The 47,249-nt window shown below is 73.4% G+C and carries 39 protein-coding genes and 1 tRNA gene; 25 read left to right on the top strand and 15 right to left on the bottom strand.

Going from position 1 to position 47,249, the window contains the following annotated elements; translation table 11 throughout:
• The first annotated feature begins 274 nt into the window (after positions 1–274).
• The 12 genes from ETD96_RS03925 (at position 275) to ETD96_RS03870 (ending at position 12,634) form a co-directional block, all read left to right on the top strand.
• Positions 275–346: transfer RNA gene (locus ETD96_RS03925), tRNA-Gln, on the top strand.
• Positions 347–512: 166 nt separating this feature from the next.
• Entirely contained in the window at positions 513–1,958 is a 1,446-nt protein-coding gene (gene glmU / locus ETD96_RS03920) for a bifunctional UDP-N-acetylglucosamine diphosphorylase/glucosamine-1-phosphate N-acetyltransferase GlmU (protein WP_274704587.1), read from the top strand.
• A 171-nt stretch (positions 1,959–2,129) separates the two neighbouring features.
• Positions 2,130–3,110, top strand: coding sequence for a ribose-phosphate diphosphokinase (locus tag ETD96_RS03915; RefSeq protein ID WP_138634143.1), 981 nt, complete (start codon positions 2,130–2,132; stop codon positions 3,108–3,110).
• 285 nt (positions 3,111–3,395) lie between these two features.
• Complete coding sequence (locus ETD96_RS03910; RefSeq protein WP_138634140.1) at positions 3,396–4,022, top strand: 50S ribosomal protein L25/general stress protein Ctc; 627 nt, start codon at positions 3,396–3,398, stop codon at positions 4,020–4,022.
• A 91-nt stretch (positions 4,023–4,113) separates the two neighbouring features.
• Positions 4,114–4,689: an aminoacyl-tRNA hydrolase gene (gene pth / locus ETD96_RS03905; RefSeq protein WP_138634137.1), complete on the top strand. Its 576-nt coding sequence runs from the start codon at positions 4,114–4,116 to the stop codon at positions 4,687–4,689.
• 252 nt (positions 4,690–4,941) lie between these two features.
• Positions 4,942–6,420, top strand: coding sequence for a sugar transferase (locus tag ETD96_RS03900; RefSeq protein WP_138634134.1), 1,479 nt, complete (start codon positions 4,942–4,944; stop codon positions 6,418–6,420).
• Between the two features lie 115 nt (positions 6,421–6,535).
• Positions 6,536–7,465: an inositol monophosphatase family protein gene (locus tag ETD96_RS03895; RefSeq protein ID WP_138634131.1), complete on the top strand. Its 930-nt coding sequence runs from the start codon at positions 6,536–6,538 to the stop codon at positions 7,463–7,465.
• 129 nt (positions 7,466–7,594) lie between these two features.
• The gene (gene cysD / locus ETD96_RS03890) at positions 7,595–8,512 is read left to right on the top strand and encodes a sulfate adenylyltransferase subunit CysD (protein ID WP_138634128.1); all 918 of its coding nucleotides are present in this window, start codon (positions 7,595–7,597) and stop codon (positions 8,510–8,512) included.
• A 32-nt stretch (positions 8,513–8,544) separates the two neighbouring features.
• Positions 8,545–9,807, top strand: coding sequence for a sulfate adenylyltransferase subunit 1 (locus tag ETD96_RS03885; protein WP_138634158.1), 1,263 nt, complete (start codon positions 8,545–8,547; stop codon positions 9,805–9,807).
• Between the two features lie 117 nt (positions 9,808–9,924).
• Positions 9,925–10,914 carry a sulfotransferase gene (locus tag ETD96_RS03880; RefSeq protein ID WP_240807178.1) on the top strand — a complete coding sequence of 330 codons (990 nt, stop codon included), beginning with the start codon at positions 9,925–9,927 and terminating at the stop codon, positions 10,912–10,914.
• Complete coding sequence (locus tag ETD96_RS03875; protein WP_138634125.1) at positions 10,911–11,849, top strand: glycosyltransferase family 2 protein; 939 nt, start codon at positions 10,911–10,913, stop codon at positions 11,847–11,849. Before ETD96_RS03880 ends, ETD96_RS03875 begins: the two co-directional genes overlap by 4 nt.
• Entirely contained in the window at positions 11,846–12,634 is a 789-nt protein-coding gene (locus ETD96_RS03870; RefSeq protein WP_138634122.1) for a WecB/TagA/CpsF family glycosyltransferase, read from the top strand. Before ETD96_RS03875 ends, ETD96_RS03870 begins: the two co-directional genes overlap by 4 nt.
• 41 nt (positions 12,635–12,675) lie before the next feature.
• Here the strand turns inward: ETD96_RS03870 and ETD96_RS03865 are convergent, their stop codons facing one another.
• Genes ETD96_RS03865 through ETD96_RS03845 form a run of 5 tightly spaced genes read right to left on the bottom strand, consistent with a single transcriptional unit; the run spans position 12,676 to position 19,759 of the window.
• Positions 12,676–14,274 carry an oligosaccharide flippase family protein gene (locus ETD96_RS03865; protein ID WP_138634119.1) on the bottom strand — a complete coding sequence of 533 codons (1,599 nt, stop codon included), beginning with the start codon at positions 14,272–14,274 and terminating at the stop codon, positions 12,676–12,678.
• The gene (locus tag ETD96_RS03860; protein WP_138634116.1) at positions 14,271–15,146 is read right to left on the bottom strand and encodes a sulfotransferase family protein; all 876 of its coding nucleotides are present in this window, start codon (positions 15,144–15,146) and stop codon (positions 14,271–14,273) included. The genes ETD96_RS03865 and ETD96_RS03860 overlap by 4 nt, the downstream gene beginning before the upstream one ends.
• Positions 15,139–16,359 carry a phosphotransferase gene (locus ETD96_RS03855; RefSeq protein WP_138634114.1) on the bottom strand — a complete coding sequence of 407 codons (1,221 nt, stop codon included), beginning with the start codon at positions 16,357–16,359 and terminating at the stop codon, positions 15,139–15,141. Before ETD96_RS03855 ends, ETD96_RS03860 begins: the two co-directional genes overlap by 8 nt.
• On the bottom strand, positions 16,322–17,902 hold the full coding sequence (locus tag ETD96_RS03850; RefSeq protein WP_205719100.1) for an O-antigen ligase family protein: 1,581 nt from the start codon (positions 17,900–17,902) through the stop codon (positions 16,322–16,324). Before ETD96_RS03850 ends, ETD96_RS03855 begins: the two co-directional genes overlap by 38 nt.
• Before the next feature lie 15 nt (positions 17,903–17,917).
• The gene (locus ETD96_RS03845; protein WP_171068844.1) at positions 17,918–19,759 is read right to left on the bottom strand and encodes a Wzz/FepE/Etk N-terminal domain-containing protein; all 1,842 of its coding nucleotides are present in this window, start codon (positions 19,757–19,759) and stop codon (positions 17,918–17,920) included.
• Positions 19,760–20,173: 414 nt separating this feature from the next.
• Between ETD96_RS03845 and ETD96_RS03840 the strand changes: the two genes are divergently transcribed.
• Both ETD96_RS03840 and ETD96_RS03835 read left to right on the top strand, forming a co-directional pair.
• A complete protein-coding gene (locus ETD96_RS03840) occupies positions 20,174–22,147 on the top strand; it encodes a hypothetical protein (RefSeq protein ID WP_138634108.1) in 1,974 nt (657 codons plus the stop codon).
• Between the two features lie 142 nt (positions 22,148–22,289).
• Positions 22,290–23,330 (top strand): glycoside hydrolase family 26 protein, encoded by a 1,041-nt coding sequence (locus ETD96_RS03835; protein WP_138634105.1) that lies wholly within the window; start codon positions 22,290–22,292, stop codon positions 23,328–23,330.
• On the opposite strand, the gene ETD96_RS03830 is transcribed toward ETD96_RS03835, so the two are convergent.
• From ETD96_RS03830 to ETD96_RS46405, 5 genes are all read right to left on the bottom strand, one after another.
• Positions 23,308–24,147, bottom strand: a complete 840-nt coding sequence (locus ETD96_RS03830; RefSeq protein ID WP_138634102.1) for a phosphatase PAP2 family protein — start codon at positions 24,145–24,147, stop codon at positions 23,308–23,310. The two genes, ETD96_RS03835 and ETD96_RS03830, sit on opposite strands and share 23 nt — an antisense overlap.
• Positions 24,147–25,082 (bottom strand): hypothetical protein, encoded by a 936-nt coding sequence (locus ETD96_RS45715; protein WP_205719099.1) that lies wholly within the window; start codon positions 25,080–25,082, stop codon positions 24,147–24,149. Before ETD96_RS45715 ends, ETD96_RS03830 begins: the two co-directional genes overlap by 1 nt.
• A 117-nt stretch (positions 25,083–25,199) precedes the next feature.
• On the bottom strand, positions 25,200–26,126 hold the full coding sequence (locus ETD96_RS03820; RefSeq protein WP_240807177.1) for a sulfite exporter TauE/SafE family protein: 927 nt from the start codon (positions 26,124–26,126) through the stop codon (positions 25,200–25,202).
• 121 nt (positions 26,127–26,247) lie between these two features.
• The gene (gene cysC / locus ETD96_RS03815) at positions 26,248–27,729 is read right to left on the bottom strand and encodes an adenylyl-sulfate kinase (protein WP_138634099.1); all 1,482 of its coding nucleotides are present in this window, start codon (positions 27,727–27,729) and stop codon (positions 26,248–26,250) included.
• 121 nt (positions 27,730–27,850) lie between these two features.
• A complete protein-coding gene (locus tag ETD96_RS46405) occupies positions 27,851–28,867 on the bottom strand; it encodes a class I SAM-dependent methyltransferase (RefSeq protein ID WP_240807176.1) in 1,017 nt (338 codons plus the stop codon).
• Positions 28,868–29,028: 161 nt separating this feature from the next.
• Here ETD96_RS46405 and mfd point away from each other — a divergent pair, with 161 nt between their 5' ends.
• The 7 genes from mfd to ETD96_RS03775 all read left to right on the top strand — a co-directional run bounded on the left by mfd (position 29,029) and on the right by ETD96_RS03775 (position 38,762).
• Positions 29,029–32,595 (top strand): transcription-repair coupling factor, encoded by a 3,567-nt coding sequence (mfd, locus tag ETD96_RS03805; RefSeq protein WP_138634096.1) that lies wholly within the window; start codon positions 29,029–29,031, stop codon positions 32,593–32,595.
• Between the two features lie 46 nt (positions 32,596–32,641).
• Complete coding sequence (locus tag ETD96_RS03800; RefSeq protein ID WP_138634093.1) at positions 32,642–33,298, top strand: SurA N-terminal domain-containing protein; 657 nt, start codon at positions 32,642–32,644, stop codon at positions 33,296–33,298.
• Between the two features lie 5 nt (positions 33,299–33,303).
• The gene (locus ETD96_RS03795; RefSeq protein ID WP_138634089.1) at positions 33,304–34,296 is read left to right on the top strand and encodes a nucleoside triphosphate pyrophosphohydrolase; all 993 of its coding nucleotides are present in this window, start codon (positions 33,304–33,306) and stop codon (positions 34,294–34,296) included.
• A gap of 103 nt (positions 34,297–34,399) precedes the next feature.
• The gene (locus tag ETD96_RS03790; protein WP_171068843.1) at positions 34,400–36,874 is read left to right on the top strand and encodes a penicillin-binding protein; all 2,475 of its coding nucleotides are present in this window, start codon (positions 34,400–34,402) and stop codon (positions 36,872–36,874) included.
• A gap of 123 nt (positions 36,875–36,997) precedes the next feature.
• The gene (locus ETD96_RS03785) at positions 36,998–37,942 is read left to right on the top strand and encodes an NADP-dependent oxidoreductase (RefSeq protein WP_138634086.1); all 945 of its coding nucleotides are present in this window, start codon (positions 36,998–37,000) and stop codon (positions 37,940–37,942) included.
• A 126-nt stretch (positions 37,943–38,068) separates the two neighbouring features.
• A complete protein-coding gene (locus ETD96_RS03780; protein ID WP_138634083.1) occupies positions 38,069–38,281 on the top strand; it encodes a hypothetical protein in 213 nt (70 codons plus the stop codon).
• Between the two features lie 124 nt (positions 38,282–38,405).
• The gene (locus ETD96_RS03775) at positions 38,406–38,762 is read left to right on the top strand and encodes a tetratricopeptide repeat protein (protein ID WP_138634080.1); all 357 of its coding nucleotides are present in this window, start codon (positions 38,406–38,408) and stop codon (positions 38,760–38,762) included.
• A 32-nt stretch (positions 38,763–38,794) separates the two neighbouring features.
• On the opposite strand, the gene ETD96_RS03770 is transcribed toward ETD96_RS03775, so the two are convergent.
• The 4 genes from ETD96_RS03770 to ETD96_RS03755 form a co-directional block, all read right to left on the bottom strand.
• The gene (locus tag ETD96_RS03770) at positions 38,795–40,111 is read right to left on the bottom strand and encodes a sensor histidine kinase (protein ID WP_240807175.1); all 1,317 of its coding nucleotides are present in this window, start codon (positions 40,109–40,111) and stop codon (positions 38,795–38,797) included.
• A 175-nt stretch (positions 40,112–40,286) separates the two neighbouring features.
• Positions 40,287–41,183: an ABC transporter permease gene (locus tag ETD96_RS03765; protein WP_138634074.1), complete on the bottom strand. Its 897-nt coding sequence runs from the start codon at positions 41,181–41,183 to the stop codon at positions 40,287–40,289.
• Positions 41,173–41,967, bottom strand: a complete 795-nt coding sequence (locus ETD96_RS03760; RefSeq protein WP_138634071.1) for an ABC transporter ATP-binding protein — start codon at positions 41,965–41,967, stop codon at positions 41,173–41,175. The genes ETD96_RS03765 and ETD96_RS03760 overlap by 11 nt, the downstream gene beginning before the upstream one ends.
• Positions 41,964–43,016: an ABC transporter substrate-binding protein gene (locus ETD96_RS03755; RefSeq protein WP_138634068.1), complete on the bottom strand. Its 1,053-nt coding sequence runs from the start codon at positions 43,014–43,016 to the stop codon at positions 41,964–41,966. The genes ETD96_RS03760 and ETD96_RS03755 overlap by 4 nt, the downstream gene beginning before the upstream one ends.
• Before the next feature lie 201 nt (positions 43,017–43,217).
• On the opposite strand from ETD96_RS03755, the gene eno reads away from it, so the two are divergent.
• From eno to ETD96_RS03735, 4 genes are all read left to right on the top strand, one after another.
• Positions 43,218–44,501 (top strand): phosphopyruvate hydratase, encoded by a 1,284-nt coding sequence (gene eno / locus ETD96_RS03750; protein ID WP_138634065.1) that lies wholly within the window; start codon positions 43,218–43,220, stop codon positions 44,499–44,501.
• 76 nt (positions 44,502–44,577) lie between these two features.
• Positions 44,578–45,051: an FtsB family cell division protein gene (locus tag ETD96_RS03745; RefSeq protein ID WP_138634062.1), complete on the top strand. Its 474-nt coding sequence runs from the start codon at positions 44,578–44,580 to the stop codon at positions 45,049–45,051.
• A gap of 18 nt (positions 45,052–45,069) precedes the next feature.
• Complete coding sequence (locus ETD96_RS03740; protein ID WP_138634059.1) at positions 45,070–45,612, top strand: DUF501 domain-containing protein; 543 nt, start codon at positions 45,070–45,072, stop codon at positions 45,610–45,612.
• Positions 45,609–46,556 (top strand): Ppx/GppA phosphatase family protein, encoded by a 948-nt coding sequence (locus ETD96_RS03735; RefSeq protein ID WP_138634056.1) that lies wholly within the window; start codon positions 45,609–45,611, stop codon positions 46,554–46,556. The genes ETD96_RS03740 and ETD96_RS03735 overlap by 4 nt, the downstream gene beginning before the upstream one ends.
• Before the next feature lie 46 nt (positions 46,557–46,602).
• Here the strand turns inward: ETD96_RS03735 and ETD96_RS44385 are convergent.
• The coding region (locus ETD96_RS44385; RefSeq protein WP_171068842.1) for a hypothetical protein at positions 46,603–47,249 on the bottom strand (647 nt) is incomplete at its 5' end.

The raw sequence follows: 47,249 nt of genomic DNA, 5'->3' as shown, positions 1-47,249 counted from the left end.
CCCGCGCCGCGGGGAAACCCCGAGACGCCCCCGGTGGACGGGCCTTCGCGGAGGCGGGCGTCCCCGCCGGCGCCGTGGCCCTGGTCGGGCAACTGGGGAGTGTCATGCTCCAAGACGGACGTTCTACACAGATCACGACGAATCGATCAGCATGGCCGCAGGTCCGCGGACGGCCCGGAGGTCGCCGCCGGGGAATGAGGTGGGTTTCGCTGGGCGGGTGTCGGTATCGTTGGGCCCGGTCGGTGCGCGACCTTGTCCGGGCCGTCCGCTTTATTCCGGCGTGGTGTAATTGGCAGCACAAGGGTTTTTGGTGCCCTTAGACAAGGTTCGAGTCCTTGCGCCGGAGCTGTCTGAGATGTCCCAGGTAGCCGCCCCGAGGCGGGCGGCGGGGTGACAGGTCGCGAGTGGGCGGTATCCTGCCCGTGTCGGGTGCGTTCCGGCCTGCCGTGTCGTGAACTCGCAGGTGGGCGCGTCCGAGACCGATCCCGTCCGCGATGCCGAGGAGCCTCCTTGTGAGCGCTGCGAGCCGACCGGCCGCCGTCATCGTTCTCGCCGCGGGCGAGGGCACCCGCATGAAGTCCCGTCAGTCGAAGGTCCTGCACGAGCTGTGCGGACGCAGCATGCTCGGGCATGTGCTCGCCGCCGCGCGGCAGCTGGAGCCCGAGCGGCTCGTCGTGGTCGTCGGGCACCGGCGCGAGCAGGTCGTCGAGCACCTCGCCGTCCACGCGCCGGACGCCGAGCCCGTCGTCCAGGACCACCAGGGCGGGACGGGCCACGCGGTGCGCATGGCGCTGGAGCAGACCGGCGCGCTGAACGGCACCGTCGTCGTCACGAACGGCGACCACCCGCTGCTGCGGGGCGAGACGCTGCAGGCGCTCGTCCGGACGCACGAGAGCGAGGGCAACGCCGCCACCGTCCTGACCACCGAGATGCCGGACGCCACCGGGTACGGGCGGATGGTCCGGGCCGCGGACGGCGGCGTCGAGGCGATCGTCGAGCACAAGGACGCCACCGAGGCCCAGCGGGCCATCAGCGAGATCAACGTCGGCATGTACGCCTTCGACGGGGCCCTGCTCGCGGACGCGCTGAAGCGGGTGACCACCGACAACGCGGGCGGCGAGGAGTACCTCACCGACGTCGTGGCGATCGTGCGCGCGGACGGCCACCGGGCCGGCGCGCACCTGGCCCCCGACTGGGTGGAGACCCAGGGCGTGAACGACCGGGTCCAGCTCGCGCAGGCGCGCCGGCAGCTGAACGACCGCGTCCTCGAAGCGCACATGCGGGCCGGGGTCACGATCATCGACCCGGCGTCCACCTGGATCGACGTGGGCGTGACCGCCGAGCCGGACGCCGAGATCCACCCGGGCACGCAGCTGCACGGCACGACGCACCTGGGCGAGGGCGCCCGGGTCGGGCCGGGCTGCACGCTGACCGACACGACGGTCGGCGAGGGCGCCACCGTCGTCAACGCCGTGTGCGTGGAGGCGGAGATCGGGCCGGAGGCGTCCGTCGGGCCCTACGCCTACCTGCGGCCGGGGACGCGGCTGGCCCGCAAGGCCAAGGTCGGCACGTACGTCGAGACCAAGAACGCCGACATCGGCGAGGGCACGAAGGTGCCGCATCTGACCTACGTGGGCGACGCCGAGATCGGCGAGGGCTCCAACATCGGCGCGAGCTCGGTGTTCGTCAACTACGACGGCGTCGAGAAGCACCGCAGCGTCATCGGTTCGCACGTGAAGATCGGCAGCGACAACATGATCGTCGCCCCGGTGGCGGTGGGCGACGGCGCCTACACCGCGGCCGGGTCCGTGATCGTCCAGGACGTCCCGCCCGGGGCGATGGCGGTCGCGCGGGCGCGGCAGCGCAACGTCGAGGGCTGGGTCGAGCGCCGCCGGCCGGGCACGCCGGCCGCGGACGCGGCCCGGCGGGCGAAGAGCGAGGACGAGGGCGCGCCGTAGCGCCGCGTCCCGCGCGCGAGATGCTTTCCCGCCGCCCGGCGGGGATGTGGAGGACACCGGTGTCTTCCGTGACAACAGAGCAACCCGTGAGCCGGAGTCTTGTGGTGCGCGGGGAGTGGGGACAACAACCCACATGTAAGGCACAGTTCCATTGAGGGGGAGTTGTCAGAGGTGAGTGGGATCAAAGCGAGCGGTCAGAAGAAGCTGATGCTCTTCACCGGCCGAGCCCACCCGGACCTGGCCAAGGAAGTCGCCGACAACCTCCACATCGAGCTCACACCGACGTCCGCGTATGACTTCGCCAACGGCGAGACGTTCGTGCGGTTCCTGGAGTCGGTCCGCGGGTCGGACGCCTTCGTGATCCAGAGCCACACGGCTCCCATCAATCAGTGGATCATGGAGCAGCTGATCATGGTGGACGCGCTGAAGCGCGCGTCCGCCAAGCGGATCACCGTCGTGGCGCCGTTCTTCGGGTACGCGCGGCAGGACAAGAAGCACCGCGGCCGGGAGCCGATCTCGGCGCGGCTGATGGCCGACCTGTTCAAGACGGCGGGCGCCGACCGGCTGATCACCGTGGACCTGCACACGGCGCAGATCCAGGGCTTCTTCGACGGCCCGGTCGACCACCTGTTCGCGCTGGACCTGCTGGCCCGGCACTTCGAGAGCCGCCTGGACACCTCGCAGGTGACGGTGGTGGCGCCGGACGCGGGCCGCGTCCGGGTGACCGAGCGCTGGTCGGACCGGCTCGGCGGCGTGCCGATGGCGATCATCCACAAGAAGCGCGACCCGGCCGTCGCCAACGAGGTGAAGGTCTTCGACGTCGTCGGCGAGGTCAAGGGCCGCGTCTGCGTCGTCGTCGACGACATGATCGACACCGGCGGGACGATCGTGAAGGCGGCGGACGCCCTGTTCGAGCAGGGCGCCGCGAAGGTCGTCGTCGCCGCCACGCACGGCGTCCTGTCCGGCCCGGCCGTGGACCGGTTGAAGAACTCGCGCATCTCCGAGGTCGTGCTGACGAACACGCTGCCGATCCCGGAGGAGAAGCAGTTCGACAAACTGACCATCCTGCCGATCGCCCCCCTGGTCGCCCGCGCCATCAACGAGGTCTTCAGCGACGGCTCGGTGACAAGCCTCTTCGGCGGACACAGCTGATTCCCAGGGGCGCCCCCCTGGGACCCTGTTGGTCCAGGGGGGGCGCCGCCCTGGACCAGCACAGTCGTCCCCGTGGGCCAATAGTCCTTCTGCGATCGGCTAGACTCTTTGAATCGCGCATGTCTCGGGTCGTTCAGTGCGGTGCCGGTTCAGGGGCCGCACTCCCCGGGGAACGCAAAGAATCTTCGAGGCGCCTGACGCATCGAGCATCGCCTGATTCGCTCTGTCCGTAGCGGACGTCCAGTGCCGGACGGCCGTGGATCGCAACAACGAGGAGTTTTCGCCGTGTCCGAGGTACGCATTGCCGCCGAGCCGCGCACCGAGTTCGGTAAGGGTGCCGCGCGGCGCACCCGCCGGGCCGGCAAGGTGCCCGCCGTCCTCTATGGTCACGGCACCGACCCGCAGCACATCTCGCTGCCGGGTCACGCCCTGATGCTGGCGCTCAAGACCCCGAACGTGCTGCTGACCATCGAGGGGCTCGGCAACGGCTCGGAGCTGGCGCTGCCGAAGGACGTGCAGCGCGACCCGGTCAAGGGGTTCCTGGAGCACGTCGACCTGCTGCTGGTGAAGCGCGGCGAGAAGGTCGTCGTCGACCTGCCGGTGAACGTCATCGGTGACGTGGTCGCGGGCGGCCAGGTGGCGCAGACGGTCGTGGAGATCTCCGTGGAGACGGAGGCGACCCACATTCCGGAGTCGGTCGACCTGGACATCTCCGGCCTGGGCGTCGACTCGCAGGTGCTGGCGAAGGACCTGAAGCTGCCGTCGGGCACGACGCTGGCGGCGGACGAGGAGACGCTGATCCTGCAGATCGTCGACGCGACGGCGGCGACGTCGCCGGAGCCGGCGGCGGGCGCCGAGGAGGCCGCGGCCGAGGGCGGCGCCGAGGGCGAGGGCGAGCCCGCCAGCGAGTAGCGCAGGCGCGGCCGTGCGGCCGCAGGGTTCTTTCGCGGCCCCCGCGGGTGTGTGCACCGGCGGGGGTCGCGCGCGTCGGTGAGGAGTTCGGGTGAGCACGGATCTCTGGCTGGTCGTGGGGCTGGGCAATCCGGGGCCGTCGTATGCGGGGAACCGGCACAACGCGGGTTTCATGGTGCTGGACGTGCTCGCGGCGCGGGCCGGGGGGCGGTTCAAGTCGCACCGGTCGCGGGCGGACGTGCTGGAGGGCCGGCTCGCGGGGAGCCGCGCGGTGCTGGCGAAGCCGCGGTCGTTCATGAACGAGTCGGGCGGGCCGGTGAAGGGGCTGCGGGACTTCTTCAAGGTGCCGGAGGAGCGGGTGGTCGTCGTCCATGACGAACTGGACATCCCGTTCGGGGCGGTGCGGTTGAAGCGCGGCGGCGGTGACAATGGTCACAACGGGCTGCGGTCGGTGACGCGGTCGCTCGGGACGCGGGAGTACCTGCGGGTGCGGTTCGGGGTGGGCCGGCCGCCGGGGCGGATGGACGCGGCGGCGTTCGTGCTGAAGGACTTCTCCGCGGCCGAGCGCAAGAGCCTCGACCTGGAGGTGGACCGGGCGGCCGACGCGGTGGAGGCGCTGCTGTCGGACGGGCTGGAGGCGGCCCAGAACGTGTTCCACGCGGGTTGACCGGTTCCGGCCACGGGTGTGGCGGGACGGCGGCCGCACCTGCCGTCGTGATGGTCTTTTTGTCGGTGTTCGTTACGGTTCGGCGATCCCGCTGAGTCGATGGCGGCGTTCCCCCAGTGACCATGGCAAACCGCCGTAAGATGCTGCTCGCACGAGGTTCGCGTTGCATGTGAACCTGATGCGGTGTTCGGCCGTCTTCGAGGTGAACCGCGCTGATGGGGGCGCGCGTTACAGGAGATTGGTGAGTGGTTTATGGCCGTCGTTGACAAGGTCCAGGCCGAGTCATCGATCCGCCATGAGCAGAGATCTGCGCAGTCGCAGAACTGGAGCGGGTCGTACCGCCGGGTCGCCCGGTGCCTCGACTTCCTCAGCATGCTGATGGCCGGCGTCATCGCGTTCGTGCTGCGGTTCCCGGGAGCGCCGACGGAGCCGAACGCGCCGTACGTGGCGCTGACCGTCGTGCTTCCGCTGCTGTGGATCCCGATCCTGGTCCTGTGCCGGGCCTACCAGCCGCGGTACATCGGCGTCGGCTACGAGGAGTTCCACCGGGTCCTGCGGGCCGGGTTCGTCCTGACGGCGTCGGTGGCGATCGTCGCGTACGCCACGAAGACCGAGGTGGCGCGCGGTTACGTGGTGATGGCGCTGCCTCTAGGGACGTTCCTGGCGCTCGTGGCGCGCTACCGCCTCCGCAAGTGGCTGCACAAGAAGCGCTGGAACGGCGAGTGCATGCGGCGCGTGGTCGCGGTGGGGCACCGGACGTCGGTGTCCGACCTGATCCGGCTGCTGCGCACGAAGCGGTACCACGGCATGGACATCGTGGGCGTGTGCCTCCCGCCGGCGCTGGCGTCCGGTGACGACGCGGTCGCCGAGGTCGAGGACGTCCCGGTGCTGGGCGACTTCTCGCAGGCGGCGGCGGCCGCCGAGCGGATCGGCGCCGACTCGGTGGCGGTGCTGGCGTGTCCGGAGATGGACGGGGTGGCGCTGCGCCGGCTGGCGTGGCAGATCGAGCGCGACGACATCGAGCTGGTGGTGGCGCCGGCGCTGATGGACGTCACCGGCCCGCGGATCTCGATCCGCCCGGTGTCGGGGCTGCCGCTGCTGCACGTGGAGCACCCGGAGCTGGACGGCGGCCGCAAGCTCTTCAAGGGCCTGTTCGACCGGGTCGCGGCGCTCAGCGGGATCGTGCTGCTGAGCCCGCTGCTGGCGCTGGTCGCGCTGCTGATCAAGTTCGACGGGGACCGCGGCCCGGTGCTGTTCCGGCAGACGCGGGTCGGGCGCGGCGGCCGGGAGTTCACCGTGCTGAAGTTCCGCACGATGGTGCAGGACGCGGAGGCGCGGCGGGTGGAGCTGCTGCCCGCCAACGAGAACGACGGGGTCCTGTTCAAGATGCGGGAGGATCCGCGGATCACCCGGGTGGGGCGCTGGCTGCGCCGCTACTCGCTGGACGAGCTGCCGCAGCTGTTCAACGTGCTGCGCGGCGAGATGTCGCTGGTGGGGCCGCGCCCGCCGCTGCCGGAGGAGGTCGCCCAGTACGGCGGCGACGTGTACCGGCGGCTGGTGGTGAAGCCGGGGCTGACGGGCCTGTGGCAGGTGAGCGGCCGTTCCGACCTGACGTGGGAGGAGTCGGTCCGGCTCGACCTGCGCTACGTCGACAACTGGTCGCTGGCGCTCGATCTGCAGATCATGTGGAAGACCTGGAACGCGGTGTTCCGGGGCTCCGGCGCCTACTGACCCCGCCGGCCGGAACCGGCTGACCCCGCTGACCGGGACCGGGCATCGAGGCGGGTCGGGTAGGCATGAGAAAGTAGACCGAACAGACCGTGCGAGTCGGGAATGTGATCAGCGGATGACGGATGTGGACGACCACGCGCTGGCCGCGGAGCTCGCCGGCGCGGCGGGGCGGCTGCTGCTCGGTGTGCGTGACGAGGTCGGTTTCGCGGACGCGCGGGTCCTGAAGGACACCGGCGACCTGCGGGCGCACGAGTACCTCATGGCGGCGCTGGCCGAGCGCTGTCCCGGCGACGCCGTCCTGTCCGAGGAGGGGCGCTCCTCCGTCGCGGGGAAGCGGTCGAAGGGCGATGACCGCGCCCCGACCCGCAACACCTCGGCCGACGAGCGGCGCACCGCCGCGCGGGTGTGGATCGTCGACCCGCTGGACGGCACCCGGGAGTTCTCCGAGGAGGGCCGCCGCGACTGGGCGGTCCACGTGGCGCTGTGGGAGCGCGACGCCGCGGGCCGCGGCCGGCTCGCCGCCGGCGCGGTGGCGCTGCCGGCGCAGGGCCTGACGCTGCGCACGGACGCGACGGGCGGTGCCGCGCTCGTCCGGACGGACGCGGGCGCCCCCGACCCGGTGACGGCCGGTCCGGTGCGGGCGCAGCCGCGCGAGGTGCCGCTGCACGTCCCGGCGCCGGACGCGGGCAAGCTCCGCATCGCGGTGAGCCGCACGCGCCCCCCGGAGTTCGTGCGGCAGCTCGCCGAGCGGATCGACGTGAACGTGGAGCTGGTGCCGATCGGTTCGGCGGGGGCGAAGATCTCCGCGGTGCTGCTCGGCGAGGTCGACGCGTACGTGCACGCGGGCGGCCAGTACGAGTGGGACTCGGCGGCGCCGGCGGCGGTGGCGCTCGGCGCGGGCGCGCACGCGTCCCGGGTCGACGGCTCGCCGCTGGAGTACAACCGGGAGGATCCCCGGCTGCCGGATATCCTGGTGTGCCACCCCGCGTCGGCGTCGATGCTGCTGACCGGCATCGCGGCGGCCGCCGGTGCCGGGCCGGGCTGACGCCCGCCGAGCTCGTCCGGCCCGGCGGGACTGATCCGCCGCGGGCCGGCGTTCGACCCGGCGGGACGTCCCGTCCCGCCGCCGCGACCGGTTGCATCTGCCAGATCAGCGTGGAGAGAGCCCTAGACCATGCAGCGTTCCGATTACCTGCTGTCCCAGTTGGACGTCCTTGAAGCCGAGTCGATCCACATCTTCCGGGAGGTGGCGGCCGAGTTCGAGCGGCCCGTGCTGCTGTTCTCGGGCGGCAAGGACAGCCTGGTGATGCTGCGCCTGGCCGAGAAGGCGTTCTGGCCGGCGCCGATCCCGTTCCCGGTGATGCACGTCGACACCGGGCACAACTTCCCCGAGGTGATCGAGTTCCGCGACCGGCGGGTGGCCGAGCTCGGCGTGCGGCTGGTGGTGGCGTCGGTGCAGGACGCGATCGACAGCGGCCGGGTGGCCGAGCAGAAGGGGCGCCGGGCGTCCCGGAACCGGTTGCAGATCGTGCCGCTGCTGGACGCGATCGAGGAGCACCGGTTCGACGCGGCGTTCGGCGGGGCGCGGCGCGACGAGGAGAAGGCCCGCGCCAAGGAGCGGGTAGTGTCGTTCCGCGACGAGTTCGGCCAGTGGGACCCGAAGAACCAGCGCCCGGAGCTGTGGAACCTGTTCAACGCCAGGATCGAGCAGGGCGAGCACGTCCGGGTGTTCCCGCTGTCGAACTGGACGGAGCTCGACATCTGGGACTACGTCCGCCGGGAGGAGATCGCCCTCCCCTCGATCTACTTCGCGCACACCCGGCGCGTGTTCGAGCGCGACGGGCTGCTGCTGGACGCCGAGACGGGCTTCGCGAACCGCGGCGACGACGAGCCGGAGTTCGAGGCGACGGTCCGGTACCGGACGGTCGGCGACGCGTCCTGCACGGGCGCGGTGAAGTCGTCGGCGGCGACGCTGGACGAGGTGATCGAGGAGATCGCGGCGACCCGGATCACCGAGCGCGGGCAGACCCGCGCCGACGACCGGACCAGTGAGGCCGCGATGGAGGACCGCAAGAAGGAGGGCTACTTCTGATGGCCGGCAACGAGGAGCCCGCGGGCAAGCCGATGGACCTGCTGCGGTTCGCCACCGCCGGCAGCGTCGACGACGGCAAGTCGACGCTGATCGGGCGGCTGCTGTTCGACTCCAAGTCGATCTTCGAGGACCAGCTGGAGTCGGTGGAGCGCACGAGCACCGAGCGGGGCGAGGAGTACACCAACCTCGCGCTGCTGACCGACGGCCTGCGCGCCGAGCGGGAGCAGGGCATCACGATCGACGTGGCGTACCGCTACTTCGCGACGCCGCGCCGCAAGTTCATCATCGCGGACACGCCGGGGCACATCCAGTACACCCGGAACATGGTGACGGGCGCGTCGACCGCCGACCTCGCGATCATCCTGGTGGACGCCCGCAAGGGCATCCTGGAGCAGTCGCGCCGGCACGCGTTCCTGACGACGCTGCTGCAGGTCCCGCACCTGGTCGTGGCGGTCAACAAGATGGACCTCGTCGACTACGACCGCGGCGTGTACGAGCGCATCGTGGACGAGTTCACCGCGTTCGCGTCCAAGCTGGACGTGACCGACCTGACGTTCGTGCCGATCTCGGCGCTGCACGGCGACAACGTCGTCGAGCGCAGCGGCAACATGCCCTGGTACGAGGGGTCGTCGCTGCTGCACCACCTGGAGCACGTGCACATCGCCTCCGACCGCAACCTGATCGACGTGCGGTTCCCGGTGCAGTACGTGATCCGGCCGCACGCCTCCACGGACCCGGACCTGCACGACTACCGCGGCTACGCGGGCCAGGTCGCGGGCGGCGTGCTGAAGCCGGGCGACGAGGTCGTGCACCTGCCGTCCGGGCTGACCACGACGATCACCCGCATCGACGGGCCGCGCGGCCCGGTGGAGCAGGCGTTCGCGCCGATGTCGGTGACGCTGCGCCTCGCCGACGAGATCGACATCTCCCGCGGCGACATGATCGCGCGGCCGAACAACCGGCCGGAGGTCGCGCAGGACATCGACGCGATGGTCTGCTGGATGACCCCGGACCGCACCCTCACGCCGCGCTCCAAGCTGGTCATCAAGCACACGACCCGCACCGCGAAGACCATGGTGAAGGACCTGCACTACCGGCTGGACGTCAACACCCTGCACCGCGACGAGGAGGCGGCCGCGCTCGGCCTGAACGAGATCGGCCGGGTGTCGCTGCGCGTCACGCAGCCGCTGTTCGTGGACGACTACAGCCGCAACCGCCTCACCGGCGGCTTCATCCTGATCGACGAGGCCACCAACAACACGGTCGCGGCCGGCATGATCATCGGGGCGAAGTAGTCCGGACCCGCCCGCACCGCCCGCCGCGGTGCGGGACAATGGGCTCCCGAACACCCACCCCCCGAACGCCCGCGAGGTCGAACCGAATGACGCGTGTCCCCCCACCGGAGTGCGGACGTGTCCGCTGAGCCCGCCCCCGGGCCGGCGGCCGGGGCGGACCGGCCCCGCGTCCTGTTCCTCGGGGGCCTCGGCCGCAGCGGCACGACGCTGGTCGAGCGGCTGCTCGGCGAGCTGCCCGGTGCGATGGCGCTCGGCGAGGTCATCCACCTGTGGGAGCGCGGCGCCCACGCGGGGGAGCGCTGCGGCTGCGGCGTCCCGTTCGGCGAGTGCCCGTTCTGGCGGCGCGTCGGGGAGGCCGCGTTCGGCGGCTGGGACGCGGTCGACCTCGACCGGTTCGCCGAGCTGCGCGCCGAGGTGGACCGCACCCGCCACATCCCGATGCTCGCCCGCGACCGGCTCCCGGCCGACCGGTCGCCGCTCGTGGCCGAGTACGTCGACCACTACCTGCGGCTGTACCGCGCCGTGGCCGCCGAGTCCGGCGCGGCGGTGCTGATCGACTCCAGCAAGCAGGCGTCACTGGCGTTCTGCCTGCGCTGGGCGGCCCGCGCCGGCCGCGTCGACCTGCGCGTGCTGCACGTCGTCCGGGACAGCCGCGGCGTGGCCTACTCGTGGACGCGCCAGGTGCGGCGCCCGGAGGCCGACGCCGGCGGCGACGAGTACATGACGCAGTGGTCGCCGCCCCGCACCGCCGTCCACTGGAACGCCGAGAACGGCGCCTTCCAGCTCCTCGCCCGGCGCGGCGTGCGGGTGCGGCGGATGCGCTACGAGGACTTCGTCGCCGAGCCGCGCGCGCGGCTGCGCGACATCGCCCGGTTCGCGGGGCTCCCCGCCGTCGCCGACGCCCTCGCCTTCGTCGGCGACGGGCGCGCGGAGCTGACCGCCAACCACACGGCGTCGGGCAACCCGATGCGCTTCCGCACCGGGCAGATCGAGATCCGGTCCGACGACCGGTGGCGGACCGCGCTGCCGGCCGCCGACCAGCGCAGGGTCACCGCGATGACCCTGCCGCTACTGCGCCACTACAGCTACCTCGGAGGCGACGCATGACGTCGGAGCGCGACGGGCATCCGTCCGTCGGCGTGGTGATCCCCACGCACAACCGTCCGGAGCTGCTGCGTGCGGCGCTGGACGCCGTCCTGGCCCAGGACTACCCGGGCGAGCTGCGGATCGCGGTCGTGTTCGACCGCGCCGAGCCCGACCCGTCGCTCGCGGACGTGCCCGGCGCGGACGGCCGCGTCACCGTCCTCGCCAACGACCGCACGCCGGGGCTGGCGGGGGCGCGCAACACCGGCATCCTCGCGCTCGACACCGAGCTGGTGGCGTTCTGCGACGACGACGACCAGTGGCTGCCGGAGAAGCTGACCGCGCAGACGGCCGCGCTCGCCGCCCGCCCGGACGCGGTGCTGGCGAGCTGCGGCATCCTCGTGGAGTTCCGCGGCGGCGGCAACGCGCGCCTCGCGGGCGCCGCGGAGGTGACGCACGCCGACCTCGTGCGGTCCCGGATGGTGATGGTCCACTCGTCCACGTACCTGGCGCGCCGCGCGGCGCTGACCGCGCCCGACGGGATCGGGCTGGTGGACGAGACCATCCCGGCCGGCCAGAACGAGGACTGGGACTTCGCGCTGCGCGCCGCCCGGCGGCACCCGATCGTGAACGTCGACCGCCCGCTGGTGAAGGTGCTGTGGGGGCGGACGTCGCTGTTCGCCGGCGAGTACGACACCAAGATCGAGGGGCTGCGCTGGATGCTGCGGCACCATCCGGAACTGGCCGCGGACCCGGTCGGCTCCGCCCGCGTCTACGGCCAGATCGCGTTCTGGAACGCGGGGCTGGGCCGCCGGCGGGAGGCGCTGAGCTGGTCGCGGCGGGCGCTGCGCGCCAACTGGCGGGAGCGCCGCGTGCCGTTCGCGCTGGCGGTCGCCACCGGGCTCGTCTCCGACGAGCGGGTGCTGCGGACCCTGCACTCGCGCGGGCACGGCATATGACGGGCCACGCCGCGGCGGGCGGCGCGGCGCGCGTGGTGCTGCGCGGCGTCCCGTTCGACGCGCTCACCGAGGCGCAGGTGGTCGAGCGCGTCGCCGCCGACGTGGCGCGCGGCGCGGGCGGCCACCTGGTGACGCCGAACATCGACATCATGCGGCTGGCGCGGCGGGACGGGGAGGCGCGCTCGCTCGTCACCGGCGCCGACCTCGTCGTCGCCGACGGCACGCCGATCCTGTGGGGCGCGCGGCTCGCCCGCCGCCCGCTGCCCGCCCGCGTCACCGGGGCGTCCCTCATCTGGACGCTGAGCGAGGCGATGGCGCGCGACGGCCGGTCGGTCTACCTGCTCGGCGGGGGCGCGCCCGGCGTCCCCGAACGCGCCGGCGCCGTCCTCGCCGAGCGGTATCCGGGGCTGCGCGTCGCGGGGGCGTCCGCGCCGCCGATGGGCTTCGACCGGGACGAGCGCGAGGTCGACCGGATCGCCGCGGACCTCGCGGCGCTCAAGCCCGACCTGGTGTTCGTCGGCCTCGGGTTCCCCCGCCAGGACCGGCTCATCACCGCGCTGCGGCCCGCGCTGCCGGGCGCGTGGTTCGTCGGATGCGGCGCGGCGATCCCGTTCGCGGCCGGCGAGCTCGAACGGGCCCCGGGCTGGATGCAGCGCGCCGGCCTGGAGTGGCTGCACCGGCTGGCGGGTGAGCCCCGCCGCCTGTTCAGCCGGTACATCCTGCACGACCTGCCGTTCGCGGCGCGGTTCCTCACCGGCTGCGCGCTGGACCGGTACCGCCGCTGAACCGCGGCCGGGGGCGCGCCTAGCCGGCGCGCCCCCGCCGGTCAGCGGCGCGGTCGGCCGCGGCGCAGGATGGAGCGCGCGGCCTCGTCCAGGTTCAGCGGGCGGCGCAGCAGGTAGCAGCCCGCGACGTACCCGACGGTGCCGACCGCCGCGGCGGCGGCGAGCTGGGGCAGCCCGTCGCCCGCCGCCAGCCGCACGGCGAGCGGTACCGCGCCGAAGCAGACGCCGGTCAGCGCCGCGGCCGCCAGCGAGCCCCGGCCGAACGGGTGCAGGCCCAGCTTCAGGCGCAGCTGCAGCAGCGGGATGACGTTGCGGGTCAGCAGCGCGGCGGCCCCGCCGAGCGCGGCCCCGACGATCCCGATGTGCGGGATGAGCAGGACGCTGACGCAGACGTTCACACCGAGCGCGAGCACGATGTTCACGAGGTTCCAGGTGGTCTTGCCCGCCATCATCAGGACGACCTCGACCATGCCCGTCCCCGCGCTGACCAGCATCGCGGCCGCCAGCACCACGATCACCGAGGCGCCGGTGTGGTAGCCGCTCCCGAACATCCGCAGCAGCTGCTCGGCGAACAGCGCCGAGAGCAGGAACAGCGGCCAGTTCGCCAGCATCAGCCAGCTCGTGGCGGTCTGGTAGAGGGTGTTGGCCGAGCGCCGGTCGTCGTGCGCGAGCACCTCCGACAGCTGCGGCTGGACCGCCTGCGAGATGGCCCGGTTGGCGAGCTGCCCGACGACGCGCAGCCGGGACGCCGCGGTGTAGATCGCCGCGTCCCGCGCGCCGAGCATCGCCGCGACCAACAGGATGTCCATGCGCTGCAGCAGGATCTGGGTGATGCCCGCGAGCCCGCGCGGCAGCGAGTAGCGCCAGAACCGGCGGCCGAGGTCGGGCGGGACGTCCGGGGCGGTGCCGGCGTCCGGCGCCGTGCGCCGGACCAGCCCGAGCATCGCGAGCACGGCCAGCACGGCGGCGGGCAGGTACGGCCCGACCCAGGCGACGGCGATGAGCCCGGACGCTCCGGCGACCGCCACCGCGCCGACCGCGGCGAGCTGCACCAGCGGGCGGCCGATGTTCTCCACGAGCACCGACGGCCGCATCCGCCGGAACCCCTGGGTCGCGGCCAGCGCCCCCGCCGACAGGTTCATCACCGGCAGGAACACCGCCAGCACCCGCAGGTAGGTCGCGCCGTCCCCCGGGTCGCCGTGCACCATCACCTCGGCCACCCACGGCGCCGCCGCGAACAGCACGGCGCCGAGGACCGCGGAGCACAGCACCATCGGCCGCAGCGCCAGCCGGACGAGCGGACCGATCCGCTCGGTGCGGCCGCGCGAGCGGAACCGGGCGATGAAGTACACCAGGCTCGTCTGGGTGCCGAGCTCGGCGACCGCGCCGAACAGCAGGAACGCCGACGTCGCGGCGAAGAAGACGCCCGCCTCGTCCTGGGAGAACGCGTTGGTGATGACGGCGACGACGACGAGCTGGGCCACCGCCGAGACCACGGCGCCCACGATGTTCAGGGCGCCGCCGCGGGCGAGGGAGCCGACGTCCGAGCCCTTCGAGCCGGGGCCCGCGCCGCCCGCCGCGCCGTCCTTCGCGCCGCCGGTCGCGGCGGGGTCGGCCGCGCCGGTCGCGGGCGCGCTCATCGGCGCCAGGACGGGGTGCGGCCGAGCCACTCCGCCAGCCGCTCGTCGTACGGGCGGAAGTACTCGCCGAGCCGCGCGTGGAGCCCGTCCGGCAGCGGCGAGCGGCTGCGCGCGTTGTGCCGCTCGAACACCGGGGAGCCGAGCGGCGGGACGCCGAGGAAGTCCAGGACGCCCTTGTACACGGTCTCCGGCTCGGTGAAGAACTCGTGGCTGTCCACGACGAGGAGGCGGTCGCGGCCCACCAGCCCCTCCAGCCGCTCGATCTGCTCGATGTAGCGGCTCCGCGCGAGGTAGGCGTTGTGCTGGTAGGCGTGGCTGGTCGCGGCCGGGTCGGCCGCGAGCCGCTCGGCCTCGCCCGCCAGCCGCTCCTCCTCCAGCTCGATCGCCCGCTCGAAGGGCTCGGTCTCGAACCCGCGCCCCAGCTCGTGGGAGTGCGCCGAGTAGGCCCGCTCCACCGGGTCGCGCACGAGCATCAGCAGCTTGACGTCCGGCAGGTCGGCGGCGATCCGCTCGCCCGCCAGCGGGTGGAACCCGTAGTACGGCGACGACTCGAACGCCAGCGGCTTCACCCCGTGCCGGTGCTCGACCCGCGCGGCCGTCGTGCGCAGCGGGAAGTGCCCCTGGTACCAGGCGAGGCCCTTGTCGTAGCCCGTGTCGAAGTAGTGGACGCCCTTGTGCCACAGGGCCTTGAGTAGCGCCGGGTGCTGGCTGAGCGTCCGGTACATCGACGTCGTGCCGCAGCGCTGCCCGCCGACGATGAGGAATCCGGGCAGCATGCGGGCGCGGTGGGTGGCCTTGCCCGCGGTGACGGCGGCGGCCTGGGCCAGCCGCTTGTGCCCGGGGGGACGCGCCGCCTGGTGCTTGTCAGCCATTCGCTTCCTTCGTTTCGTGCACGCCCTCGGCGAGGGCGGGGAGGAGCCATGCGCCGACGTCGCCGAGGCGGGCGCCCGCCTCGGCCTGCCGGTCGGCGAGATAGCGCGCGGCGAGTTCGGCGAGGTACAGCCGCGCGACGAGCGCGGCGTGCGCGGGTTCGGCCAGCGCGGGCGCGGCGGTGAACGGGGCCAGGGCGCCGGCCGCGTCGCGCACGCAGTCGGCCGCAGCCCGCGCCGGGTCGGCCGCCGGGTCGGAGACGGTGCGCTGGAGGCGGTGGTGCAGCGCGTCGAAGCCCACGGGGACGCCGGTGGTGAACCTCTCCCAGTCCCACACCAGGAGGCCGCCGTCCGAGCCGCCGGTGTTCCACGGCGTGAAGTCGCCGTGCCAGGAACCGAAGACGAGCTCGGCGTCCCCGTGGCGCTCGCCGATCGCCGCGAGCGCCGCGCGCAGCCGGCCGGCCGGTTCGCCCGGCAGGGCGGCGACGCGGTCGTTGAGCGCCGTCCAGTAGGGGGAGGACGCCAGGCGGATGCGCCGCGTCCCGGCCGCTTCGGCGATCTCGCGCAGCGCGGCGGCCAGCAGTTCCGCGGTGATCGGGCGGCCCTGCTCCCAGGTCGGCAGCGGCGTCAGCGCCAGGATGTCCAGCCCCCGCCACGACCCCGAGTGCAGCACCTCAGGCGCACGGACAACACCGCCCGCAGCGCGCGGCAGTTGCGCCAGCGCCGCCGCCTCGGCCTGGACGAGCCGCCCGGTCAGCTCGTTCACGCCCACCTTGACGAACGCGACCGGGGGCCCGGCCGATCCGGGGGAGAGGGCCTGCAAGACCGGCTTGTCGTTGGCGCGTCCGGCGGGCCGCGCGTACAGGGCGGCGCACACCGGACGGCCCAGGGCCTCGCTCAGGTACGTCTCCACGGTCTCGGCCCCCTCGGGGACGTCCACCCGCACGCCGCGGCGCAGCACCGCCCGTCCGAGCCCGCCGCGCAGCGACCAGATCAGCCCGGCCGTCACCAGCCGCGCCGCCCGCGACTCCACCCGGCCGTAGGCGCGCAGCGCCCCGACGGCGGCCGCGCGGTCGGCGGGAAGCAGGATCCGGGGCCGGCGGGCGTCGGGTGCGAGGAGCCGGTCGCCGCGGCCGTCGGTGACGCGCGCGGGTTCGGGCCACAGCAGCCGGGTCGTCTCACGCAGGGCCGTCAGCCGGTCCGCCGTGTCGCTCACGTTGTCCCTCTCCGATCCTGATGGGCGTGCCGTTCGTCCGCGTGGCCAGCGCGGCCCGGCGCGTCTTCGTCTCCAGCAGCCGCCGGGTGCGGGCGGCGGAGAGCGTCTTGTCGCGGGCCCGCCGGGCGCGCACGGCGACCGGCTCCACGCGCGGCGGGCTCAGGTCGATGCCGTTGCGCCACATCACCGCGAACGACAGCAGGTAGAGCGGCATCGGGGTGTAGAGCCCGTCGTAGATGGTCATGTAGAAGAGCACGAGCAGCATCGTCAGCACGCCGCCCGTGGCGATCGGAGAGGTGTCCCGCCAGTACCGCCGGATCGCGTTGAGGAAGAACATGATGTACAGGCCCGCCCCGACGAAGCCCTGCGAGATCAGCAGCAGCCACAGCTGGCCGTCGGAGCCGAGCGGCGGGTGCTTGCACTCCGGGCACGCCTGCGTCTTGCCGGTGACGACCGTCTTGTCGGAGCCGACCGCGTACCGCGTGTTGCCGTAGCCGATGATGGGCGAGGTGAACGTCGCCTCGATCGTCTTGGCCCGCGTGTAGGCGCGGATGCCGTTGCTCTGCGGGTTGTCGAGCCTGGTCTGGACCTGGGAGTACAGCGGCGACATCGCGAAGACGGTGCCGCCGAACACCAGCGCGACGGCCGCCACGCCGAGCGCCATGACCCGGCCCCGCAGCGCCAGCCGGACGAGGACGTAGACGGCGCTGATCCCGATCCCGATCCACAGGCCGCGGTTCAGCCCGTACACCACCGGGACCATGGACAGCACGAGGATGCCCGCGCCCAGCATCCGGCGCTTGCGCGAGGCGTACACCCACCAGGCGAGGACGAACCAGATCAGCAGGATCGAGTAGTTGTTGCCCCAGGTGTTGGCCCATTCGAAGGGGCCTTCGGGACGCACCGCCTTGACCGAGCCGACCCAGGTGATCTGCGCCGCGGTCGGGTTGATGATGTTCTGCACGAACGCGTCGCCGCGCACCCGCCCGGGCAGCAGCATGCCGAACAGCGGGGTGACGTGGAAGTTCGGGAACACCACGCCGAGCAGCCCGCCGAGCGTGGTGGTGATGAACAGCGCCGCGAGCATCCGCAGCAGCGCGAGCCGCGGCAGCTCCCGCTCGCTGAGGTTCCCGACGTACAGCGCGATGACCGCGGACGCGGCGTAGACGACCAGCCGCACCAGGACCGAGACGATCCGCCCGAGGCCGAACTCGCCGTACGCGCCCGGCGGGTTCTTGCTCAGCATGGTGAGGCTGACCAGGTACCAGACCAGGAAGAGCACCCACAGCCCGAAGCCCGGCGGGAACCGCAGCGGGCGGCGGTTGAGGAGGATGAGCGCCATCGGCACCGCGCAGATGACGAAGCTGAACACGCCGAGGCCGACGATCCACCACACGGGGAAGCCGACGAGCAGCGCGATCAGCGGCCAGGTCGTGCGCGGCAGGTCGCGCAGGCGGACCGGGAGCGGCTCGTCGCTCCGCGACGGGGGGACCGGATCCTCCGGCGCGGTTCGCGGTGCGGCGGAGGTGGAGGGGGACGGCATCTCAGTGGCGCCGGACTACTCGTCGGGGTCGTCGTGCCGGCCGAAGCGCGGGATCACCGCCGTGCTGCTCGAGTCCGGTTCGTTGCCGTTGGTCGGGACGCGGTGCTCGGGGGCCTCTCCCTCGCCGTGCTTGGGCTGCTCGGTCCGCCGCGGCCCGGCGACGGGACGGTCGCCGGGGACGTCGACGACGGTGCGGTCCGGGGGGCCGTCCCCGAAGGCGTCGAGGTCCAGGCCGCCGTGCTTGGGACCGCCGGGCGCTCCGGGCGCCCCGCCGCCCGGCCTGCCGGGCGGAGCGGGCCGCGCGCGCCGGGCGCCGGGCGCCGGGCGCGCGGCGCCCGCCGCCCGCCGCGGATGGGCGCTGTCGGAGCGCGGCTGGGCCGGGACGACGAGGGTGCCGAGCACTGCGACGCTCATCCGGTCGAGCGCGCGCACCGACTCCTCGACGTCCTTGCGCTTGGCACCCGGGACCTCGACGACCACGAGCGCGGTGTCGGCGGCCTCGGCGATGGCCTGCGCGTCGGCGCTGCTGCTGGTGGACGGCGCGTCGATGACGACGTAGTCGGTGTTGGAGCGCAGCTGGTCGATGACGTGGACCATCTGCCGCGTCTGGAGCAGCTCGTAGGCGAGTTCGGTGTCGACACCGGGCGGGACGACCCACAGCCGCTTCTGGACGGGGGAGCGGACCATCGCGTCGCGGAGCGTGCGCACGCCGAGCAGCACCTCGGCGAGCCCGGTGCTCCCCGGGGCCTCCGTCAGGCGCGCCGACTCCTGGGAGTGCAGGTCGGCGCAGACGAGCACCACGCGCGACTGGGTGCGGGCGAGCGCCGCGGCGAGGTTCGCGGCGGACAGGCCCGCGCCGGGCCCGTCGGTGGCGCTCGTCACCAGGATCACGTGGTTGCCGTGCCCGAGCACGGCGTTGAGCTGGTGGCTCAGCTCGTGCACTTCCTGCCCGTTGCGACTTCGGGCGGGCAACAGCCCCAGCCGTTCGCCCTTGGCGCCGGGCTGCAGTTCCAGCAGGACGGGCATGTCGAGCATCCGCTCGACGTCCGCCGCGCTGCGCAGCCGCGTGTCGAGGCGGTCGCGGACCGCGCCGACGCCGAGGCCGACCAGCAGCCCGGCCATGAGGCCGCCGGTGAGGAAGAGCGGCACGTTCGGGCCGCTCGGCTGCGAGGGCGTGGCGGCGTTGCTGATGATGCGGCCCGGGTTGATGGTGGTGGTGCTGAGGGAGCCCAGCCGCCCGGTGAGCTCGGTGATCTGGCGGCTGATGATCTGCTGCTGGCTGCGCGCGTAGGTGCGGGTGGCGCCGCTGTAGCGCGGGATCCGGTCGAGGAGGTCCTTGTTCTTCTCGCTCAGTTCCTCGATCTTCTTGTTGATGACGTCCATCTGGCGGGCGAGGTTCGCCTGCGCGGACGCCGTGCGCTGGTTGAGGTACGCCTGCGCGAAGAGGTTCGCGCCGTTCGCCGCGCCCCGCGGGTTGTCGTCGGTGTAGGCGATCGTCAGGACGCCCGAGTTCGGGGGGACCGAGACGGTGACGTGCGACAGCAGGTGGTTCTCGGAGTCCTCGTACTTGAGGAGCCGCTTGGCCTCCTTGGCGACCTCGAGCGACTTGGCCACCTGGGCCTCGGTGTCGAGGTTGACGTCGGTCTTGCTTTTGGAGGCGGCCGGGGCGGCGTCGTCGAACCCGGTGGGCGCCACGAGGACCTGCGCCTCGGCGGTGTAGGTCTTGGCCAGCGTGAACGTGTACGCGGCGACGCCGGCGAGGACGAACGCGGCGCAGCACACGACGATCCCCCAGCGCCGCCGTATCAACCCGGTGTAGTCGACGAACTCTTTGGAGGGTGCTGGACTAGACGACACTTCAGTCCCTTCGCGGTCACCGCCCCCGCCGCCGCGCGAACTGTCCGGTCCGCCGGGGCTGGCCGCCGGAGTCGCCGGGTGTGGTGGGGGGCGTGGCGTCGCGGTCACTATATAGCGAGCGCGCGCACGGTTCAGACAAACAGCGCGCACGCGGGCATCGCCGGAGTACCACCTGTGCGCGGGCGGGGCCGGCCGTTCGGGCGGCACCGCGGCGTCCGGATGTGGTCTGGCGGCGGGTACGGCCCGCCGCTAAGCTACCGCAGGCTCCCCCCATGAGTATCAGTCGGGTAACTCTCGCCTCAAGAGGCGCGGCCCGCGACACGATGGGCGCATTGGTCAATACTTCATTCCTTCCTAGGATTCCCCGCCGAGGAGGCTCAAGTGTCGCGTCTGCGCCGTGATGCAGCGGTTGCGGTGACGGCATTGGCTGGGATCGGCCTCGTGGCCGCCCCGCAGTTCGCCGAGGGCCACCAGGTCCCGGCCGCCAGTGCCGCGCTAACCACCGGGAAGATGCCCGTCGAGACGCCCTACGGCGGAACTCCGAACATCGAACCGAACCAGGGCGGCTGGGCCGGTGTCGTCTACGCGATGACCCAGGTCGGCAACAAGATCATCGTGGGTGGGAAGTTCAAGTCGGTCAAGCAGGGCGACACGACCTACCCCGTGACGAACCTGCTCGCGATCAACGCGACGACCAAGCGCCTCGACACCGCCTTCAAGGTGCAGCTCGACGACGAGGTCCTCGCGCTCGCGCCGGGCGCCGACGGCAAGTCGGTGCTCGTCGGCGGCAAGTTCAACACGGTCAACGGCAAGGCCCGGCCGAAGCTCGCCCGCCTCGACGTGGGCACCGGCAAGGAGGTCGCCGACGGCACCTGGAAGACGCCAGGCATCAAGGGCGGCGCCGTCTTCGACATCGAGCAGGCGCACGGCCGCCTGTACATCGCCGGGCAGTTCACCACGGTCGCGGGCGTGGCGCGCAACCGCCTCGCGGCCCTCAGCCCGACCACGGGCGGGCTGTCGACCAAGTTCGGCGTGGTCCCGTTCACCGGCGTGCACAACGGCGGAGTCACGCGCGTCCGGCGGATCGCCGCCACCCCCGACGGCACGAAGATGTACGCGCTCGGGAACTTCCGCACGGCCGGCGGCCAGGAGCGGCGGCAGTTCGCCCGGCTGAACCTCGGCGACTCCTCCGATGCGCTCGACGCGAACTGGAAGACCGACGGGTTCGCCACCTCGTGCAACACCGTCTTCGACAGCTACGTGCGCGACATGGCGATGTCGCCGGACGGCAAGTTCGTCGTGGTCGGCTCGACGGGCGGCCCGTACGGCACGTCCCAGCTGTGCGACAGCGTCACCCGCTGGGACACCGCCGACACCGGCTCGAACGTGAAGCCGGCGTGGACGAACTGGACGGGCGGCGACACGATCGACTCGGTCGCGGTCTCCGGCGCGGCCGTGTTCGCCGGCGGGCACCCCCGCTGGTCCAACAACCCCACCGGCCGCGACAGCGCCGGCCCCGGCGCGGTGACCCGCCCCGGCCTGGCCGCCCTCGACCCGCGCAACGGCGTCCCGCTCTCCTGGAACCCGGGCCGCGACCCGCGCGGTGACGGCGCGTGGTCCCTGCTGGTGACCTCCGAGGGCCTGTGGGTCGGCAGCGACACCAACTACTTCCTGCCGCCCGCGTCGCACAAGTTCCGCGGGAAGATCGGCTTCTTCCCGTTCGCGGGCGGCGCGACGCTGCCCGAGGACGCCACCAAGCAGCTTCCGGGCAAGGTGTACATCGCGGCGCCCGGGTCGGTCGTGCAGCCCAACAAGCTCGTCTCGCGCACGCTCGACGGCACGACCGTCGGCACCGAGGTCACCGAGTCCGTCTCCGGCGGCATGAACTGGTCGGACGTGCGGGGCGCGATGCTGATCGACGGCGTCCTCTGGTACGCCAAGGCCGACGGCAAGCTGTACAAGCGCACGTTCAACGGCACGGCCGTCGGCGCGGAGCAGTTCGTCAACCCCTACGCCGACGCGCAGTGGGACGCCGACGAGCCGGCGTGGAAGGGCCGCCAGTCGGACTTCTACAGCTCGGTGACGGGCGGCCGCACGCTCGGGATGTTCTTCGACAACGGCCGGATGTACTACACCCGGTCCGGGAGCTCGGCGCTGTACTACCGCTACTTCACCCCGGAGAGCGGGATCCTCGGCGCCATCGAGTACACCGCGGCGTCCTCCGGCTGGTCGAACGTCCAGGGGATGTTCGTCTCCGACGGTAAGCTCTACTACGTCGCCAGTGACGGCAAGCTGAACGCGGTGAAGTTCACCGGCGGCGCCCCGAGCGGGAGCCCGACGGTGATCAGCACGGCGGACTGGCGGGGCCGCGGCCTCTTCGTCGGCTGATGCTCCGTTCGCCGCGGAACCGCACGAAGGCAGCCGATTCCTCGTGTGACCTGTAGCGCGGCAGTGATAGAGGGCCAGGCGCCCGCCCGAGTGCGGTGGGCGCCTGGCCTTTACGTGCAAGGGGGGTCTTCTTCAGATGGCCATGACGAGAAGGGGCCGCTGGGCGCTCGGTGCGGGGGTCGGCGCGGTCGTTCTGGCCACGGGCGTCGTGGTCGGCGTCCAGGCCGGCGGGGGCTCCGAGGAAGGGCCGGGCTGCGCGGTCTCCGCCAAACTGGTCCCGGAGTGCGGCCGGTGGTGGGGCGTCGCGCCGGGCGTCTTCACGAGCAAGTCGACGGAACGGGCCCTCACCGACTTCGAGGACAAGACCCGCCGGCCCGCCGACGTCCTGCACATGTACCACCGGGACGGGGAGGTCTTCCCGACCGACCGCCAGATCGCGATGGCCCGCGAGGGCGGCCGCCGCCGGCTGCTGTTCCTCAACTGGAAGCCGGAGATGGGCCGGACCTGGGCGCAGGTCGCCGCCGGGGACCCGGCGGTCGACGAGCACATCGACGACATCGCCCGCCGCATCCGCGACGTCCATCCGCAGCGCTTCTTCCTCGCCGTCCACCATGAGCCGGAGGAGGAGGTCCGGCCGCAGCCCGGCTCGGGGTACACCGCGCGCGACTACCGCGACATGGTCCGGCACGTGATCAAGCGGCTGCGGGCCGGCGGCGCCGACAACGTGGTGACCGTGATGGCCTACATGGGGGTCCCGAACTGGGGGTCGCAGCCCTGGTTCAACGACCTCTACCCGGGCGACGACGTGATCGACTGGGTGGCCGCGGACCTGTACGCGGACAAGTGGGTGAGCGACTTCGCGACGCTGGTCAACAAGAGGCGTCCGGACTATCCGAACTGGCCCGGGTTCTACACGTGGGCGTCGGCGCGGTTCCCGAAGAAGCCGCTGATGCTCGCCGAGTGGGGCACCGTGAACCGCAAGAACGACCCCGACTTCAGCCGGCGCTTCTTCGCGTCCGTCCCGCGCCAGCTTCCGCAGTACCCCCGGCTGAAGGGCCTGCTGTACTTCGAGTCGCCGAAGACGCCCGTGGGGGACACGAGGTGGAACGCCACGGGCGCCTCCGCGCAGGCATTCCGGCAGATCGCCAAAATGCCGGAGTTCAACCGCCTGACACCGCCGTAGCCGGCTCGCGCCCGCGGCCCGCGGACGGGGACCCGTCCGCGGGCTCGGCGAGCAGCGACCGGCTCGCGAACACGACCACGGCCAGCAGCAGGTAGCCGTAGATCCAGCCGCCGTACACGTCGGTGATCCAGTGCTTGCTGAGGTACCAGCGCGTGTAGCCCTCCCAGAACGCGAAGGCGGCGAGCAGGCCCCACGCGGTGGCGCGCATCCGCGGGCCCGCCCGCAGGTACGACAGCGTGATCAGCACGATCGCGCCGTAGATGGAGATCAGCCGGGCGCACCCGCCCGACGGGTAGGTCCCGAGGGTCGTCGGCGGGTGGCCCCGGTCGACGAGCGCGCCGAGCGCGGTCTGCTGGAAGCGCTCCACCAGGATGACCGAGCCGATCAGCAGCATCGGCACCCACGCGCGGCGGCCCTTCCGGACGGCGACGATCGTGAGGGCGATCGCCCCGGCCAGCCCGGCGTACCGGGTCGGCCACACGTTCCCCGACTGGGTGAGGACCTTCATCGCGTCCGTCCAGGCGCCGGACCGCACGGTGCGCTGCGCGAGGTTGAACATCGGGACGTCGTGGGCCCGGAGGAGCCGCTGGAACAGCTCGCCGAGGGGCAGGCACACCACGGTCACCACGAACGTGCCGGCGCCGAGGAAGACGCCGAAGGAGGCGACCGGGCCGAGCGTCCCGTCGAGCTGCTCGCGGGCCGCGCGCAGCTGCACGGCCGGCGCCGCCCGCGCGCCCGGGGGACGGCTCGCCCAGGCGTATCCGATGATGAACGACAGGACCAGCCCCACCGCGCACAGGGCGACGAGAGCGACCATCAGGCGGTCGGCGGGCGGTCGTCGCCGGTCGCGGGACCGCCTCCCGCCGGGCCGCCGGGCCGCGGGCCGTTCGGGGGCGCGGCACCCGGCGCGGGCGGGACCTGCGGCCCCTGCGCCGGCGGGACGTGCGGCCCCTGCGCGGCGGCACCGGGACCGGCCGCGGGCGGGGCGCCGGGCGGGCCGCCCGGTCCGCCGGCGGCGGACGGCGGCCCGCCCGCGGGGGCGACCGCCGGCCGCCGCTTGCGGCGGACCAGGAAGACCGCGCCGCCGGCCGCGACGAGCACGGCCGCCGCGCCGCCCGCGATCAGGCCGACGGGCGTGCCGCCGTCCTCGTCGATGGGCACCGACGCGTTGCCGGGGTCGGTCGCGGCCTTCTCGTCGGGTGTGGGCGGCGGCGTGGCGACGGGGCTCTCCGCGCCGATCTCCGGCCCCGGGCCGGGCGCGCCGGGCGCCGCGGTGCCGGCGTTGCGCGCGAACAGCGAGAGCTCGTTGATCAGGCTGCCGCCGCCGTTCTTCTTCGCCCCCGCCCACGCCTTCCTGGTCGTGCCGGGCGAGACGCTCCACGAGTAGGCGCGCACGGTCCGCCCGACCACGACGGCGTAGGTGCCCTTGCGCTTCACCTCCCGGTAGATGTCCACGATCAGCCGGTTGTAGGCGGTGGCCCGCTCAGGGAGCGTCCCGGCCGGGAAGATCGCGATGTACACCGGGAGGCGGGCGCGCTCCAGCGGGCCTCGCAGCTTGTCGAGCTGGTCGTCACTGAGGTCCCGGACGCCGGGGGCGATGTAGAGCCCGCCGTTCTCGGTGAGGCTCTCGGCCACGGCCTCGAGTTCGACGCCGCTCGGGGCCGCGGCGAGGGCGCCGGGGGCGCCCAGTGGCGCGAGTAGGGCCGCCAGCGCGATCGGGATCGCGGCGCGGCGGACCGGCAGGGACGGCACGGACGGCCTCCTCGGGGGGATGAACAGGACTGATGGGCCGATTCTATGGATCACCGGTCCGCCCCATCGCCGATTCGCGCCATCCCCCCGGGGACCGGCGTCCGGAACCGGTCGCGCTCAGCGGGCGGCGGGCGACTCCGCCCGCGTCAGGCCGGCCGGTTCGGCGACCGCGGCGGGGGACGGGCGGCGCCGCAGGACGAGCCAGGCGGCGACCGTCGCGGCGGTGAGGACGACCATCGTCCAGGCGAGGGGGACGGCGCCGACGCGGAACATCTTCAGCGAGGACGCGACCAGGACGAGCGCCAGCACGCGGCGGATGAGCCCGCCCGGCGCGCGCGAGGAGACCTTGGAGCCCAGGTAGACGCCGGGGATGGAGCCGACGAGCAGGGCGGCGGTGACCTCCATGCGGAAGTCGCCGAACAGCAGGTGGCCGATGGCGGCGGCGAACACCAGCGGGACGGCCTGCAGCAGGTCGGTGCCGACGAGCTGGTTGGCCTTCAGCGTCGGGTACAGGGCGAGCAGCGCGACGATGATGAGCGAGCCGGACCCGACCGAGGTGATGCCGACGACGAGGCCGCCGACGATCCCGATCAGCACGGTCGGGACGGGCCGGACCGTCACCTCCGGGGTCTCGTCCCCGGCGCCGCCCGCGCGCCCCCGGTGGGCCAGGTAGGCGCGCAGCACGAGCCCGATCGCCGCGATCATCAGCGCGACGCCCATGGCCTTGCTGATCAGGTCCTCGACGGAGTCGCCGTGGCCGAGGGCCTTCGCCAGCAGCACGCCGGAGAACGCGGCGGGCACCGAGCCCGCGCACAGCCAGCCGACCAGCCGCATGTTGATCGTGCCCTGCCGGTAGTGGACGGCGCTGCCCACCGGTTTCATCACGGCGGCGGCGACGAGGTCGCTGGACACGGCGGCGAGCGGGCTGACGCCGAAGAACGTGACGAGCATCGGCGTCATCAGCGCGCCGCCGCCCATCCCGGTGAGCCCGACGATGATGGCGACCAGGAACGAGCCCAGCGCCATCGTCCAATCGAAGTCCATCGGCATGACCTACCTGACATGTAGGAAAACTCGCTAACAGAGTAGAGGACGCCACTCGGGCGTGGTAACCCGGCTAGCAAGGGGCAAACGGGACTAATGGGATAGGTGAGGCAAAGGCCCGCTATGCGGGACGAACCCAGCCCCCGGCCACCAGCAGGTCCACCACCTGCGCGACCGCCTCGTCCGGCGCCATCCGCGAGGTGTCGAGGGTCAGGTCGGCGTCGTCCGGCTCCTCGTAGGGGTCGGAGATGCCGGTGAACTCCGGGATCTGCCCCGCGCGGGCCTTGGCGTACAGGCCCTTGCGGTCGCGGCGCTCGCACTCCTCCAGCGGCGTCGCGACGTGCACCAGGATGAAGTCGCCCACCGCGGACACCATCCGGCGGACCTCGGCGCGCGTCGCCGCGTACGGGGCGATCGGCGCGCAGATCGCGGTGCCGCCGTGCCGGGTGATCTCGGCGGCGACGAACCCGATCCGGCGGATGTTGAGGTCGCGGTCGGCGCGGGAGAACGTCAGGCCGGCCGACAGCATCCGCCGCACGACGTCGCCGTCCAGCAGGGTGACGGTCCGGCCGCCGCGCTCGATCAGCGCGTCCGACAGGCCGCGCGCGATCGTGGACTTGCCGGAGCCCGACAGCCCGGTGAAGAACACCGTGATCCCGCGCGAGCGCTTCGGCGGGCGGGCCAGCGCCAGCTCGGCGGCGACGGCCGGCGGGGTGAACCAGTCGGGCACGGGCTCGCCCGCGTCCAGCAGCTCGTGCAGCCGCTCCCGCGTCAGCTCGGCCTGGACGTGGTCGGGCTCGATGCGCGCGACCGGCCGCCACACCTCCACGTCGGCGTCGTAGGCCCACGGCTCGGGGACGACCAGCGGGATCGCGGTGCCGTCCAGGTCGGCCTCGGCGAGCAGGTGGGTGGCGCCGTACGCGGCGGCGACGTGCGCGCGCAGCCGGACGTCGCGCTCCTCCTGCTCGGCGCCGGTGCCGCGCGCGGGCAGCGGCACCGGGACGATCCGGGCCCCGTCCGGCAGCTCCTTGCGGACGCCCAGCAGCGCGCGGACGAGGGACTCGTCGTGCTCGCCGCCGAGCAGCGGCAGCACGAGCACCTGCGCGCCGAGCCTCTCGGCGACCTGGCGGAGCTGGCCGAGCTGCTTGCGGTGCAGCGGCTCGCGCGTCGCCACGGCGAGCAGCGGGCCCTCGACGGGGTCGAGCTCGTCGGGGCGGCGGCGCAGCCCGTGGAACGGGCCGTGCGCGGGGGCGCGCAGGCCCTCCAGCGGACCGGCGAGCCGCCACGCCTGGGTGGTCGGGTCCTGCCACGCCTCGGCGACCGTCAGCACGGCGAGCGGCACGCCCTCGGGGTCCTGCAGGACGACCCGCTCCTGCCCGGTCAGCTCCTTCGGGACGGTCAGCGTGACCGGGACCGGCCACGGGGTGCCGTCCGACAGCCGGCCGCCGGCGATCACCATCGCGGTGTCGAAGGAGCCGAGGAAGCCGGTCAGCGGGCGGTACGCCCCGGCGAGGAGCAGTTCCAGGTCGGCCAGCTCCACCGGGTCGGGGGTGCAGGCGGGCAGGTCGCGCAGCGTGTCGGGAAGGCCGGCTTCGGCGGTCACCGCGATCTCCGATCCCGCCCGGCGGCGGGGAGCCGGGCTCGTCCGTGTCAGTGGGAGTTTCCGCAGGAAAAATACTGCGCCGGCCCCGGCCCGCGCACACCCGCCCCGCCCGGCGGCCCGGTCAGATGACCCGCGCGAACCGGTTCTCGGGCTTGCGGATGACCAGGGTGATCTCGCTGTGGTCGGCGGTGAGGCGGCCCCGGGTGAGCGCGGACACCAGCCGGCACAGCACCTCGGCGACGCCGGTCCCCGCGCCGAGTGCGTCGATGGCCTGCCGGGACGTGTACTCCTCGGAGATCACCAGCCCGCGCATCACGCAGTACCAGCGCATGCCCGCGCGGGACGCGACCTTGCCGTACACCGCGGGCGGCGGGCTCGTCCGGACGACCGGGACCGGCCGCACGGCGGACCGCGCCTCCGGCACACGGGCCTCAGAAGCACGGGCCTCGGGAGCACGGGTCTCCGGGGCGAGAGTCTCCGGGGCGCGGGTCTGCGGAGCACGGGCCTCCGGCACGCGCGCCTCCGGCACCGGCTCGGCACGGACCTCCGCCCGCGCGCCGGCGCCCGTCTCGGGCCCGGCGACCCGCTCGTCGCCCGGGCTGGGGACGCGGGCGTGCGCGCCGCGCGGGCCCCGCCCGCCGCGGACGCCGCGTCCCGCGCGCGGCGCCCGGACCGGGCGCGGGCGGCCCCGGCGGCCGGTGCGCAGCCACCGGGGGAGCGTGCGGTCCAGGAAGGCGAACGCGGTGTTGCGGTCGCGCAGGTGGACCAGCAGCAGCCCGCCGGGCTTCAGCGCGGCGACGAACCGGTCGAGCACCAGCTCGGCGTGCGGCACGCGCTCGATCAGGTACGAGGCGTGCACGATGTCGAAGGCGCGCGGCGGCATCGGCGCGGTGCGCAGGTCGCCGAGGTACCAGGTGTCGAGGTCGGGCCGCTCGCAGGTGTAGGCGCGCAGCTCCGGGGACTCCATGTCGACGCCGGTGACGTGGTGGTCGTGGTCGCCGAGGTCCAGGCCCGTGCCCCAGCCGCAGCCCGCCTCCAGGACGTGGATCCGCTGCAGGGGCTTCTCTAGGGCGTACTGACGGGCGCGTTCTGAGAAGAGATCGCCGTCGCTGACCGGCGGCGTACGCAGATCGGTCACAGTTCCGCAGCGTAATCGCCTGACTGCGCTCCGTCCGCGATTTGTGCATTCTTGGGCGCGGCGGTGTCGCGTACTCTGGTAGGCGTTACCGGGGTCCGCGTGGATTTCCGGCTTTTCGGGCTGCCCTGCCTCGGGGTTATTCGGCGAATGTGCGGGCGAAGATGACGCTTTCTGGACTTGTTGACCTTGCGTGTACCGACTCCGGGCTGCAGCGGGCCCTGCGGCGGGCGTGCGCCGACCAGGAGGTCGTGGCGCCGGGCGCGCTCTGGCCGGTCCTCGCCGCCGCGCTGAGCCGCGCGCTCCGCGAGGGCGGCGACGGCAACGGCAACGGTGGCGGCACGGTGCTCGCGGTGACCGCGACCGGGCGCGAGGCCGAGGACCTGACCGCCGCGCTGTCGAGCCTGATCGACCCGGCGCGGGTCGCGCACTTCCCGGCGTGGGAGACGCTGCCGCACGAGAAGCTGTCGCCGCGCTCGGACACCGTCGGGCAGCGGCTCGCGGTGCTGCGCCGCCTCGTCCACCCGGACGCCGGCGGCCCGCCCACCGAGGAGGAGGCCCAGGACGGGACGGCGAAGGGCGGCGCGCTGGACGTCGTCGTGACGCCGGTCCGCGCCGTCCTGCAGCCGATCGTGGCCGGGCTCGCCGACCTGGAGCCGGTGCGGCTCGTCTCCGGCGCCGACGCCGACATGGACGAGGCCGTCCGCAACCTGGTGGAGGCCGGGTACCACCGCGTCGACCTGGTGGAGAAGCGCGGCGAGATCGCGGTGCGCGGCGGCATCCTGGACGTGTTCCCGCCGACCGAGGAGCACCCGCTGCGGGTGGAGTTCTGGGGCGACACCGTCGAGGAGATCCGCTACTTCAAGGCCGCCGACCAGCGGTCGCTGGAGGTCGCGCAGGGCGGGCTGTGGGCGCCGCCGTGCCGCGAGCTGCCGCTGACCGAGCAGGTGCGCGAGCGCGCGAAGCTGCTCGCCGAGGAGCATCCCGCGCTGGCGGAGATCCTCGGCCGGATCGCCGACGGCGACACCGTCGAGGGCATGGAGGCGTTCTCGCCCGTCCTCGCCGAGCGGATGGAGCTGCTCACCGACCTGCTGCCGGACGGGTCGGCGCTGCTGGTGTGCGAGCCGGAGCGGATCCGGACCCGGTCGGTGGAGCTGGTCCGCACGAGCCAGGAGTTCCTGGAGGCGAGCTGGGTCAACGCCGCCGCCGGGGGAGAGGCGCCGATCGACCTCGGCGCGGCCGCGTTCCGCTCGCTGGAGGAGGTCCGCGAGCACAGCACCGAGCTGGGGCTGCCGCGCTGGAGCGTGACCGCGCTCAACCCGGAGGGCGACGCGCTGAGCCTGGGCGCGGTGCCGGCCGAGGCGTACCGGGGCGACACGTCCCGCGTCGTCGGCGACCTGAAGGGCTGGATCGACGGCGGCTGGCGCGTCGTGATGGTCACGGCCGGGCACGGGCCCGCCGAGCGGCTCGTCCAGCTCGTCGGCGAGGAGGGCATCGGCGCGCGCCGCGCCGACCTCGCGGCGCCGCCCGAGCCGTCGGTGGTGACCGTGGCGACGGGCCTGCTGGAGAACGGCTTCGTCTGGGAGTCGGTCAAGCTCGCGGTGCTGACCGAGACCGACCTGTCCGGGCAGAAGTCGTCCACCAAGGACGCGCGGCGCATGCCGTCGCGGCGGCGCGGCGGCATCGACCCGCTGCAGCTCAAGCCAGGCGACTACGTCGTGCACGAGCAGCACGGCGTCGGCCGGTACGTGGAGATGGTCAGCCGGACGGTGCAGGGCGCCACCCGCGAGTACCTCATCCTGGAGTACGCCAAGGGCGACCGGCTGTTCGTCCCGACCGACCAGCTGGAGGAGCTGACCCGCTACGTCGGCGGCGAGGCGCCGAGCCTGCACCGGCTCGGCGGCGCCGACTGGCAGAAGGCCAAGTCCCGCGCCCGCAAGGCGGTCAAGCAGATCGCCGGGGAGCTGATCCGGCTGTACTCGGCGCGGATGGCGAGCCCCGGCCACCCGTTCGCGCCGGACACGCCCTGGCAGCGCGAGCTGGAGGACGCGTTCCCCTACAACGAGACGCCCGACCAGCTCGCCGCCATCGACGAGGTCAAGGGCGACATGGAGAAGCCCGTCCCGATGGACCGGCTGATCTGCGGCGACGTCGGCTACGGCAAGACCGAGATCGCGGTGCGGGCGGCCTTCAAGGCGGTGCAGGACGGCCGGCAGGTCGCGGTGCTCGTCCCGACGACGCTGCTGGTGCAGCAGCACATGTCGACGTTCAGCGAGCGGTTCGCGGCGTTCCCCGTCGTGGTGAAGCCGATCAGCCGGTTCCAGACCGACAAGGAGATCGAGGAGACGCTGCGCGGCCTGTCCGACGGCACCGTGGACGTCGTCGTCGGCACGCACCGCATCCTGTCGTCGCAGACCCGGTTCAAGAACCTCGGCCTCGTCATCATCGACGAGGAGCAGCGGTTCGGCGTCGAGCACAAGGAGGAGCTGAAGCGGCTCCGCACGCAGGTGGACGTGCTCGCCATGTCCGCGACGCCGATCCCGCGCACGCTGGAGATGGGGCTGACCGGCATCCGGGAGATGTCGACGATCCTCACCCCGCCGGAGGAGCGGCACCCGGTGCTGACGTTCGTCGGCCCGTACGAGGAGAAGCAGATCGCCGCCGCGATCCGCCGCGAGCTGCTGCGCGAGGGCCAGGTGTTCTTCGTGCACAACCGGGTCCGGTCGATCAACAAGGTCGCGGCGAACCTGGCGCGGCTCGTCCCGGAGGCGCGGGTCGCGGTCGCGCACGGGCAGATGAACGAGAACGAGCTCGAGAAGGTCATGGTCGACTTCTGGGAGAAGAACTACGACGTCCTCGTCGCGACCACGATCGTCGAGTCCGGGCTGGACGTGCCGAACGCCAACACCCTCATCGTCGACCGCGCCGACATGTACGGGCTGTCGCAGCTGCACCAGCTGCGCGGGCGCGTCGGGCGCGGCCGGGAGCGCGCGTACGCCTACTTCCTGTACCAGCCGGAGCAGCCGCTGACGGAGACCGCGCACGAGCGGCTCGCGACGCTGGCGCAGCACACCGAGGTCGGCGCGGGCATGTACGTCGCGATGAAGGACCTGGAGATCCGCGGCGCGGGCAACATCCTCGGCGCGGAGCAGTCCGGGCACGTGGCCGGGGTCGGGTTCGACCTGTACGTCCGGATGGTCGGGGAGGCCGTCCGGGACCTGAAGGAGGGCGGCACCCGCGCGGCCGAGGCCGTCGAGACGAAGGTCGAGCTGCCCGTCGACGCGCACCTGCCGCACGAGTACGTGCCGGGGGAGCGGCTCCGGCTGGACGCCTACCGCCGCATCGCCGCGATCACCTCCGACGACGAGATCGGCGCCGTGCACGACGAGCTGAAGGACCGGTTCGGCCCGCTGCCCGTCCCGGTGCTGAACCTGCTGGAGGTGGCGCGGTTCCGGGCGAAGGCGCGCCGGGCGGGGCTGAGCGACGTCACGCTCCAGGGCAACTTCGTGAAGTTCACGCCGGTGGACCTGCCCGACTCCCGGCAGGTCAGGCTCCAGCGGCTGTACCCGAAGAGCATCCTGAAGCCCGCGACCGACACGCTGCTGGTGCCGATGCCGAAGACGGCGCCGCTCGGCGGCCGGCCGCTGCGCGACCAGGAGCTGCTGAAGTGGGCGACCGACCTGGTCGAGGCGCTGTTCCTGGAACCGGCGTCCACCGCCGCCAAGCGGTAGCCTGGGCCCGCCCCGACCAGATGACCCATGACGAGACGAGGATTCCGTGCCTGGTAAGTCCGTGAAGGCGGCGGTGGCGGTCGCGCTGGCGGCCGGCGCGCTGGCCGGCTGCGGCGGCTCCCCGAAGGTCGGCACCGCCGCCCTCGTCGGCGACGACCGCATCACCGTCACCGAGCTCAGCCAGACCGTCCGCGACTGGCGCACCCAGTTCCGCGCGGACCCGGCGGCCAACGAGCTGCGCGCCAACCCCGCGAACCCGGGGCAGCAGCTCGCCGGCGAGTCCGAGTCCGACCTGCAGGGCGCGCTCACCCTGCTGATCAACTTCCGGGTCGCCGGCGAGGTCGCCGAGCGGGCCGGGGTGAAGGTCACCGACGGCCAGGTGGACACGGCGGTCCAGGCGCTGGACGGGCGCGGCGGCGCGGCCTCGATCACGCTGGCGAGCGGGCTGCCCCGCGCGCACACCCGCGACCTCGCGCGCCTCGTGGCGACGCAGGCGGCGGTCATGCAGCGGTTCGGCGCGGACATGGGCAACCAGCTGAGCCCGGCGACGCAGCAGGCCGGCCGACGGTGGAACGAGCTGTTCCAGCAGACCGCGAACGGCATGCACGTCGAGGTCAACCCCCGCTACGGCACCTACGACCCGGGCAAGTTCGAGATCGCCCCGATCACCTACCGGCTGTCCAGCCCCGACTCGGGTATCTGAGGCGCATGGCGCTGACACTGCTGGCCACCACGCACCGGGTCGCGCCGGGGCTGCTGACCTGGCGGGCGTGGGACGCGCTCCGCTCGGCGGGCGCCGTCCGGCTGCGCGACGGGCATCCGCTGCTGCCGTCGCTGCGCGACGCCGGGGTCGCGGTGGAGACCGTCGCGGAGCCCGACGCGGCGCGGCTGGTCGCGGACGCGCGGGCCGCCGACGTCGTGTGGGTCGCCGCCCCGGAGGGCGACGAGGACCTGATGCGCGAGGTCGGGACGCTCGTCGTCAACGACCCGCTGGACGTCGAGGTGCTGCACGGCTCCTACGACCTGCCCGGCGCGCGGCTGCTCGACCTGGTCTCGGTCATGGACACGCTGCGCCGCGAATGCCCGTGGGACCGCAAGCAGACGCACACCACGCTCGTCCCGTACCTGCTGGAGGAGGCGTACGAGGTCCTCGACACGATCGAGTCGGGCGACTTCGGCGCGCTCCGCGAGGAGCTCGGCGACGTGCTGATGCAGGTGGCGTTCCACTCGGTGGTGGCCGCCGAGCGCGACGACGAGACGGCGTTCACCATCGACGACGTCGCCGCCGCGATCGTGGAGAAGCTGGTCCGCCGCCATCCGCACGTGTTCGGGGACGTGACCGTCTCCGGCGCCGACGAGGTCAACGCGAACTGGGAGCAGATCAAGGCGGCCGAGCGGGCGGCGAAGAGCGGCGCGGAGGCGTCCGCGCTGGACGGGGTGCCGATGGGGCAGCCCGCGCTGTCGCTGGCGGCGCAGTTGCGGCGGCGTGCGGCGCGCATGGAGGCGCCGGCCGACCTCGCCGCCGGCCTTGCCGGGGCGGGGGACGACGCGGCCGGGGAGAATGACCTGGGTTCGCGGCTTTTCGCCCTCGTCGGCGAGGCGGTGGAGCGGGGAGCCGATCCCGAAGCGGAGTTGCGCGCCGTTTCCCGGGTATTCCGCGAACGTGTCCAAGCGTGGGAGCGACGGCGGCAGCACGCCTGATCCACGGGGGGAGCCCGGATCACACAGGCGGAGATCGTCGGGATTATGGCGGAACATCGGCATTGGGGTGGTCCGTCCGCGAAGGCGCGTTTACTCTAGGCGCGTGCCGACCGGGGCGGATGGTGATCCAGGGAATCGCGATGCGGGAAGCGGTCTCCCGGCTCCGCCGCGCCGCCGCGCGCACCGGATCCTCACCGCGTCCACGACCCGCGCCGAGAAGCTCCGCGCGCTGCGCGGGCTGGGCGCGCTCGGCGGCCTCGCCGGGGTGCTCGTCGCGCTGATGCTGCTGCCCACCGCGTGCACGGCGGGCGTCGGCGCCCGCGACACGGCACGCTGGTTCGACAGCGACCCGGTGAACCTGACGACGTCCGGCGTCCCGCAGCGGTCCACGATCCTCGCCGCCGACGGCTCCAAGATCGCGACGTTCTTCTACCAGAACCGGGTGGACGTCCCACTCAACAAGATCGCGCCGGTCGCGCGGACGGCGGTGCTCGCCATCGAGGACAGCCGCTTCTACGAGCACGGCGCCATCGACCTGCAGGGCACGCTGCGGGCGCTCGCCAGCAACCTCAGCAGCGGGCAGGTGACGCAGGGCGGCTCCGGCATCACCCAGCAGTACGTGAAGAACCTCCTGCTCACCCAGGCCGACAACGACGAGGAGCGGGAGGCGGCCAAGGAGGTCACCACCGCCCGCAAGGTCCGCGAACTGCGGTACGCGGTGGCGGTGGAGGAGAAGTTCAGCAAGGACGAGATCCTGCGCCGCTACCTCAACATCGCCTACTACGGCGACGGCGCGTACGGCATCGAGGCCGCGTCCCGCCACTACTTCTCCAAGCACGCGTCCCAGCTGGACCTCCCCGAGGCGGCCCTGCTCGCCGGGATCATCCGCTACCCCTACGCCTACGACCCGACCCGGCATCCCGGCGAGGCCCGGAAGCGCCGCGACACCGTCCTGGACCGGATGGCCGCGCTCGGCTGGATCGACGCCGCCAAGGCCGCCGAGGCCAAGCGCCGCCCCATCGGGCTGAAGATCGACAACATCCGCAGCGGCTGCGTGTCCAGCAGGGCGCCGTTCTTCTGCGACTACGTGCAGCGCGAGATCCTCACCAACCCGGTGTTCGGCAAGACCGCCAAGGACCGGGAGAAGCTGCTCAAGCGCGGCGGCCTCACGATCCGCACCACCATGGACCCGCGCGCGCAGAAGGCCGCGCAGCGCGCGGTGGACCGGCACGTCCCGCCGAAGAACTCCGCGCACAAGGCCGCCGCCGAGGCGATGGTCGAGCCGGGCACCGGCGAGATCAAGGCGATGGTCGTCGACCGCGCCCTCGGCCCCGACAAGGAGCGCGGCAAGACCTGGATCAACTTCGCCGCCGACGCCAGCCACGGCTCCAGCATCGGCATGCAGGCCGGGTCGACGTTCAAGGCGTTCACGCTCGCCGCCGCGCTGGACGAGGGCATGCCGTTCGGCACCCGGCTGATGGCGCCGCGCGCCTACACCCCGGTCGGCTTCCGCAACTGCGACGGCGACCGGGTCGGCGACCCGAACGCCTCGCTGCGCAACGCCGCCGACGGCGAGGGCGGCAGGCAGTTCAGCCTCGTCACCGGCACGCACCACTCGGTCAACACCTTCTTCCTCGCGCTGGAGAAGGAGGTCGGGCTCTGCGACACCGTCCGGATGGCCGAGCGGCTCGGGATGAAGCAGGCGAACGGCAAGCCGCTGGAGCAGTACCCGGCCTTCACGCTCGGCTTCAACCCCGTCTCCCCGCTGCGGCTCGCCGCCGCCTACGCCGCGTTCGGCGCGCGCGGCGAGTACTGCAAGCCGATCGCCATCAAGTCCGTCAAGGACGCGGCGGGGCACCGGCTGAAGGTGCCGCCGCGCGACTGCGAGCAGGTGCTGGACGAGGACGTCGCCGACGCCGTCAACTACGTGCTGCAGGGCGTCCTCACCAAGGGCACGGCGCGGGGCATGGGCCTCGGCCGGCCCGCCGCCGGCAAGACCGGCACCGTCGACGACTTCTCCGCCGCCTGGTTCGCCGGGTACACCCCGGACCTCGCGTCGGCCGTCTGGGTCGGCGACCCGCGCGGCGGCTACCGGCACCCGATGGGGAACCTCTGCATGGACGGGCGGTGCTACGGCGCCGTGTTCGGCGCGACGATCCCCGCGCCGATCTGGCAGCAGAGCATGAGCGGGGCGCTGCGCGACACCGCGCCGTCGTCGTTCCACCGGCCGCCGTCGCACTACTTCAGCAAGGGGTCCGGCGAGGACCGGGTGAAGGTGCCGGACGTGCGCGGGATGAAGCTGAAGGACGCCGTCGCCAAGCTCCGCGCGGCGGGCTTCACGACCAACATCGGCGCGCAGGTGGCGTCCGACCAGTACCCGAAGGGGACGGTGGCCGAGATGTCGCCCGCCCCCGGCCCGGCCGAGCCCGGCACGACCGTCACGCTGCGCGCCAGCCGCGGCCCGGACCGGCCCGAGCAGCCCGGAGACCCGGAGGGGCCGGACGGCCCGCTGCCGCCGCGCCCGCCGGCGACGATCCCGCCGCTGCCGGGCGACCCGGCCCGGCCGCCGTCGCCCTGACCCCGGCGACGCCCGCCTGCGACCCTTCCGACCTGCGGGTCCGTGTGATCGTCGCGATGATCGGGTAGAGCTCGGGCGGGGGCGTCCGGGCCCCCGCGGGATCCGATCGGGGGGACGATCGTCATGCGAGCCATCGCCGTGTCCGAGTACGGTGCCACGCCGGCGCCGATGAATCTGCCGCGCCCCGAGCCGGGGCCGGGCGAGATCCTGGTGAAGCTGATCGCGGCCGGGCTCAATCCGATGGACTGGAAGATCGCCGACGGGCTGCTCAAGGACTCCGTCGACGCGTCGTTCCCGCTGATCCTCGGCCAGGACGGTGCGGGCGTGGTGGACGCGGTCGGCGACGGCGTGACCCGGCTGCGGCACGGCGAGCAGGTCTACGGGATCTTCGGCGCGCCCGAGCGCGGCCTCGGCAGCTACGCCGAGTACGCGATCGCCCGCGACGACGGGCCGGTCGCGAAGATGCCGGAGGGCATGATCTACACGCAGGCGGCGGCGGTGCCGATCGCGAGCATGAGCGCGCTCGCCATGGTGGACCGGGCGCGCGTCGACGCCGGGCAGACCGTGCTGGTCGTGGGCGCGACCGGCGGCACCGGGCAGAGCGCGGTGCAGCTCGCCGCCCGCGCGGGCGCCAAGGTGATAGCGACCGCCCGCGACGACATGGCGGGCACGATCCGGCGCCTCGGCGCGGACGAGACCGTCGACCACTCCAAGGGCGACCTCAACGGGCAGGTGCTGGCCGTCCACTCGGGCGGGGTCGACGCGATCCTCGACATGGCGAGCGACACGACCGCGGTCGAGCACCTCGCGCAGCTGCTGCGTCCCGGCGGCACCTACCTGAGCACCGTCTGGGCGGTGAACCCGGACGCGATGGCGGCGCGGGAGCTGCGCGGCATCAACTTCGAGGTCGCGCCGTCGGCGGAGCTGCTGGACCGGCTGTCCGACCTCATCGACGCGGGGGAGCTGCGCGTCCGGATCGAGCGGGAGGCGCCGTTCGCCGAGGCCGCCGACGCGCTGGCCGCCAACCGGGCCGGCGGCGCCCGCGGCAAGACCGTGATCCGCATCTGACCGGGGACCGCGCCCGGCCGTGATCAGCGTCTCACGGCGGGACGGCGTGCATACCGGCGGGAGGCGGGCATGCAGAGGTGCATGCAGGGGCCGCCCGCGCGGGCGGCCCGACGACGGGAGGACCAGATGAACCAGTCCGAGGAGGAGCTGCGCGAACGGCTCGGCCAGGTCGAGGAGTCGCTCGCCCGGCTCCGCGCCGACCTGCCGGCGCCGCCCGCCGACGCCGGCGACTTCGTCGACTCCGGGCAGTACCTCGCCCAGCGGGAGGAGCTGGAGGGGCAGATCGAGCTGCTGGAGAACGAGCGCGAACGCCTCCGCGACTCGCTCGGCCTCCGCTGAGCCCGGCCGCGACCCGGCCATGAGCCCCTGTGAGCCCTTGTGAGCCCGGCCGTGGACCCGCGGGAACAAACGCGGGGTGCTCCCGGTTAGCGGGGTTGTATCACGCAACCGAGGGGAGGCCGGGATGACCGTCTACGAGGAGTTCGAGCGCGCCACGCTGTTCTTCGACGCCAAGGACTACGCCGGCGCCGCGCGCCTGCTCGCCCCGATCGTCGAGGGCGATCCCGGCAACCGCGCCGCCGTCGAGCTGCTCGGCCGCGCCTACTTCCACAGCGCGCAGCTCGGCCGCGCCGAGTCCGTCTTCCGCCGGCTCGTGGACCTCGACCCCTGCAACGGCTGGGCCCACGAGGCGCTCGCCCGCACGCTGGAGCGGCGCGGCCGCGCGGCCGACGCGGGCAGGTTCCGCAAGCTCGCCCGCGCGATGGGCGTCGAGCCCGCGCCCGGCGTCGAGGTCTCCGTCACCGCCGCCGACCTCGCCTGACACCGCCGCCGAGGCGGTGCGCCCCCGCCGGGTCACCGGCGGGGGAGGCGCAGGACGAACCGGGCGCCGCTGCGGCCGTCCAGGCGGTCGGTGAGGATCAGCGACCCCTGGTGCGCGACCGCGATGTCCCGGGAGATCGCGAGGCCGAGGCCGGTGCCGCCCGCGTCGCGGTGCCGGCCCTCGGCCAGCCGGGTGAACCGCTCGAACACCCGCTCGCGGTCCTCCGGCGGGACGCCCGGACCGTCGTCGATCACCTCGACGACGGCGGTCGCGGGCAGCTCCGCGCGCAGGATCATCGTCACCTCCGACGCCGCGTGCCGGTCGGCGTTGTCCAGCAGGTTCGTCAGCAGCCGCGCCAGCTCGCTGCGCCCCCCCTCCACCGTCACCGAGCCCTCCGACAGGACGGTCACCTGCGTCCGCCGCGGGCGGCGCAGGACCTCCTCGTCCGCCAGTTCCGTCAGGTCCACCGCCTCGCGCGGGAAGTTGCGGTCGGCCTCCAGCCGCGCCAGCGCCAGCAGGTCGTCCACCACCGCCGACAGCCGCTCGGTGTTCTCCAGGACGGCCCGCAGCGTCTCCGGCACGTCGGCGTCCTCCGGCGCCGTCAGCGCCAGCTCGACCTCCATCCGCAGCGCGGTGAGGGGGCTGCGCAGCTCGTGCGACACGTCGGAGACGAACCCCCGCTGCCGGGCGACCGCCTGCTCCAGCCGGTCGAGGGTCGCGTTGACGCTCTCGGCGAGCAGCCCCACCTCGTCGCGGCGGGCCGGCACCGGCACCCGGCGCTCCAGGTCGGTGGCGGTGATCTCGTCCAGCTCCCGGCGGATCGCGTCGACCGGCCGCAGCGTCCGGTTCGCCGACAGCCACGTCGCGTAGCCGACGAGGCAGGTGATGACCGGGACGCTGAGCCCGAGCAGCGCCGCCGCCAGCGGCTGCGGGAACAGCCCCGGCTCGGGGGCCAGCGAGTAGACGAGCTTCGCCGACGGCCCGACCCCGACCTGGTACTCGACGATGAGGAAGCAGTGCCCGCCGGGCGCGTCGAGCCCGCACCTGCGGGCGTCGCGGCGGTCGTCGTTCGGCGGGAGGGGCGGCAGCCGCACCGGCGCCCGGCCGGCCATCCGGGGCGACGCCGCGACCACCCGGTGCCGCAGGTCGGTGACCTGCAGCAGCTCGCCGCCGGGCGCCAGGATCGGGCGGTGCAGCGTGCCGATGTTGAGCGCGGTCGCCACCCGGCGCCCGTCGCGGGCCAGGTCGTGGATCGTGTCCGCGCGCGCCTGCTGCCTGAGCAGCGTCAGCAGCACCGCGCACAGCACCCCCGACAGCACCAGCGCGACCAGCGCGGCCGCCAGCGTCACCCGGATCCGGATCTCCGGACGCCGCAGGACGGCCCGCCAGATCCAGTGGCTCAGTCCCGCGGACGGCCGGGGAAGCCGGAAGCGTATGGCGACCTCCCGGGTACGTTCCTGCTGGTACCCGGGATTTCTTGCCGGAACGGGGCAAACGCCACCGCGGCGGACGGGTAAAACCCGGTCATGCCGCGTCCACGCCCCAGCGCCGCCTGACGGCGCCGTCCGCGATCCCGAACAGCTGGTCGATCACGATCCCGATGATCAGGATCACCAGCATGTAGGAGATCATGTCGGCGGTGTTGTTCAGCTCCCTGGCCTGCGACAGCAGCACGCCGAGCGACGTCGTGTCGCCGATGATGACCAGCAGCTCGCCCGCCATCAGGCTGCGCCAGGCGAACGCCCAGCCCTGCTTCAGCCCGGCCACGAACGCCGGCAGCGACGCCGGCATGATCAGGTGCCGGTACAGCAGGACGCCGCGCAGCCCCATCACCCGGCCCGCGCGCAGCAGGATCGGCGGGGTGTAGTCGACGCCCGCGATCAGCCCGTTGGCGATCGACGGCGCCGCGCCCAGGATCACCACGAACAGGATCGCGCTCTCGCTCAGCCGGAACAGCAGGATGGCGAGCGGGAACCACGCGATCGACGGCATCGTCTGCAGGCCCGTGATCAGCGACCCGAACGCGCGCCGCAGCACCCGGAACCGCGCCACCAGCACGCCGGTCAGCACCCCGGCGGCGACGGCGAGCGCGAACCCGACCAGGGCGCGGCGCATCGTCAGCGCGACCGCCTCCCAGAACCGGCCGCTCGTCACCTGGTCCCAGAACACCGGGAGCGTGTCGCGCGGGCCGGGCAGGACCCACGGGTCCTTCCAGCCGCTCCACACCACCGCCTGCCAGGCGGCGAGCGCGATGAGCACGGCCGCGGCCATCGGCCACGCCGCCGACCAGGCCCGCCGGGCGAGCCTGACCCGCGTCCCGCCGCCGAGCTCCAGGGCGTCGAGCCCGGCCAGCTCCCGCTCGCGGCGGGACGCCGGCCCGCCGTCCCCCGGGCCGCCCTTCTTCAGCACCTCATGCGCCATGCCGGACGACCTCCTCGCGCAGCCGGTCGGTGATGGCGGCCGCCAGCGCGGCGACCTCCGGCGAGTCGATCCGCCGGGGCCGGCCCATCGGGACGGGGAACTCCTCCACCACCCGGCCGGGCCGGCTGCTGAGCAGCACGACCCGGTCGCCGAGCCGCACCGCCTCCCGCACGTTGTGGGTCACGAACAGCACGGTCAGGTTCCGCTCGCGCCAGATCCGCTCGACCTCGTCGTGCAGGAGGTCGCGGGTCATGGCGTCGAGCGCGCCGAACGGCTCGTCCATCAGCAGGACGGTCCGCCGCCCGTCCGCGGCCTCGCCGTCCCCGCCGCCCGCGCCCTCGGTGAGCGACAGCGCGCGGGCGAGCGCGACGCGCTGCCGCATGCCGCCGGACAGCTGGTGCGGGCGCTTCTTCGCGAAGCCGCCGAGGTGCACCGAGTCGAGCAGCTCCGCCGCCCGCCCGCGCCGCTCCGCGCGGGGCACGCCGCGCATCTTGAGCGCGAGTTCGAGGTTGCCCGTCACGGTCAGCCAGGGGAACAGCGCGGGCTCCTGGAACATCAGGGCCACGCGGGCGCCCGCGGTGTCGATCGTCCCGCCGCTCGGCTCCTCCAGGTCCGCGACCAGGTTGAGCAGCGTGCTCTTCCCGCAGCCGGACGCGCCGAGCAGGCAGGTGAACTCGCCCGGCGCCACGTCCAGGGAGACCCGGTCGAGCGCGAGCAGCGCCGACCGGCCGCCGCCGAACGCCTTGGAGACGCCGTCGAGGCGGACCGCCGCCGTCCCGCTCATCGGTCGCCCACCTGCGGCTTCCCGCCCGCCTTGAGCACCTCGTTGAGCGGCGCGAGGTCGTAGATGCCGGCGAGGTCGGTCTTCTCCAGCAGCCCGATCTCCTCGGCGTGCCGGGCGCCGGCGGTGAGCGAGGACGCGACCGGGTCGACGGTGAAGTCGATCTCCTTGAACGCCGCGGCCAGCACGTCCGGCTTGAGCGGCTTGCCGCTCAGCTTCGTGAGCGCGTCGTTGGTGACCTTCTCCGCGTCCGCCTTGTTCTGGTTGATGTAGTCGGTCGCCTCGACGACGCCCTGGAGCAGCTTCTTGACCTGCTCCGGGTTCTTCTTCGCGTACTCCTGGCTGACGAGGAGGTTGGTGATGACGAACTTGCCGCCCGGCCACAGCGACTTCTCGTCCAGCAGCCGCTCGCCCTTGCTCTCCAGGAGCAGCCGGGACGCGTACGGCTCGGGCACCCAGGCGCCGTCGATGTCGCCCTGCGCGAACGTCTGGAGCGTCTGCGCGTTCTCCTGCGGGACGACCTTCACGTCACCGCTGCCGTCCTTGTTCGCGGTGAGGCCGTTCTGCTTGAGCCAGTAGCGGAGCGCGACGTCCTGGGTGTTGCCGAGCTGCGGGGTCGCGATGCGCTTGCCGCGCAGGTCCTGGACGCCCTTGATGCCCGGCTTGACCACGAGGGAGACGCCGCCCGACGCCGCCCCGGAGATGATGTGGACGGCTTTGCCGTGCGACTTCGACCAGGCGTTGATGGACGGGTTGGGCCCCACGAACGTCGCGTCGATCGCGCCGGAGAACAGCGCCTCCACGGCGGCGGGGCCGGCGTTGAACGTCGCCGTCTTCGGCGCGGTGCCGAGGTGCTTGGCGAAGATGCCCTTCTCGACGCCGACGAGGGCGGTGGCGTGCGTGATGTTCGGGAAGTACCCGAGCCTGAGCGGAGCCTCGGACCCGCCGCCGTCGCCGGTCCCCCCGCCGTCGCCGCAGGCGCCGAGCGCGCCCGCCGTGACCAGGGCGGCCAGTGCCGCCGTGGTGATGCGCCCGGTGAGTCCTCGAAGCATTGCCTTGTTTCCCTATCAATCAAGTCGGATAGACCTGAATAGTAGATAGTCCGGGCAAGTCCCGCGTCAAGCCCCCGTTCAGGAACGGTTTCGTCACGGCTGTCCTCTATGCGAACGGCGAGCCCGTTGGTCGGCGCGGGGGCCGCGCGGATAGGCTCGGTGACCGCACCGACCATCCGCTTTTTCCTCAGGGGGTTCCCCGTGTCGTCGATCGAGGCCGTACTCGCCCGGGAGATCCTGGACTCCCGCGGCAATCCGACCGTCGAGGTCGAGGTCCTGCTCGCCGATGGGACCGAGGCGCACGCCGCCGTGCCGAGCGGCGCCTCCACCGGCCAGTTCGAGGCCGTGGAGCTGCGCGACGGCGGGGAGCGCTACGGCGGCAAGGGCGTCCGCAACGCGGTCAAGGCCGTCAACGAGACCATCGACGAGAAGCTCGTCGGCTACCCGGCGTCCGACCAGCGGCTGATCGACCAGCTCCTGGTCGACCTGGACGGCACCCCCGCCAAGTCCGCGCTCGGCGCCAACGCGATCCTCGGGGTCAGCCTCGCCGTCGCCAAGGCCGCCGCCGACTCGGCCGGCCTGCCGCTGTTCCGCTACGTGGGCGGCCCGAACGCGCACCTGCTGCCCGTCCCGATGATGAACATCCTGAACGGCGGCGCGCACGCCGACACCAACGTCGACGTCCAGGAGTTCATGATCGCGCCGATCGGCGCGGCCACCTTCGCCGAGGCGCTGCGCTGGGGCGCCGAGACCTACCACGCGCTGAAGTCGGTGCTGAAGTCCAAGGGCCTGAACACCGGCCTCGGCGACGAGGGCGGGTTCGCCCCCGACCTGCCGAGCAACCGGGACGCGCTCGACCTCATCCTGGAGGCGATCCGCAAGGCCGGCTTCACCCCCGGCCGCGACATCGCGCTCGCGCTCGACGTCGCCGCCAGCGAGTTCCACGCCGACGGCCAGTACGCCTTCGAGGGCACCAAGCGGTCCGCCGACGACATGGCGGCCTACTACGGCGAGCTGCTGAGCGGCTACCCGCTCGTCTCCATCGAGGACCCGCTCGACGAGGAGGACTGGGCCGGCTGGGAGGGCCTCACCGCCGCCGTCGGCGACCGCGTCCAGCTCGTCGGCGACGACCTGTTCGTCACCAACCCCGAGCGGCTCGGCCGCGGCATCAAGTCCGGCGCCGCCAACGCCCTGCTGGTCAAGGTCAACCAGATCGGCACGCTCAGCGAGACCCTCGACGCCGTCTCGCTCGCGCAGACCAGCGGCTACAAGTGCATGATGAGCCACCGGTCCGGCGAGACCGAGGACACCACGATCGCCGACCTCGCCGTCGCGACCAACTGCGGCCAGATCAAGACCGGCGCCCCGGCCCGCAGCGACCGCGTCGCCAAGTACAACCAGCTGCTGCGCATCGAGGAGCTGCTGGACGACGCCGCGCGCTACGCCGGCGCCGCCGCGTTCCCGCGCTTCGACGCGCGGGGTTGAGCCGAGGCCCGGGCCCCGGCGGGCGCGACCGCGTCCCGCCGGGCCCCGGGCGGCCGAGCCGGAGGCAGGGGACACGATGGCGGACGATGACGACCGGACCGGCCGCAAGGGCGGCCGCGCGGCCGGGGACGGCGCCGCGGACGGCGACACCGGCGACCGTGCCGGCGGGCGCCGCGGCAATCCGGCGCTGACCAGCCGCGCCGCCATCCTCGCGGTCGTGATGTGCGCGATCGCGCTGAGCCTCGCCTACCCCGTCCGGGAGTACATCGCCCAGCGCAAGGAGATCGCCGACCTGCGCCAGCAGGAGGCGGTGGCGCGCCGGCAGGTGGAGCAGCTCGCCCTGCGCAAGCAACAACTAGGTGATAAGTCGTACATTGAGCGTGAGGCCACGCGAAGGCTCCATTACTGCCGTCCTGACGTAAAGTGCTACATCGTGCTAGACGGCAGCGGTGCGGAGGGCCGGCAGGCGCAGCGGGGCGGACCGGCGCGCAAGCCGCCCTGGTACGAGACGCTGTGGCGTTCGGTGGAGGCCGCCGACCGGCCGCGCTGATTTCGCGGGTGGGGACAGATGATCGAAGCAGGTGACACGGCCGCCGTCGCGGCCCAGCTCGGACGCGAGCCGCGCGGCGTGCGCGCGGTGGCGGCGCGCTGCCCGTGCGGGCGGCCCGCGGTGATCGAGACCGCGCCCCGGCTGCCCGACGGGACGCCCTTTCCCACGCTGTTCTACCTGACCTGCCCGAAGGCCGCCTCGGCCATCGGCACCCTGGAGGGCAGCGGCATCATGCGGGACATGCAGGCCAGGCTCGCGGACGACCCGTCCCTCAAGGACGCCTACGCCGCCGCCCACGAGGACTACCTGCGCCGCAGGGACGAGGCCACCCGCGAGGAGGGCGTCGAACCGCTGCCCGCCGGCATGCAGAGCGCGGGCGGCATGCCCGACCGCGTCAAGTGCCTGCACGCCCTGGTCGCGCACGAGCTCGCGGTGCCCGGGGTGAACCCGTTCGGCCGGGAGGCCCTTGACGCGCTGCCCGACTGGTGGCGGTCCGGGCCCTGCGTCGACGTGCCGGCGGCCGCGCCGGGTGACGGGACCGAACCGGGGGAGGACGCGTGACACGGGTCGCGGCCATCGACTGCGGGACGAACTCCGTCCGGCTGCTCATCGCCGACATCGTGCCGGGCGAGGACGGCGGGCGGCTCACCGACGTCGAGCGCCGGATGGAGATCGTCCGGCTCGGCGAGGGCGTCGACGAGACCGGCCGGCTCTCGCCCGCCGCGCTGGAGCGGACGTTCACCGCGATGCGCGGCTACGCCGAGCTGATCGACCGGCACGGCAACCGCGCCGGGCACGGCCCGATCAAGACCCGGGTGGTCGCGACCAGCGCCACCCGCGACGCGGCGAACCGGGCCGACTTCGTCAGCGGCGTCGTCGACATCTTCGGCGTCGTCCCCGAGGTGATCAGCGGGGACGAGGAGGCCGAGCTGTCCTTCCTCGGCGCCACCCGCGAGCTGGCCGAACTGCGCCCCGCCCGCCCCTACCTGGTCGTCGACATCGGCGGCGGGTCCACCGAGTTCGTGCTCGGCAGCTCGTCGGCCGACGCGTCCCGCTCGATCGACATCGGCTGCGTGCGGATGACCGAGCGGCACCTGAAGGACGACCCGCCCTCGCCCGAGCAGATCTCCAACGCCGCCGCCGACATCGACGCCGCGCTCGCCGCCGTCCGCGAGCGCGTCCCGGTGGACGAGGCGCGCACGCTCGTCGGCCTCGCCGGGTCCGTCACCACGGTCGCCGGGATCGCGCTCGACCTGCCGGAGTACGACGCGGCCCGGATCCACCTGTCGCGCATCACCGCCACCCAGGTGCACGAGGTGACGCGCCGGCTGCTGCACGCCACCCGGGCCGAGCGCGCCGGGTTCGGCGTCATGCACCCGGGGCGCGTCGACGTGATCGGCGCGGGCGCGCTGATCCTCGACCGGATCATGCGCGAGTACGGCTTCGGCGCCGTCGTCGTCAGCGAGCACGACATCCTGGACGGCATCGCCTGGTCGCTGCTGTGAGAGGTGCTGCTCTGAGGGGTCCCGCTGCGCGCAGGCGCGCCGGTCGCTACCGCTTGAGGTGCGCCAGCAGCGCGGGGATCAGCACCGCGTTCGGGTTCTGCTGCGGGACGTAGAGGATCGGGGAGCCGCCGGCGGCCTGCTGGATCCAGACCCGGCCCCGGTCGACGACCGCGCCGGAGATCGACGACCAGCTCAGCGACACCCGGTTGCCGCGCACCCCGCCCGGGTGGACGGTCAGGCCCTGCGCCACGTCCACCGAGTCGCCGGCCCGGACCCGGCCGGCCAGCTCGGCGACCAGCCGCCGCTCGCAGTGCTCCTGGCACAGCTGGATCAGCCGGCCCCAGACCTGCTCGGGCTCGCCGTCGCGGCCCGGCAGCGCGTCCGGCTCGATCACCACCTCGACGCGCGGGCCGCCGCGGAACGGGAACCGACCCGCCTGGAAGATCCACTGCGTGCAGGGCCGGTGGCCGGAACCGGCCGGGCGCTCGGCCGCCCAGTACGCCACCCACTCCACCCGCGGCCACGGGAACGACGCGTTCCCGTACACGACGGCCCGCTCGTCGGCGTGCAGCTGCAGGCCGCGCACGACCGCGGCGAGCGCCCGGTCGGACGGGGCGTGCTCCCAGCTCGGCCGCTGGACGTGCGGGGCGGCGTGCGGCTCGGCGACCTCGGCGCGGGCGGGCGGGCGCAGCC

Source organism: Actinomadura geliboluensis, from assembly GCF_005889745.1.
GTDB classification, from domain to species: domain Bacteria; phylum Actinomycetota; class Actinomycetes; order Streptosporangiales; family Streptosporangiaceae; genus Spirillospora; species Spirillospora geliboluensis.
This window is presented reverse-complemented; position numbering and strand designations above follow the sequence as displayed.

Bases quoted from the DNA above. Each gene is read 5' to 3' on its own strand.
- ETD96_RS03745 (WP_138634062.1), top strand. From the start codon at position 44,578: ATGGCGGACGATGACGACCGGACCGGCCGCAAGGGCGGCCGCGCGGCC.
- ETD96_RS03860 (WP_138634116.1), bottom strand. From the start codon at position 15,146: ATGGCTGACAAGCACCAGGCGGCGCGTCCCCCCGGGCACAAGCGGCTG.
- ETD96_RS03765 (WP_138634074.1), bottom strand. From the start codon at position 41,183: ATGGCGCATGAGGTGCTGAAGAAGGGCGGCCCGGGGGACGGCGGGCCG.
- ETD96_RS03875 (WP_138634125.1), top strand. From the start codon at position 10,911: ATGACGTCGGAGCGCGACGGGCATCCGTCCGTCGGCGTGGTGATCCCC.
- mfd (WP_138634096.1), top strand. From the start codon at position 29,029: ATGACGCTTTCTGGACTTGTTGACCTTGCGTGTACCGACTCCGGGCTG.
- cysD (WP_138634128.1), top strand. From the start codon at position 7,595: ATGCAGCGTTCCGATTACCTGCTGTCCCAGTTGGACGTCCTTGAAGCC.
- ETD96_RS03870 (WP_138634122.1), top strand. From the start codon at position 11,846: ATGACGGGCCACGCCGCGGCGGGCGGCGCGGCGCGCGTGGTGCTGCGC.
- ETD96_RS03885 (WP_138634158.1), top strand. From the start codon at position 8,545: ATGGACCTGCTGCGGTTCGCCACCGCCGGCAGCGTCGACGACGGCAAG.
- ETD96_RS03850 (WP_205719100.1), bottom strand. From the start codon at position 17,902: ATGCCGTCCCCCTCCACCTCCGCCGCACCGCGAACCGCGCCGGAGGAT.
- ETD96_RS03865 (WP_138634119.1), bottom strand. From the start codon at position 14,274: ATGAGCGCGCCCGCGACCGGCGCGGCCGACCCCGCCGCGACCGGCGGC.
- ETD96_RS03775 (WP_138634080.1), top strand. From the start codon at position 38,406: ATGACCGTCTACGAGGAGTTCGAGCGCGCCACGCTGTTCTTCGACGCC.
- ETD96_RS03780 (WP_138634083.1), top strand. From the start codon at position 38,069: ATGAACCAGTCCGAGGAGGAGCTGCGCGAACGGCTCGGCCAGGTCGAG.
- ETD96_RS03760 (WP_138634071.1), bottom strand. From the start codon at position 41,967: ATGAGCGGGACGGCGGCGGTCCGCCTCGACGGCGTCTCCAAGGCGTTC.
- ETD96_RS03795 (WP_138634089.1), top strand. From the start codon at position 33,304: ATGGCGCTGACACTGCTGGCCACCACGCACCGGGTCGCGCCGGGGCTG.
- ETD96_RS03755 (WP_138634068.1), bottom strand. From the start codon at position 43,016: ATGCTTCGAGGACTCACCGGGCGCATCACCACGGCGGCACTGGCCGCC.
- ETD96_RS03835 (WP_138634105.1), top strand. From the start codon at position 22,290: ATGACGAGAAGGGGCCGCTGGGCGCTCGGTGCGGGGGTCGGCGCGGTC.
- ETD96_RS03830 (WP_138634102.1), bottom strand. From the start codon at position 24,147: ATGGTCGCTCTCGTCGCCCTGTGCGCGGTGGGGCTGGTCCTGTCGTTC.
- ETD96_RS03895 (WP_138634131.1), top strand. From the start codon at position 6,536: ATGACGGATGTGGACGACCACGCGCTGGCCGCGGAGCTCGCCGGCGCG.
- ETD96_RS03900 (WP_138634134.1), top strand. From the start codon at position 4,942: ATGGCCGTCGTTGACAAGGTCCAGGCCGAGTCATCGATCCGCCATGAG.
- ETD96_RS03785 (WP_138634086.1), top strand. From the start codon at position 36,998: ATGCGAGCCATCGCCGTGTCCGAGTACGGTGCCACGCCGGCGCCGATG.
- ETD96_RS03820 (WP_240807177.1), bottom strand. From the start codon at position 26,126: ATGGACTTCGATTGGACGATGGCGCTGGGCTCGTTCCTGGTCGCCATC.
- ETD96_RS03740 (WP_138634059.1), top strand. From the start codon at position 45,070: ATGATCGAAGCAGGTGACACGGCCGCCGTCGCGGCCCAGCTCGGACGC.